The following is a 57671-nucleotide window of genomic DNA, read 5'->3' on the forward strand; positions in this document are numbered from 1 at the left end:
GTTCTGTCAGCGGGTTTCGGGGTTCTGTCGGCGTGATTCCGGGTTCTGTCGGCGCGATTCGGGGTTCTGTCGGCGGAATTTGGGGTTCTGTCGGCGGGATTTGGATTCCGTCAGCAACCGCCTGGCTCCTCAGTGGGCCATCATCGCCTGCCAGGTGCCGGCCCCGTGACTGAGATCCGTCTGCCGGTACCGCGTTCCGTCACCGCCGACGTAACCGCCGTCGCTCGGGTCGTACTGCGCGGTCGCCACCGGCGGCCGGGCTGACGCCCCACCGCCCTGATACGCCGACGGAGTGACACCCTGCTTGATGAGACTGGGATCGCGCGGGTACGGGCCGATGACCGGTTGTCGCTGAGCAAGCGGCGTGAACTGCTCGTCGCTGTTACACATCGCCGCCGTGGGGGCCCGCTTACCCGGCTTGTTCATGCACGGAATGTTGCGCACGCCACGGCCGCCGATCGGACTCGACTGTGGCAGTTTGCAGTACAGGTCATCCGGAGTGTCGATGGTCGAGGTGTCCTCGGGTGGCCGCCACTTCGACGGCGGGAGAAACCCGACGGTGCAGGCGGGCGGATCGGAGACGCCGCTGATGCGAAAGTCACCCAGACCCCATTTGGTGCCGTTCCGGTTCGGTTGGACCGCTTCGATCATCGAGATCGCCGGCGGCAGCAGGACCAGGATCTGTTCGAGTCCCGCGTTGTAGGTCACCGCCAACTGCCCGATGGACGTCACATTGGCGAGGAGGACCGGAAGAGTGAGTTTCACCGAATCGAGTGTCTTGGTGATCTCGTCGGCGAAACCGGGACCGGAGGTGAGCAGGCGTCGCACCTGCGGCGTATTCGTCACCACCTGTCCGGTGAATCCGGCGAGACTTCGCGTCCAGATCCGGATCGCATCGGTACTGTCCACCTGGGAATCAACAAGTGGGACCGAATCTTTCAGTAGTGCGACCGTGTCGTCGCCGACATCGTTCATGCTCGCCGCCAGCGTCGACGAGGAGTTGAGCAGGGTCTGCAGATCATAGCCCTGTCCACCGAGACTCTTGTTGAGCTCGTCCACCAGCCCGAACAGCCGATCCTTGGGAATGCTCGTCACCAGGCCGTTCAGTTTCTCCAACATCGGTGCCACCGGTTGCGGCACGACCACGTCACCCGACGAGATCGTCGAGCCATCGTGCAGATAGGGCGCGGAGTCCGTACGTGGGCGCAGGTCGACGTAGAGCTCGCCGACCGCGGACATGCTTCGAATACTCGCTTGCAGGTCGGCGGGTATCCGTTCGTCGCTGTCGATCGACAAGGTGGCGCGAATCCCGTTGTCGGTCAGCCCGACATCGGTCACTTTTCCGACATCGACACCACGATAGGTGACATTGGCGAACCGATAGAGCCCCCCGGTCTGTGGGGCGTCGAGCGTGACGTCGATGCGCCCGACGCCGAGCTGGGTCTGGACCTGCATGTAGGAGAAGAGCATCATCCACGTGGCGATGATCGCCACCACGGTGAAGATGATGAGCTGGGCACGGACGAGTGTGGACAGGATCACCGCCCACCCCGCTTCATCGCGGCCACCGGCCCGAGCAGCGGGTTGTGCGTGGGTTGCCGGTGGTAGCCGGGATCGCCGGGAGCGAAGGGCACGACCGCGTTCGGATCGCCGAGCGCAGTGCCCAGCAACAACTCCCGTCGCAGGCGCGGCACGGTCAGGTCCACTGTGGCCTGCAGATTGATGTAATCACCGCGTACCGCACGGTCGATCACCTTCTGGCCGTATGGGAAGACCGTTGCGTATGCCAGTGCGGAGTCGATCCGTGGGCCGACGTCGGCGAGGGATTTGAGGGTCGGCTGCAGGTGGCGTAGGTCGGTGAGCAGGTCGGATTGGACTTGATCGATGACACCCGACGAGGTGTTGGCGAAGACGCGCAATCGGTCCAGCGCGGTCGTCAGGTGCGGGGTCTGCTCCTGCAGCACCGCCAGACCGGGTGGGATCTGCCGCAACGCATTGTCGATCACCTGATCCTGGGCTGCCAGCCCGCCGCTGAGTCGACGAGCCTGCGTCAGCAGGTCGACCAGGTCGGTGCGCTGCCGATTCAGCGTGCCCACGAACGTCGTCAGGTTGGTCACGAGTTCACTGATGTCATCCTCGCGACCGTCGAATCCGTCGTCGAGCGCGTGGATGATGCCGCCGAGCTGTCCCAGCCCACCACCATTGACGACCGACGACACGGATGCGAGTGTCTCCTCCGTGGAGGGATAGGACGACGACCGGTTCAACGGTATTGTCGCCCCGGGCATCACCTGTCCGGACGGCGCGGTCCCCGGCGGCGGGTCCAGCGCGAGATGCATCGAGCCGAGCAGACTGGTCTGCCCCACCGAGGCGATGGCGTTACCGGGTACCACCGTGCCCTTGGCCAACCGGACCTCCACGTCGGCATGCCAGTCCCGCACATGCATCGCACCGACGCTGCCGACCTCGACATCATTGATGAAGACCGGCGAATTCTCGGACAATGTACCGACATTCGCAATCTCTATCGCGATGTGGTAGTCCCCTTCCGACGTGCCGACGGTTCCGGGGAGCGGCATCGAATTGACACCGTCCCACTGGCAGCCCGCCCCGAGGGCTGCGACACAGCACAGTGACAGGACCAGGCGGAACGTACGCCCCCGCGTCGATGACCTCATCGTCCACCGCCTTGCGCTGGTAGCAGCAGATCACGGCGCGTACGAACGCTCGGGGCGCTCGACGTGTGGTCGGGCATCAGCTTCTTCTCGGTGTAGATGAGGTTTTTCGGATCGGCGGTGGGACCGAGCACCGGATTCACCGGGACCGGAAGATAGTTGAAACTCAACATCGGTGCGATGGGGCCGAGGTACTCGGCGCATCGACGAGCGCCCTCCGCCGCGGTCAGGTTCTCGATGCTGGCAACAGAGGAGCAGATGAACTGCACGGGATTGGAGAAGTTGTTGACGGTGAAAACGCCGGCCTCGGTGCCGGTGTCGGGGTTGTAGATGTTGTAGAAGTTCGCCATGTTGGTCGGGAACACGTGCAGCAGCTGCTCGACGTCGTCGTGGTGATCCACCAGGTTCTGTGTCACTGCTGCCAATCTGCGGATCTGCTCCGCTGCCTGATCGCGGTTCTCGGCGACGAATCGTTGCACCTCTCCCACGGCACGGGCCAGGTTCGTCAGTGCCGCGTCGAGATCGGAGCGGCTTCCATCGAGCACCGCGGACAGTGTTGCGAGCCGATTCTCGAACTGCACGATCTGAGTCCCGCTGTCCCGAACGGCCGAGACGAAGGTCGCGATGTTGCGTACGGTGTCGGAGATGTTGCCGCTGTTCTCCGCGAGCAGTTGGCCGACTCCGGCGAGCTCGTGCAGCGTGTCACCCAGCTTCTCGCCATTGTCGGCCAAAGCCTCATCGCTGCTGCCGATGAACCTGCCGAGAGAACTTCCCGAATTCCCGGCCTGCGGGCCGAGGTCGGTTGCCAGACGGGTCAGCTGTTCCTTGACCTGATCCCACTCCACCGGAACCGCGGTGCGCTCGCGCGGGATCGTGGCACCGTCGGCGAGGATCGGCCCGCTCGTCGCGTTCGCGGGAGCCAACTGTACGAAACGATTGGCAACGAGGTTCTGCGCGATGATGATCGCGCGCGCCTGCGCCGGAATCCGCACCCCGTGCTGCACGTGCATCGTCATCCGCACCGTCTCGCCCCGTGGCTCGATCGCCGAGATGGTACCGACCTTCACCCCGGCGACGCGCACATCGTCGCCCACATAGATTCCCGTGGTGGCGGCGAAGACGGCGTTGACGGTGGTCGGTGCATTGAGCTGCCGGTAGGCGGTGACCAGACCGGCCGCGACGGCCACCGAAAGCACCACCCCGATCACGAGATTCCTGGTTCGTGCGGATCTCATGATCCACCACCGCCCGGAATCGGGAACGTCGCCGGCGGGTGCAGGCCGAACGCTTGATCGATGAAGGGTTGCAGGAGCGGTCCGGGGATCAGGTTGGCCACGTATGCCTGATAGAAGGGACCGCCGGAAACCGCCTCGCCCTGTGTCTGCGACACCTTGGCCAACCCGGGCAGCGCCTTGGCGATGTTGTCCCGGTTGCGCTCGAGCATGGCCGCCACCGAGTTCAGCGAGGTCAATGTCGGTGCCAGCTGTTTCTCGTTGTCCGCCACCAACTTCGTGAGCTGGTCGGCCACCGCCGAGGTGTTCACCAACAGTGAGGAGATCGCCTGCCGGCGCTGTACCAGCACGCCGACCAGAAGGTTCGCATTGAGGATCAGTGAATTGACTCGACCGGCACGGCCCGCGATGAGTCCGCTGATGTCACTGGTCGAGGAGAGCAGCTCACCGAGTGCGGTATTGCGCGAATTGATTCCGCGGGAGATCTCGGCGAGGCCGTCGAACGTCGGTCCGAGCTCTGGCGCAACGTCCGACATCGTCGTCGACAACATGTCCAGCGACTTGTTCAACGAGACCGTGTCGATGCCACTGGCATTGGTCGTGAGGTCGTTGACCGCGTCGTTCAACGAGTACGGTGATGCCGTTCGGGTCACCGTGATCACGTCGGCCGGACCGAGGACTCCCGTACCCGACGGTTCGACCGTCACAATGCGTTGTCCCAGCAGCGATCCCGTGCGGATCTGCGCCGTGGTGGTGTTGCCCAGCCGGGTGTCCTGGTCGACCGTGAAACTGACCCGCGCCTTGCCGTCCACCAATGTCACGCCGGACACCGTTCCCACTCGGACACCCGACACGAGCACGTTCGCCCCGGCTGCGAGACCGGCGGCCTCGCTGAAATCCGCGCGGTAGGTGACCGAAGTGAACCACATGGTGAACTTTGCCAGGTTCAGACCGGCCATCACCAACAAGACGATGAGAACCACGCCCACATAGCCGAATCTGATAAGTCCGGACCCGCGATACCTCAACATCTAGTCCGAGCACCTCCCGTTCGTCTGCTCGATCCAGGGCAGCACGACCACCCGGCCGGAGGGATCGGAGACCCGGACCGTCACCGCGCAGACGTAGTACTGGATGAAGTTGCCATAGGTTCCCGTCCGCACCAGCTTCCGAAAGTTGTCCGGCGCACGCTGCAGTGTGCGTGTTCGAGCGTGGGTTGGTCGCCGGCGACGGCGGGCGCCAGTCGGGCCAACTCGTCGATGCTGCCGGACAAGGACGGGCGCGCCTGTGTGAGAAGGTCGGCGACCGAGGCTGTTCCGTTGTCCAGCGCGGTGATCGCCGCTCCGATGGGATCACGTTGTTCAGACAGATCCCCGATCAGCGCATCGAGCCGGTCGATGGCCTCACCGAACTTGTCTCGGTCGGCCGACAATGTGGCCATGACCTTGTCCAGCTGGTCGATGAGTTCCTCGACGACATCGGTGTTCTTTCCGAGTGTGCTGAACAACGAGGCGCTGTTCGCGAACAGTGACCTGACGTTGGCACGCTGTCCCTGAAGCACCTCCAGTACAGCAGAACTCAGCGTGTTCACCTGTTGGGGTTGGAGTCCGTCGATGACCGGCTTCAGTCCGCCGAGCAGGACGTCGAGGTCCAGAGCGGGACTGGTCCGCGTGACCGGGATCTCCGCGCCGGACGACATCGGCGTGGCCCCTGTGCCGTCGGTGAGTTCGAGGTAGCGGTCGCCGACCAGGTTGAGATAGCGGACCGCGGCCCCGGTACCGTCCGGCAAAGCGATCTCCCGGTCGACATCGAAGTCGATGTGGACGCGGTCGACGCCTTCGAGGTCCACGCTGTTGACGGTGCCCACCCGGACACCGGCGATACGCACCGTGTCGCCCGAACGCAATCCGGAGGCGTCGGTGAACACCGCACCGTAGCGCACCGTGTCGCCGGCGCGGTAGTCACTGAACACCAGCAACAGGAAACCCGCGACCACGATCATGACAGTGGTGAATGCGGCGAACTTGAGCGTGGTCGATTCGACCCGGATCATCCTCACCTCGGGGCTCCGTCCGGGACGGGACCGAAGAGCGCCTGCTGCAGACTCTTGACGTTGAGTTCCACCGTCTTGCGCTGCGGGTCAAAGGGGTTGGCACCGGTGTCGGCGACGACATACGGCGGCTTCTCCTGGAAGCCGACCGGCAGCATCGAACACTGTGGACCACCGGTGGCCGCCACCTTCGGCAGGTCACCGGGATAGTGATACGGCTCGGCACCCCAGAGGAAGTTCGCGGACAGTCCGAGTCCGGGCACATCCGCCGGCGGCGACACCGCGAGGTCGGCGAACCCGTTCAACGCGCAGGTCAACGCTTCGTTGTACTCGTCGGTGAGAGCCACCGTCGGCACCAGCAGGCGAAGCGCCGTCGCCAACGGCTTGCGGTTCTCGCTCAGTACCCGGTTGCCGACATTCGACAGGCCGATCACGCTGGTGAGGAAGGCATCCAGGTTATGTTGCTCGCTGACGAGGGTATCGCTGACCGACGCGACATGATCGGCGGTGGAGAGCAGCGGGCGGGTGGTGTCCGCGTACACCTCGAGCATCTCCGGTGCATCATGCAGCAGAGCGCGCAACGCCGGCAGACTCGGGTTGACCTGACGAACATAACCGTTGAGATCCGTCAGCATCCTGCCGAACTGCTCGCCGCGTCCGCTCAGCGCCGTCGACAGCGCGCTCAGGGCGGCGTTGAGTTCCGCGGGACGTATCTGGGCCAGAACCTGGGTGAGTTCGCCGAACACGGTGTTGATCTCCACCTCCACCTCGTTTGCCGACAACACCTGGTTGTCACGCAATCGCGCCGATTCCGGTCTGTCCGGGGAGACGAGTTCGACACTCTTGGCGCCGAAAACGGTCGGTGCCGCGATGTGCACCCCGACATTGGCGGGGATGCGATCGAGCTGATCGGGTTCGATCGCCAGCGTGAGTCTCGCACTTCCGGGCCGGTCGTAGTCGATGGCCGATACGCGGCCGACGGTGACGCCGCGCATCTGCACCTTGGCGTCGACATCCATCACCAGACCTGCCCGCGGAGCCATCACCGTGACTTTGGCGGAGGACTGCGTCGCGCCGGAGAACATCGCCGCGGCCAGCGCCATCATGACGATGACCACCAGCACCATCGTCGCGCCGGCCAACGGCCGGACGATTCCGTTCGTCATGTAGATGCCTCAGCCGGAGAGATTGAAGTTGCCGTTGGAGCCGTAGATCGCCAGCGACACCAGCAGCGTGACCGTGACCACCGCGATCAATGAAGTACGGACCGCATCGCCGACAGCGACGCCCACCCCTGCCGGTCCACCGCTGGCGAAATAGCCGAAATAGGTGTGGATCAACAAGATCAGCAGTGCCATCACAAAGGCCTGCACAAACGACCAGACCAGATCCAGTGGATTGAGGAAGGTCGAGAAATAGTGCGCGTAGAGCCCGGTGGACTGGCCGAGGAGGACCACGGTGGTGAACTGGCAGGCCGCGAAGGACGCGATCAGAGCGATGGCGTAGAGCGGGGCGATCACGATCATGCCGGCCGCGATCCGCGTCCCGACCACATAGGCGACCGGGTTGATGCCCAACGACTCGAGGGCGTCGATCTCTTCGCTGATCCGCATGGCCCCGAGCTGGGCGGTGGCGCCCGCACCGAATGTCGCGGCCAGCCCGATGCCGACCACCACCGGTGCGGCGATCCGCACGTTGATGAACGCCGACAGAAAGCCCGTCAGGGCTTCGATACCGATGTCGCCCAGGGTGCTGTATCCCTGGACCGCCAGCGTGCTACCCGTTGCCAGGGTGAGGAATCCGACGATCACGACGGTTCCGCCGATCAGGGCGAGATTACCGGCGCCCATACTCGTCTCGGCGATGAGTCGGATCGTCTCGCGCCGATAGTGCAGCGCGGCATGCGGAACGCTGCGGAGCGCACGGACGTAGAAGATCGCATGATCACCGATCCGTGCGAGTGCACTCGCCGGGCGTCTCACCTCCCGGGCCAGACGTGGATGGATGACACTCGGCCTCGTCGATGGGGCTTTCGATGTCGATATGAGTGACATGGCTTCTCACCTCGCCGTCAGTTGCACGCCGATGGCGGTGATGACGACATTGACCACGAACAGCGCCATGAACGCATAGACCACCGTTTCGTTCACTGCGTTACCCACCGATTTCGCGCCGCCGGACACGATCAGACCGCGATAGCAGGCCACCACGCCTGCGATGAGCCCGAACACGAGTGCCTTGACCGACGAGATGATCACTTCCTGCGAGCCCGTCAGCAGCGTGATGCCGGCCGCGAACGCCCCCGGGTTGACGCCTTGGACGAAGACCGAGAACACATAACCGCCACCGACTCCGATCAGGCAGACCAGACTGTTCAGCAGTAACGCGACGAGACCCGACGCGAGCACTCGCGGAGTCACCAACCGCTGCAACGGATTGATCCCGAGGACCTCCATCGCCTCGATCTCCTCTCGGATCGTGCGCGATCCGAGGTCCGCGCACATGGCAGTCGCCCCGGCACCCGCCACGATCAGCACCGTGACCATCGGGCCCACCTGGGTGACCGACCCGAACGCGGCCCCCGCACCACTCAGGTCGGCCGCACCGAGTTCGCGGAGAAGGATGTTGAGGGTGAAGCTGACGAGCACCGTGAACGGGATGGCCACCAGAAGTGTGGGCATCAGCGACACCCGGGCGACAAACCACGACTGCTCGATGAACTCCCTGCCTTGGAACGGTCGACGGAATGCGAACCGGGCCGCATCGGCTCCCATCATGAAAAGCCCGCCAACCGCTTTGAGCGGTCCCGCCGAATAACGAGCGACCATCCCAGCCGCAGCGGTCGTCCTCATTTCACCCTCCCCTCGCGCATGAACGTGACTCCCATCGATGGGCAACACCGTGACTGCCTGTGTTTTGGTGAGATTTGCCAGAACCACGGCCCGCGTTGATATCTCGGAACCCTGCCACAGTCTGATGTCATCGCGACCCCTGCTCTCGCTCAGTGAGATCGCGCTTGTTCCCCCAGGTCACCTCCCCCAGACTGGGCGAGGTGTCGATCACCACCGCGATCGATGCTGCTGAAAACCACGAGTGCAGTCCGCGCGAGAGGCCAACCTGTGACGAGTAGTACGACAAGCGGGGTTCGGTACGACCCCTACGATGTCCAACTCAATGCCGACCCCTATCCAATGTTCCGGGCGCTGCGAGAAGAAGCACCTCTCTATCACAACGAGGAACACGACTTCTACGCTCTGAGTAGGCATGAGGACGTCAATGCCGCCCTCAACGACTACACGACATTCAGTTCCGCCCGCGGAGCGATCCTCGAGTTGATCAAGGCGAACATCGACATCCCGCCGGGGGTGCTCATCTTCGAGGATCCCCCCATCCACGACATCCACCGCAAACTCCTGGCGCGGATGTTCACTCCCCGCAAGATCTTCGCCCTCGAGCCGCAGGTGCGGGAATTCTGCGCAGCCGCATTGGACCCACTGGTGGGGACCGGCAACTTCGACTTCGTGCGGGATCTCGGGGCGCAGATGCCCATGAAGGTCATCGGAATGCTCCTGGGCATCCCCGAGGAGGACCAAGAGGCCATTCGCGACTTCGCCAACGATCAGATGCGTACCGAAGAGGGCAAACCGATGAAGGCGGCCGAGGAAGGCATGGTCTCCGGGGACATCTTCGGCGCGTACATCGATTGGCGCGCAGAGCATCCGTCAGACGACATCATGACCGAACTGCTCAACGTGGAGTTCACCGACGAGACCGGCACGGTGCGTAAACTCACCCGAGACGAGTTGTTGACCTACGTCAACGTCGTCTCCGGCGCAGGCAACGAGACCACCACGAGACTCATCGGCTGGGCGGGCAAGGTATTGGCCGAACATCCTGATCAGCGTCGCCAGTTGGTGGAGAACCCCGCGCTCATACCGAACGCCATCGAGGAGTTGCTGCGATTCGAGGCACCCGCACCACATGTGGCCCGGTACGTCACCCGCGACGTCGACTATTACGGGCAGATGGTGCCAAAGGGCAGCGTGATGATGATGCTGATCGCAGCTGCCAACCGCGATCACCGACAGTTCCCCCCGGACGGTGACATCTTCGACATCCACCGGAAGACCAAGCAGCACCTGACCTTCAGCGTCGGCACACATTTCTGCCTCGGTTCGGCTCTGGCTCGGCTCGAGGGCCGCATCGCGATCGAGGAGATCCTCAAGCGGTTCCCGGAATGGGACGTCGATCTCTCACAGGCATCACTTTCCCCGACCTCGACTGTTCGCGGGTGGGACACATTGCCGGCGACGTTCTGACCACACCACTACGGCAGGCATCACGACCTGTCGCTCGTCAAGAGGAGGAAGTCTCGATGACCGGAAGAGTAGACGGCAAGGTCGCCTTCATCACCGGCGCCGGCCGCGGTCAGGGTCGTAGCCACGCCGTACGTTTGGCTGCCGAGGGCGCCGACATCATCGCCATCGACATCTGCGAACCCATCGACAATGTGCCCTTCGCCCTTGCGAGCGAGGACGACCTCGCCGAAACCGCCGAACTCGTCAAAGCACACGATCGTCGGGTGGTGACCGCCAAGGTCGACGTCCGCGACCTCGACGGATTGACCGAGGCTCTCGAGACGGGCGTCGATCAGCTCGGCCGACTCGACATCGTCGCCGCCAACGCGGGCATCGCGACGGGTGGCGCCTCACTCGAGGACATGGACCGCAAGACGTGGCAGGACATGATCGATGTCAACATGACCGGAGTGTGGCACACGGCGAAAGCGGCCATCCCCCACATCGTCGCGGGCGGACGCGGCGGTTCGATCGTCCTGACCAGTTCGGTGGGTGGCCTGAAATCATATCCGTTCTGCGGCCACTACGTCACGGCCAAGCACGGCGTCATCGGAATCATGCGCACACTCGCAATCGAGTTGGCGCAGAGCAACATACGCGTCAATTCGGTCCATCCGACGCAGGTCAACACGGCGATGATCATGAACGAGGCCACGTATCGGATGTTCCGTCCCGACCTGGAGAATCCGGGCCCGGACGACTTCGCTCCCCTGTCTCAGATGATGAACACGTTGCCGGTGCCGTGGGTGGAGCCGGAGGACATCAGCAACGCGGTCCTCTTCCTGGCGTCCGATGAGGCCCGGTACATCACGGGGGTCACGCTGCCGGTCGATGCCGGCGCCTGCCTGAAATAGTCCGACGCCGTCAGGAGCAGCACCTGTGAGTCCAGCCGGCCTCCGGGTGCTGCTCTGTCTGACCGAATGTTCGAGGAATCGCCATGAAGATCGAAGTGAACTCTCAGATCTGTGAGAGCAACGGATTATGCGCCGCGGCCGCGCCCGAGGTGTTCGACCTCGACGACGACGACAACCTGCATGTCCTGCGCGACACCGTGACCCCCGAGATCAAGGACGACGTCGACGACGCGATACGACAATGCCCGCGCCGGGCCATCTCACTGGACGGCTGAGCAACCAACGGGCCGACCACACAGATGTCGGCGGAGGACCATACCGGTCCTCCGCCGACGTTGTTGCGCGACCTGCGCTGCGTCAGGCCGTCCCGACGCGGCCCGCTCGGTCCTGTGCATCGCCGGCCGCAACGAAGGAGAACACCACCGACGGACCGATCGTCGCGCCGGCACCGAGATACTTGCGACCCATCACCGAGGCGGCGCAGTTGCCCGCCGCGTAGAGACCGCGGATCGGATCACCGTCCTCGTTGAGCACCCGTGCATGCTCGTCGGTGAGCAGTCCGCCGTTGGTGCCGATGTCCCCCGGATACATCGGCACCGCGTAGAACGGCGCCTTCGCCACACTGCCGAGGCAGGCGTTGGGTTTGTGGCTGACGTCGCCCTGATACCTCTCATGATCGCCCTCACCACGATGAAAGTCCTCGTCCACCCCGATCTCGGCGAAACCATTGAACCTGTCGACGGTCGTCACCAGTGCCTGCGGGTCGATCCCACACTGCCGCGCCAGCTCGTCAACGGTGTCGGCCTTCTTCATCGCCCCGCTGGAGATCCATTCCTTCGGGGTCTTGCCCGGCGGTGCGAAGCCGAAGACGTAACGGGATCGATGACGAGAATCCACGATGAGCCACGACGGGATCGCTCCGCCGACCGATCGCTCCTGGGCGAACATGCACTGGCCCGCCTCCTGGTAGGCGATGGCCTCGTTGAAGTACCGGTTCCCTTGGCCATCGACCATGATCGAATGCGGTTTGCTGCGCTCACTGATGCACATCGAGGGCTTCCCGTCAGGCATCAACCACGAAGGCAGCCACCAGGCCTCGTCCATCATGTCGGTGGCGGCCCCGCTCTTCATCGCGATGCGAATCGCCTCGCCGGTGTCGCCGGGGTTGGCGTTGGACCACTCCGGGCGCCCCGGCTGTGCGTTCGAGAACTCCTCGCGCATGTCCTTGTTGTGCGCGAACCCTCCTGCACTGACGAGCACCCCTCCGCGCGCCCGCACCCGGACGGTGGAGCCCCCCTTGTCCAGTTCTGCGCCGACGACCTCGCCGCCCTCGAGGATGAGATCGACGAGGGCGGTCTCGGTCCAGACCGGGACGCCCCGATTCAGCAGCGCCTTGAGCAGATAGGCGATCAGGGCGGCACCATTGGTGACGTACTTCTTGCCGCGGAGACGCCCCAGAGCGGTGCGTGCCATCACTCTGCTCATGACCGCGATTCCTTTGCGGGTCCGCAGATTCGAGACGTAGGCCGCCTCTCCGGTGTACATCGTCATGTTTCCCGCCACGGGTGGACGCAGCCGCCGGGCCCACTCGCCGAGTTCCCTCGTGTCGAACGCTGCCACCTCGACCGATCGTGATCGCGCCTTTCCGCCTTCGACGCCGCGCACCCCTGCGTAGTAGTCGCTGTACCCGTCGACCCTCAGAAACGGTAGTCCTTCGCTCTCGAGGAAGGAGAACATCTCTTTGCCTGCCGCCAGATACGCATGGCGCCGCGCGTCCGACGATGCGGCGCTGGACGCATCGGCCGCGCCGACCACCGAATCGAAGTATGCCGTCGCCTCGTCGAACGAATCGGGGACACCCTCACGCGCCATCAGCGGGTTGTCCGGCAGCCAGATCACGCCGCCGGACATACCCGTCGAGCCACCGACCATGTCGGACTTCTCCGCAACGAGGACATCCATCCCCAACGCGGCGGCGCGCAGCGCGCCGACAAGTCCACCGCCCGAGCCGATCACGAGAAGATCGGTCTCATGATCCCAGTCATCCATCGCTTACCTCATCCTGATCGGGGCCGGCATCTGACTGCACGACCATCGGCTACCAAGTGACCGGCAACGTGTACACGCCGTACGCAAGACGATCGCTCTTGAACTCGATGTCCTCGAGCGGCACGGCGACACGGATATCCGGCATCCGGTCGAAGATGCTGGTGTACACGATCTGCAACTCCACGCGCGCCAGCTGTTGCCCGATGCACTGATGCGGCCCGAACCCGAAACCTGTGTGGTGCCGAGCCGATCGGCTCACGTCGAGCTTCTCCGGTTCCGGGAAAGCTGCCGGATCCCAGTTCGACGACCCGAGTTCCAGGATCACGCCGTCGCCGGCACGGATCGTCCGCCCCGAGATCTCGATATCCTCCAATGCGATCCGGCGTTGTCCGTTGTGGATGATGCCCAGATAGCGCATCAGTTCCTCCACCGCGTTCGCGGTTTGCGTGTCGTCACCCCCACGCAGGATCGCGAGCTGTTCCGGATGTTCGAGGAGCGCAAGGGTGCCCAGTGCAATCATGTTCGCACTTGTCTCGTGGCCTGCGATGAGCATTCCGAGGCCCGTCTGTGCCGCCTCCGCGGCATCGATCTCCCCACCCCGGACATGTCTGGCGAAGTCACTCAGCGCGTCATCGGCCGGATCGGCCATCTTCTTCTCGACGAGCTCGTTCATGAACATGAACATGGCGGCGAAAGCCTGCATGTTCTCCTCCGGCGTGGCGTACCGATCCACGCTCTTCACCGAATTCTCCTGGAAGAATGCGTGACTGTCGTAGGGCACGCCAAGCATCTGACTGATCACGATCGACGGTAGCGGCAGAGCCAGAGCAGAGACGAGATCCACCGGTCTCGGTCTGGCCATCATCGCGTCGATGAGCTCATCTGTGGTCTGCTGGATGAAGGGCCGCAGAGCATTGACCCGCTTGAATGTGAATGCGCGCGTCATCATTCGACGGAAGTGAGAGTGATCTGCGCCGTCCGAGTTGAACACCGACTTGGGACGCAACCCCACGTTGGCGGCCATCCCCTCATTCCAGTGCGGGAAGCCTGGGAGCTTCTCGTCCACGCTGATCCTCGGATCGTTGAGCAACGCTTTCTGCTCAGCGTGCCCGGTCACCAACCACGGCATGGATCCGTCCCAGATCTCCACCCGACTCACCGGATTCGTCTCGCGCAGTATGCGGGTTCCATCCGGCGGCGCGAACGGACATCGATTGTCGCGCTCCATCGGAAAATAGGGCGCGGTGTTGCTTCGTACCCCAGCGACGGTCTCTGACATCAGTTGCGCTCCTCGGCATATCGGATGTACACGGCTGATCAGTCCTCGACGGCGATGGCGAGCGCTGGACACATCGCGGCAGCATGACGTACGCCGTCGGCCTCCTGCGCGGGTGGGTCGTCGTTGACGAGGAACGCGATGCCATCATCGTCGCGCTGATCGAATACGTCGGCGGCCGCGGCAACGCATTGCCCGGACGCGATGCATTTGTCCTGGTCGATGGTGATCTTCATCGGGTTCTCCTACCTGGATGCCAGTGTTCGGGAAGGTTTGTCGTTGACCGTGGCGCAGTCGGTTGCCGTGGCGCACCGGAGGCACGCGCATCACGACGACCGAGATCGGTCCACATCTCCGTGTACCGCCGCCCCGACGAGCGCAGAATCATCGTCGGCCTGCTGTGCCGATGCACCCGCCTGCTTCGCCGGCGGTCCCGCCACCGTGCCGCCGTCCACGGGAAGCAGGGTTGCGGTGACGTACCGGGACCGATCCGTCGCGAAGTACAGCGCCGCCTCGGCGACATCGTCGGCGGTGCCCTCTCGCTGAAGCGGCCGGTTGGCCGCCATCATCGCCCGCACCATGGCGGTGAAGCTATCCGCGTCGGCACCCATCTTCACCGCGGATGAGGCCAGCAATGGTGTCGGTATACTCCCTGGCGCAATGCAATTGACCCGGATGCTGTGCTGTGCCAGATCTATCGCCACCGACTTCGAGAAGTGGATGACGGCAGCCTTCGACGCACGGTAGGTCATCACGGCGGGACCGGCCTGGATCCCCCCGATCGAGGAGATGTTGATGATCGAACCACCACCGGTGGTCGACATCTGTTGTGCAGCATACTTCGTCCCGGCCATGACACCCAGGAGGTTCACACCCATCACGTGGTGGAAGTCCATGAGGTCCTCGTCGAGGAAACTCTGGTGCATCGTTCCCGATACACCTGCGTTGTTGACCATCACGTCGAGACCGCCGAACCGGTCGACGACCGTGTCGATCAGCGCAGCCAATGCTGTCGGGTCGGACACGTCGGTTCTGAAGAAGTGAGCACCCTCGCCACAGGTTGATGCCAGCGCCACACCGCCCTCGTCCACGTCGGCGATCGCGACCCGGGCGCCCTCGGCCACAAACCTCTCCACGATCCCCTGGCCCAATCCTGACGCCCCGCCGGTGACAATGGCGACTTTCCCGGTCAATTCATCGGCCATCTTCGGCCACCTCCGCATATCGATGTCATCGGAATATCTGTACGGACGAATACCTGGATAATGGAAACCCTTTTCGAGGCACTGCCGATTCACACAAGTGCAGATCTGTTTCCCCATGCCGTCGAGACGAACAAAGGGGGAATTCTCGGCCGGAGTTGACCGAACGGGCCGCCCGACCCTGAACCCTTCGCGGCGCTCAGAGGCTCGCGACTCATCGACACCAACGCGCTTTCACGGTGTGTCCTGAATCTCATCTTCCGTGATGACAGCGTCGCGCAGAAGCCGAAACTTGTCAAGCGATTGATTGATTTTCTTCCATCGCCCACCCGCGGCATGTGATTCGTCATGCACGGCGCCCGCCCATTTATAGGTACTACCAACGGATATATCTTGTCGATCCACTGGCAAGCGTGACCGTACAGGGAGGCCATCCGCCACAGACACAGACGACACGTAGCCTAGAGCAGTCACAAAGGGCTCGCCCGATGCTCGCCGTCGGTCCGGCAGGGTGTGAAGTCAACCCAAAACCCCAGCTCACCGGCGCAAGTGCAACATGTTCCGTCGCCCATACTGTAAATCGACTGTTTTACAGAGGGTTCGAATTCACCTAGTTTTGGACTAGGAAGCCGTGTCCGGTCCCTATCTCCGGACACTGGGGGCGGTGGCCACACGGACGCCTGTACAGGCGGCGAGATGATCAGCAGGAAGGTCAGGCACATGGTCACGATTCCACCCGGCTCCGCAGGCTCGGAGGACGAGTGGCAGTCCGACAAACCGGCACCGCGACGTCGCAAGAAGGAAGCTACCCAGGAGCTGATCCTCGACACCGCCGAGCGCCTGTTCGCCGAGAACGGGATCTACGCGGTCTCCAACCGACAGATCGCCGACGCTGCCGGCCAGGGCAACACGGCAGTCGTCGGTTACCACTTCGGCAGTCGAACGGATCTCATCCGAGCGCTGGTCAGTCGTTTCCATCGAGGTATCGAGCCAACCCGCGAGGCCATGCTCGCCAAGATCAGCGGTTCCAACCAGCTGCGCGACTGGCTCGAATGCCAGGTGCGCCCGATCACCGACCGTTTCGACGAGCTCGGCTCGCCGACGTGGTTCGCGAGATTCGGCGCTCAACTCATCGCCGACCCGGAGCTGCGCGACATCCTGCTCGAGGAATCCTGGAGCAGATCGCCGTCGCTCCAGCAGACCGTCGACGGCGTTCGCAAATGCCTCCCCTTCCTGCCCGACCCCGTGCTGCCCGAGCGCACGGATTGCGCCATGTTCCTCATCATCCTGATGTGCGCGCAACGCGAGCGGGCACTCGCCGACGGCTCGCCGCTCATCCGTGCGACCTGGTCAGAGATGGCCACCGGCCTCGTGGACGCGCTGGTGGGGATCTGGACTGCGCCGGTGACACCCGCCTGACGCCCCTGGCGCAGCCCCTCGATCATCGGCGTCCCGCGTGGTCGCCCCCTGCGGGTTCCCAAATAAATCAACCGATTGATTGACTTCGCATCTGTGATGCGGTTCACTTGCACACGTGGGTGCGAAGGTGGCACCGGGTCCATCGCCTTCACAGCGGGTCCGAGGACTCGCCTGCGGTCCCGGATTCCCGTCGCCCCAATGTGTGCAAGCGCAACATCTGTATTCAAACGGTAAATCCGAGCCTGGGAAAGATCTTCTCTATTAGACGAAGAATGTGGATGCGTACTTCACATTGATGTCCGACCGACAGGGGTTCAGCATGACCGAAGCATCGATAATCCGGAATGACCGTCCATCGGCTGAAGAAATCATTCAGTACGACAAGGATCCGTCCACCAAGATCGCGACGATCACCTTCAACCGACCAGACCATCTCAATGCGCCGACCGCCGACGCCCGCCTGCGCTACGCGGACCTCCTGCACCGTTCGAACATCGATGACGACGTGAAGGTGGTCGTGATCCGGGGCGTGGGCTCCAATCTCGGATCGGGAGCAGACATCCCGGAGGCCATGGAGATGGACGCGGACCCGACGTCGGCGGCCCGCATGCGCGAACTGAAGGTCGACGACGAGTCGGCGATCAATTTCCCCCCGCGTGGCTCTTTCCGCCACGGGGCCACGATCACGCAGTGGTACGCCAACTCGGCCGCCGGCTGCAGGAGCCTGCAGGAGTTCAAGAAGATCAGCATCGTGGAGGCCAAGGGCTACTGCTACGGGTGGCACTTCTATCAGGCCGCCGACGCCGATCTGCTGATCTCCTCCGACGACACACTGTTCGGGCACCCGGCGTTCCGCTATATCGGTTTCGGGCCCCGCATGTGGACCTGGGCGCAGACCATGGGCATCCGCCGGTTCCAGGAGATGGTCTTCACCGGCCGTCCGTTCACCGCGCAAGAGATGTACGACTGCAACTTCGCCAACCGCGTCGTCCCGCGGGATCAGCTCGAAACCGAGACCGCGAAGTACGCCCTCGCCTGCGCTCGCACCCGCCCCACCGACACCGTGTTCATGCAGAAGATGTTCTTCGAGATGATGAAGCAGTCCCAGGGTGAATACATGGGCAGCATGCTCACCGGATTGTTCGAATCTCTCGGCAGCTATGCACATCCGGACTCGCATGACCTGGTCCTGGATGAGGAGACCGTGTCCGGTGGGATCAACAACGCAGTCAAGGACAACGACGACCAGTTCCCACCCGACTTCAGGCTCAGCAAGTCGGGTCGGCGACGCGAGCGGTGATCTGCGCGAACCGCTCTGTCACGACGAACCACACCCGGAAGGCCAGACCAGATGTCCACCAATCGATCTCCACTCAGAGACCACGTCATCGTCGATCTCTCCGCCGGGATCGCCGGCGCCTACGCCACGAAGATTTTCGCCGACGGCGGTGCCGAGGTCGTGAAAGTCGAACCACCAGAGGGCGATCCTCTGCGCCGATGGTCGGTGTCGGGTGCCGCGACCGCCGCGCCGACCGACGGCGCCTTGTTCCACTACCTGGCATGCTCGAAACGCAGTGTCGTCGTCGATCCGGGCAGCCCCGCGGATCTCGACATGTTACGCAGGCTGCTGTCCTCCGCCGATGCCGTGGTGTGGTCGCAGGACTCGGTCTACGCCGGCCTCTCGGAGTTCGTCCCGCAGGCGATTCACGACGCACATCCTCATCTGATTGTCACTGCCATAACACCTTTCGGACTCGACGGACCATGGAGCGGGCGCGCCGCGACGGAGTTCACGTTGCAGGCGTGGTCGGGTGGCATCATCGGTCTGGGCCGGGGCGCGCCGGATCGCGCGCCGGTGTCCATCGGCGGACGTATCGGTGAGTGGTTTGCCGGCGCGTACGCCGCCGCCGGCACTCTGGCCGCACTGCGCCGAACCGGGTCCGGCCACGGCGAGCTCATCGACCTGTCGATGCTCGAGACCCAGATCCAGGGACTCACCTACCACCCTGTCACCTTCCTCGAGATGCGTGATCGCCCGTTCCGGTCCGAGCGTTCGATCTTCGTCCCGGGTGTCTCGCAGGCGTCAGACGGCATGGTGGCACTCGGGTGCGCGACAGCGCAGCAATGGTCCGACCTGTGTGTCCTCGTCGGGCACCCGGAGTGGATCGACGACGACGTACCACTCGCCATCACTCAGCGCGCCGCCGAACTGGCGCCCGAGATCTACGCGTGGATCCGGGCCCGTACCGTCGACGAGGTCTGCGAAGCGGCAACCGCGTTCCGAATTCCCAATTCGCCATTGGGAAATGGTGAGACTTTCATGGACGTGCCACACTACGCTGCACGCGGTTCCTTCATCAAGAATCCCGCGCGTGGGTTCACCCAACCCACACACCCCTACCGGATGAGCGCCTTCTCGCTGACAGCGCCCGAGCCCGCACCGGCGCTCGGTGAACACACCGACGTGCATCGACAACGAGTGACAGCACCACCACACAGGAGCGATCCGGTGCGCGACTCGCAGAACGGGCTGCCGTTCGAGGGTATGCGGGTCCTCGACATGACCGCGTTCTGGGCAGGCCCCTCGTGCACCCACGTGCTGGGCATGCTCGGCGCCGAGGTGATCCACCTGGAGTCGACGTCGCGACCCGATGGGACACGGATGATCGCCGGCGTCCCCGTGAGTGATGACCTCTGGTGGGAGAAGTCGCCGATCTTCTCCGGACTCAACACCAACAAGAAGAGCGTGACACTCAACATCCAGACCGAACGCGGACAGGAACTGCTCCGGGAGCTGGTGAAGACCTGTGATGTGCTGGTCGAGAACTTCACCCCACGAGTCGTGGACCAGATCGACATGGATTACGACGCCGTCCGTGCGCTTCGACCAGACATCATCATGGTGCGCATGCCGGGCTTCGGTCTCGACGGACCCTGGCGCGACAAGGCGGCGTTCGCGTACGTCATCGAAGATGCCTCCGGCCTGACGTGGCTCACCGGACATCCCGATCAGAATCCGGTCGAGCCATATTCCATCGGGGATCCGAACGCCGGCATACATGCGCTCAACGGATTGCTGCTGGCGCTGGCGCATCGCGACCAGACCGGCGAGGGGACATTGGTCGAGGCCAGCATGATCGACGCTGCACTGAACGTGACCGCCGAGCAGGTCATCGAGCACTCCGCCTACGGAAACCTGCTGACCCGCGACGGCAACCGAGGACCGTCGGCAGCCCCGCAGAACCTCTATCAGGCAGCCGGACTCGACGAGTTCGGGCGTGACGACTGCTGGGTTGCGATCGCGGTCGAGACCGACGAACAATGGGCCGCATTGCGAACCGCCATCGGCTCCCCGGAATGGGCCGCCGATACCGGATTGCGCACCGCGCAGGGGCGACGACACCACCATGACCTCATCGACGAGCATCTGTCGCGGTGGTGCCGGGAAAGATCCAGCGATGACATCGTCGACCTGCTGTGGGAGGCCGCTGTGCCGGTGGCCAAGGTGATGCAACCACACCGGCAGGCCGAGTTGCCGCAGCTGCAGGCGCGTGGATTCTTCGCTCAGGTCCATCACCCGGTCAACGGCACGGCCTCGCACAGCACGCTGCCGCTGCAGTTCTCGTCGCGTGCCTCCCAGCTCGCGGTTCGCCCTGCCCCGCTGCTGGGCGAACACAATGCGGAGGTGTTGACCCGCCTGGGCCTTTCCGAATCGGAGATCGAACAACTGGAGCACGACAACATCATCGGACAAAGGCTGTCCTTCTAGTCACACACATTTGAGAGAGGCACTCGATGAAACCCAAGGCCGGAACAGCACTCTTCAGCACAGTCGACACGACATCGGTCGTCGTGATCCGCTGGGAAGCAGATGATCTCGATGTGACCTGCGGCGGTTCTCCAATGGTCCGCACACCACCGCAGTCCGCCGGAGGGTCACCTCGATCGGGCGGTGCAACCGCGTTGGGCAAGCGATACTGCACCGAGAACGGCGCCGTCGAGTTGTTGTGCACCAAGCCGGGTGACGGCGTGCTGGCGGTTGACGGAACACCATTGAGCATCAAAGCCGGCTCCCCACTGCCGGCGTCGGATTGAACCGATGAGCACCGCATCGCTCATAGACGTCGGAGCACGCTTCCGCGAACCGACGTGGCGCTCCGCACGCTCTCCGATCACCGAGACCGCGGTTACGTCTCTGCGGAACGGAGAGATGGTCATGCTGTGTGACGACGTGTCCGGGTCAACCCGGTACGACCTGGTATGCGTTGCTGATCAGCTGACGACGGCGCAGACTTCCTTCCTCGTCCGACACACATCCGGATACCTGCAGGTCGCGCTCAGTGACGAGACGTGCGATCGACTGCAACTCCCTCCGGTGTCACCGACCGGTGACCGTATGTCGGCACAACAATGCGTCGGTGTGGACGCCGCAGTCGGTGTCGGCACCGGGATCTCGGCTGCCGACCGCACGCACACGATCAACGTCCTGGGCAACCGTGAAGCCGCCCCAGGTGATTTCACCCGACCCGGCCACGTGGTCCCGGTGCGCGTCGCATCCGTCCCGCGACCTCACGATCTCGCGGCCCTCGCACTTGCTCTGGCCGAGTCGAGCGGGGCGATGGCCGCAGTCTTCGCAACCGTCGTCGGGATCGAACACGATCTGACCGGCCTCATGAATCACAGCGAGGCGCAAGAGTTCGCGACTCGCCACCAGGTCCCCATCATCGACTACACCGCAGTGGTTCGCGCCCGACAGTCGGCGTGACCGGACCGACCCCTCTCCCCTGCAAAACACAAATCGCCCAGAAATCCTGGGCCGGACCTCACCTTGGACGGTGCATCATGACAACTCTGCTGTCTAACGACTCCGCGATCACCACGCAGAACACCCTGCCGCTGTCCATGGTCGAGCGGATGACTCTGATCATGGAAGCGTTCGATCAACCGCTCGCCCGACTCACACTCGACGAGGTGACCCGGCACACCGGTCTACCGCGCTCGACCGCACACCGGATACTCGATCAGCTCGTCCGGTGTCGGTGGCTCATCCACGCGAAAACGTACTACAGCCTGGGCAGTCTCGCGCTGACGCTGGGGGGCAGAGAGTTGGTGCAGCACGAACTCCGTTGCGCTGCCGCTGATGTACTGCAAGCCCTGGCGCTGCGGACCGGAACCTCGGTCCACCTCTCCACGCTGGCCGGCCCGGAGATCTGTTATCTCGACATGTTTGGCGTGAGGGCCGGCCATCGGGCTCCCTCAGAGTTGGGCGGCCGAGCCCCGGCACACCGCACGGCGGCAGGCAAGGCGATACTCGCGAACCTCTCACCGGAGTACGTGGACAACCAGTACTGCACCATGGTCCCCGGCGACCGTGATGATTGCGGGATGGTCGATCTCGTCGACCTCCATCATGAACTCGCACGCATCCGTGGCCGAAACGGTCTCGCGATCGAGCGCGGCGAGTGCTTTCCCAGCCTTGCCTGCGTAGGCGCCGCTGTCCGAAATGCTGATGGCCCGGTCGGCGCCATCTCGATCGCTACCCGTCGAGACAGTCCCGTCGAACCGCTCGCACCGATCATCTTGCGAGCGGCGCGTGCGATATCGGACAAGCTGATCCGTGGGGGCCGGGGATACTGACAGACCGCTCGCGAGCATGATGACGGACCGGTCAGGGGTCCTGCCGTGCAGGCACTCTGACCGGTCCGTCATCACGGTCGCCTCAGCGCTCCCCCACAATTGGCCGGACGCCGGCCCCCCGCGGCCTACTCGACCACATGGGGATCGGCCAGGCCGTTGGTGTCCAGGGTCAGCACGATCGCGCCCTTGCCGCACACCGCTTTCAGCATCGGTTGCGCGCTCGCGTCACACGTGAAGGTGAGGCCATGGCCGGCAGGAAGCGGAACATTCTCAGCACTCTTGATGGCGTCGATCATCGTCGAGGGCGATATGTCCGCCCCGTTGATCGACTCCGTGGCCCGCACCAGGCCGAGCATGCTCTGATAGCCGGTCACGGCATACCCGTAGGGATCCGTGTTCGGTGCGTACTTCTTCATGATGGCGAGGTAGAGCTGCGTCTCCGGATCGTCGGATACCGTGTCCGCAGTGCTGAACACCCGCGTTCCGTTCATCGACTCACCGACCGCCTTCTGCACGATCGGATTCGCACAGGACTGCGGGGTCATCGTGACGACATCGGCGCCGAGTGTTCCGAGCGATTTGAAGATGGAGGTGCACAAAGTGGTGTCGCCGATGACGATTGCTCCATCTGTACCGCCTTCGAGGCCTGCACTCACCTGCGGGCTGACCTCTGGTGTCCCCGGTGGTATCCGCACGATCTTGAAGCCGATGCCCTTGGCAGCGAACGCCGGTTGGGCCACCCGCTGCAGGCCGGCGAGCCCGGCCGGGACGTCGATCGTGTAGGCCGTCACGTTCTTCAGATCCTGGTCGGCCGCGTACTGCGCCATGTATGAATACGCGAGTGACGCCCCAGACCACATGAACGCGTTGTCCGCGGTGTTCTCCGGTCCGCTCCCCACGGCCGAGGTGTAAGGGATACCCGATCCGGTGATGATCGGCGCCATCACGGTACTCATCGCGGTCGCGGTGACGACCACAGCCGAAACCTTTTGTTCGACCATCTCATTCGCACAGGTGCGGGCCGCCGCGGGATCCTCGTGGTTCTTGCAGATGACGAGGTCGATAGGCCGTCCGCCGATGCCTGCCAAATTCTCATTGGCATACTTCATCGCGGCCTCCGCGGCTTCACGGGTCTCGGGCTGCGAGATCGCCGGTCCGCCCTCAGGATTGATCAAACCGATCTTGACCGGAGTGCCACTTGCCGCCTTGCCGGGAAACGACCCCGACGGGGCCTGCACTGTTGACGCGTCGTTGCCGTTGTCTGTTGCGTCATCGCTCGAACAGCCCGCCACAGTGGCGGCAGCTGCGACCGCAAGGGTCGCGGCGATGACAGATGCGGCCCGCAGGCCGCGTGGGGATTTCATCTGAAACAGGTTCCTTTCATGGAAGCGTCGGCGACGACGCCATCTGGACCGGGCCACGCTCGGGCCCGGAGTCTGCGTTCAGGCGATGGTGACGCCTTCCAATGTTCTTGCCGCACGCCACTTCTCAAGAAGGTCGAAGAAGGCCACCGGGCCACCTCCGTAACCGGCCGACAGCAGGCTGTCCGGATTCTCGGTGTCTCCCTCCGAGTCCAGATAGCTGGGTGTGCAGTCCGCGAAGAACTGCTTGCCCATCACCGTGCTCTCGGCCATCGTCTGGACCCAGTCGTATTCGGCCTCCTGGTCGGCCTCGACCACCTCGCCGCCGCGCCTCGCCCACTCCGCGAGGATGTACGCGACGTGCCGGGCCCTCTCCTCCGCCGTGTGCACATAGTTGGGTGCGATACCGGTCTGCGTATATCCGAGGAAGAAACAATTCGGGAATCCGTGGGACTGAAGGCCGTGGAACGTGCGCGGCCCCTTGGCCCACTTGTCGCTGAGACGCAGGCCGCCTCGTCCGGTGATGTCGAAGCCGGCCCGTCGCGTGTAACTCGTCGCGACCTCGAAACCGGTGGCGAAGATCAGCGCGTCGACCTTGTACTCGACATCGTCTACCACGACGCCGTCACGGGTCAGCCGCGTGAGCCCCCGGCCATCGGTGTCCACCAGCTCGACATTGTCGCGGTTGAACGTCTGCAGATAGGCATCATGGAAGCTGAGTCGTTTGCATTGCCGCTTGTACCAGGGCAACAACCGGTCGGCCGTCACCGGGTCCGCGACGATGGACTCGATGCGGCGACGCACCCGCTCCATCGACTTGAAGTCCTCCTCGAAGAGGAACTCGGCGATCTCCTCCATCGACATCGCGGTGCCGCGTCGTTCCATCTCCTTCATCACCGCAGGTCCGGTGAGCTCGAGAGCAACCTGGGTCCAACCATCCCCGACGATGTCCTCCTCAGCACCCATACCGCCGGTCACCTGGGTGAAGTTCTCCATTCGCTCGCGTTGCCATCCCGGCTGTAGACCGGCGGCCCAGTCGTAGTCGGTCGGACGGTCGCCCCTGACGTCGACCGCCGCAGGGGTCCGCTGGAAGACGTACAGCCTGCCCGCAGACGCGCCGAGGTGTGGAATACATTGCAGCGCCGTGGCTCCGGTGCCGACGATCCCGACCCGTTTGTCGCGGAGACCCTCCAGGCCGCCCGTCTCATCGCCACCGGTGTAGGAGTAGTCCCATCGGCTGGTGTGAAAGGTATGGCCCTCGAAGGAGTTGATACCCGGAATGCCAGGCAACTTGGGTCGGCTCAGCGGTCCGGGTGACACCAACACGATGGTCGCGGTGATCCGGTCGTCACGATCCGTCGTCACCGCCCACTTCCGGACGTCGTCATCCCAGACCATCTCCGTGACAGCTGTCTGCAACAGGGACTTCCGATAGAGGTCGTACCGTTGCGCGATCCGCACGCAGTGCGCGCGGATCTCCGGGCCGAAGGCATAACGCCGCTCGGGAATGTAGTCGAGCTCTTCGAGCATGGGCATGTAGATGTACGACTCGATGTCGCACTGAGCACCCGGGTAGCGGTTCCAGTACCAGGTGCCACCAACGTCACCGGCTTTGTCGACAATGCGGATGTCCTCGAAACCTGCCTCACGCAAACGGACTGCAGCGATAAGGCTTCCCAGGCCGGCGCCGATGACGAGGACCTCAACCTCATCGGTGACCGGCGGCCGTTCGACCATCGACGTGTACGGGTCATCCGCGTAATGCGAGAACTCGGCAGTCACCTCGATGAACTGTCCGATCGCGTCCGTGCGCAGCCGCTTGGCGCGCTCATAAGCGTACTTCGCCCGCACCCAATCCGGGTCGTACTCCTGCGGCTGCGGACCGGGGTCCTGCTCAGGGATGGTCATCTGCTCATTTCCTCCTGCCGAGCGGCTGTAACTGTGACCGGACAGGCAGTCATCCGGCGAAACGTTCACGGAGAGGGCGCGTGTCGGGCGATCCGCGATAGATCCCGCGATCAATCAGGCGCGGGACCACCTCGTCGACGAACTCACGGATCGCGATGACGCCCGTCGGGAACATCAAGTTGAATCCGCCGACATTGCCGTCGTCGTGCCAAGTGACCAGGTCGTCGACAAAGTCGTCGTAGGAACCGACGAACTTACGGTGCTGGGCACCGCCGCGGGCGAGCGAGTGAGCCGTCACATCACGCACAGTGGCTCCAGGATGTTCGGTGATCCAGGTATGGAGCCCGACGTAGTTCCCGAAGGTGCTCTTGATCGTGTCCTGGACATCTTCTGGCCTCGGCAGCTGATCCAGCGGGAACGGGTCGTCGATGCTGTCGAACGTGTACTCCAGACCGAATTGAACCAGCGCGAACGGGGCATACAGTTCGTAGTCGACGTGCTCGTCGAGTTCGTGTTGTCTCTCCTCGGCCTCGGCGAGCGTCCGGCCGAGATAGGGAATCAGGCCGGGTATCGCCGGGACGCTCCCCTTTGCCCGGCCTGCCTCGACCAATGCCTGGTCGAGCTGTGCCCGGTAGGTGCTCGCCTGCTCGCGGGTGTTCGCATTCGTGAACACCATCTCGGCATGCTTGGCCGCGACCTTGATACCCGGACCGGAACCTCCGGCCTGGGCGATCAGCGGTCGGCCCTGCGGGCTGGGAGCCACATTGAGCGGCCCGAGGACCTGATAGTTCTTGCCCTGGTGGTTGATCGGATCGGCATAGAACCGCCTGATGCCATCGGGGTCGAACCGGAGCTCACGGTTCTCCCACAGGCCGGTCACCACGTCGAGGAACTCGTCGGCGATCTGGTAGCGCGTCTTGCGATCCGGATGACTCTCCTTGCTGTAGTTCAGCGCCCACTCCTCACTGACGCTGGTGACAGCATTGAAGCCGGCGCGGCCGTTGGAGATCTGATCGAGCGAACCGAGTAGCCGGGCGAGGTTGTACGGGTCATAGAACGATGTCGAAGCCGTCGCGATGAGACCGAGGTAACGGGTCTGGCAGGCGAGCGCTGCGAACGCTGTGATGGGTTCGGGCGGTCCGTGGTCGGGCGCGGGTGACCCGGCAGTGCCTGCGATGTCACCGAGGAACATCGCTGTGCAGAGACCTTCCTCGGCGAGCCTGCCCATCTCCAGGATCGGGAGGTAGGCGTTGCGCCGGTTTGGTCCGCCGCCGTGATCGCGTTCGTACGCAGGTGCACCCTGGTGGTGATTGATCTCGTTGCCGACCAGGTTCAGGTGCAAATAGCGATTCGTGGACATCTGTTCTCCGTCTTCGACTTTCGTCCCGGTGGAACGTGAGGGTGCAGCTTGGCGGGTCATTGCCGGCAAGTCTCACGTCAGATTAGGAGGCGACAGCAGACCGGTCACCCTCTATCCCGCTGGTTGAGACCCCAAATCCCGCGGTTGGCAACGTATGTCGGAGGATTCGGCATGACTGAGCCCCGCGGGCATGGCGCAACAGCAACGCCTGCACATCGACAACCACACGTCCGGGCCTTCAGTCGAGAGTCCCGATGACCGGGACCAACCTCCCTGATCTTCCGGTGGAGCTGCGACTCTGCACTTATCGGACGTATCGGTCGCGTCGCGGCGCAGGACGGAGGGCAGGCCGTCGCGAGTGAGCAGGCGGCGGAATTGCCGTCATCACAAGCGAATCTGCGCACTCGGAATGGTCCGTACGGCAGTTGCGAGGCCGCAATCGGCAGCCGGTCCCGGTGACACACCGGGACGGCCCGACCGATCCGGAAATCTGATTGGACTGCAAGCGGCTCGACCCGTCGCGTCGGGCATGGCCGGCGAGACGAGGGCCGATCGGCTGCTCGCGGGGGTACATCCGACGCCGTGTCCACCGTCGTGCAGGGAATGGAGGGTGCTCGTGACCACTCGACCGCTTGCCTGCGCAGCCTGGGTGTCGCTGTGCGACAGATTATTTCGATCACTCTTGCTACGCGACGCGCCGCAGTCGAGGCGCACACACGGACAGTCGTCCCACGGTGCCTGGTGGTCTGTCCCGCTCAGTTGTTCAGAGGTGCAACCTGTTCAGAGCTTCGACCACCGCCGCCGCGAGCGAGCCGCTTTTCACCGTTGATGTTGGGGTGTGTGTCGTTGGGGGCGGCGTACTCGGCGGCGAGACGGGAAGGCGCGGTTGCCGAGCGGATCGTCGCGTCGAAATCGACGCATTCGTGTTCCGAAGTGCGGATCCGAGAAACGCCCGAGGCGGTGACAGTGATCGGTTCGTACCGTCACCAGCACCGCCCGGGCGCTTCTGTCAGGCGGTTCTACCCCGCGATCGGTGCGCGAGGCTCAGTGGTCTCTTCTACTCAGATCCCTTCTGCGGGAGCACACTCACGGTAACCGGCTCCGCCAACTGACCGCTCTTCATCGTGAGCATGATCATCTCGTTGCTGCAGACCGACGGTTGCCCCTCGAGCGCAGAGCCGTCGCAGGTGAACGTGATTCCATCGCCCGCCGGCAGAACGACGTCCTTTGCGGAACGGATGGCGTCGGTGATCGTGGCCGCCGTGACATCACCGGTGAGGCCGGAAACCGCACGATAAAGACCCAGCGCGCCCTGGTAGCCGGTCACCGCGTACCCGGACGTCGCCGTGTCCGGCGCGTACTTGGCCATGATCGCGCGATACAGCGCACTCTCCGGCGCGTCCGACGAGGTGTCGGCGCTGCTGACCACCTTCATTCCCTCGACCGCACTTTCACCGGCCCCTGAGACGACCTCGGGAGCGGCACACGACTGCGGAGACATGATCTCCGCCTTCGAGCCCAGAGTGACCAGCGACTTGATCACCGCAGTACAGACTGTCGACTCACCGAACACTATTGCACCGTCGGGATTCGAGGACAGGCCGGCGCTCACCTGCGGCGTCGCATCGGGGGTGCCCATGGGGATCGGAACGAGCTTGAAGTCGATTCCGGCCGCCTCGAACGCGGGTTCGCCGATCAACTTGAGAGCGTTGATCGACGCCGGGACGTCGATCGCATACGCGACGACCGATTTCATGCCCTTGTCCTTGGCGTAGTTGGCGAGCGCCTGCGAGGTGTTCTGACCCGCGGCCCAGACGAATGCCCCGTTGGTCGTGCCTTCGGTTGCCCCACCAGTCACCGCTGTGACATACGGAATCTTCGCCCCGGTGATGATCGGCGCCATGAGGTTGCCGAAGCCGGAGGAGGTCACGATCACAGCGGCGACCTTCTTCTCCACCATCTGGTTCGCACAGTCGCGAGCGGAGACCGGCTCCTCGGCCTCGTTGCATTCGACCAGTTCGATGGGGCGACCGGCGATTCCCTTGAAGTTCTCGTTCACATACTTCGTCGCGGCTTCCGCAGCTTCGCGGTTCTCGGGCTGCGAGATGGCCGCACCGCCCTCGTTGTTGATCAGCCCGATCTTCACAGCTTCTCCGGACGCCGCCTGACCCGGAAATGCATCCGACGGTAGGGCGGCGCTACTACCAGCGTCCGATGCACTGTCGTCGCTCGATCCACAGCCGGTCACAATCCCCAAGACCAGACATGACGCGCCGACAGCCGCCATCGCCGCGCGGCCGGGTTTGAATATTGCCATTTTGCCTTCTCCTCATGTGATCGCCCTCGGGAACCACGCAGGTCCCGGCAGGACGACGTGAACAACGAGATCATCGTCGGTCAGCTGCCGAAGCCACCTGATCCGCCGTTCCAAGCCTGAACGGTTATGTAGATGACCTAGATAACTATGTTGCGTGCGTCACCCTACTACAGCCCAGTAACGGGTGTCACCTTTTGATTTGCGTGAAGGGCCAGCATCCGTTCGTCGCCCCTTGCCGCAAGAGGGTCCGCACGATCTACAGACTTCAGACTCACGTAGTAATACTTCTCACAAGGCGCACTGCAGGCGATCACGATGCGACTGATGGTATGTGCACTCACGGCCGCGGTGGCACACGTGAATGATCCAATCGCAACGACCGAGGGATCGAACGCCGGAGACGAGTCACCTGTTCCGAGACGCACCACGGGGTCGGCCATGCGGGGAACCGCCCACCTAACAGACAGTGGCGCAGGGGATATATAGCAGAGGCCATGAGTGCCGATCAGGTGCAAGTAGGTAGGTGGCCTGTCAGCCCACCCTCGCCGAGGGATGAGCCGACACGCACCGAGCACCACCGGACGTTCGGCGGCACAACAGGTCTCGACTATCGACGGCGAACCGGGGCGTGCCTGTTACTCGCGTTCCAGATCGCGGTCGCCGCGTGGTCGACCGCTTCGGCGACCGCGCCCATGCGCAGCCGGCCGAGCTGACCGCTGACCGATACGGCTCCGATCACTTCACCGGCACCACGGATGGGAGCCGCAGCGCAGGCCCACCCCTCGAACGACTCACCGCGATCGAATGCCACCCCGAGTCGCCGGATGGTATTGAGCTCGGCCCGCATCGCAGCAGCACCCGAGTCGGACCGCGAAGCCTCGTGCCGACCATCGACGGCGAACTTGGCCACTTCATCGTCAAATGCCGCGATGGCCTTGCCCAGGGCACTGCAGTGAACCGGGAAACGACCACCACGGCGCACCGGGGTGCGTACCGGACCCGCCATCACCCGTTCGAGGTCGACGATCTCTCCGTTGTCGAAAACACCGAGGTGGACCGGCATGCCGGTACGCGCCGACAGCGCCTGGAGATGAGGCAGTGCCAGCTCACGCAATCGGCTGGCCTCGGCGGCCAAACCACCGAGTTCGAACATCCGGAGCCCTACCCGGTAGCCTCCCCGTTCGCGCTCAACCCAACCGATCTGGCACAGCTGGTCCGCGAGCCGGTGCAGTGTCGACTTGGGCAGGCCGGTCCGCTCACTCAGATCACCGAGGCCCAGAACCTGCTGACTGCAGTTGAACGCGTCCATGATTGCCGCAACCCGACCGAGGACGGTCCGGTCCGGACTCCGACGATCCGAACTCTCGCACTCTTCTGTCGAGGCAAGAGCCTTACGAACGGATACCGAAGGCTCCAGGGATGGTGCGATCGGAACGGGCTGCATCAAGCTGGATGACATGCTGCCACCTTTCATTCAGGACACTCTGTGTCTCCACATGCCCAACTTTCAGGCGGATCTGCTGGGCCGAGGAAGTGATCCAGAGCTATTCAGTGCCCTCTTTTGAGCTGTTAGCAGCATCACACCCCGCCTCACGGTTGTCAAGGCACACTCCGATCCGATGGTTCCCGCGCCGCTTCCGCGCAGGTCGCGGCACACGACGCCGGCCCACTGCCCGGCCGTCCCGCCTGGCGGAAAGCCCGATTGACTTCCGAAACAGGCTCCACGAAAGTTTGTGCCAGAGCCGAGAGAGCATCGACGGTGAGGCTCGATCTCCTCTTGAGCTGTGCGATCACCAATTGACCAGGCCGCGGGTGCGATGTGGATCCTGCTCGTTCAGGCCATTTCCCCGTCGACGGTAGTAACCGGATCTGTCGACCTACACAAATCGATTGGGCCTGAACAATAGAAAAGGAAATCCCATGAATGAAGATGTTCGAGTCTGGATCGAGCACGATCTCTGCACGGGTGACGGACTGTGTGTTCAGTTGGCGCCGGACGTTTTCGAGTTTGACGAAGCCGGCGTCGCGCACGTCAAATCCAGTGCCGCAGGACCTCTCCTGACCGAGGAAGGCGCCTCCGCCGATGTGCCGGACAGCCTCCGCCTCGACGTGATCGACGCCGCCGACGGGTGTCCCGGAAATTGCATTCACGTCGCCCGACGATCCGATGGAGTGGAAATCGCCGGACCCGACGCCGACTGATTGACAACATCAGATTCTCGCGCCCCGAGCGCACGATTCCACTAACACCAAGGAGTGATTTCAGTGACCATCGTCGATGAGCCCACGACGAGCCGTCCGCCCATCTGGTTCGAGGGGGACGTGCCACCGGAAGAAGTCCCCGAGAAGTACCGACTCGGCCGGGCATACATTCCGAAGGCCCGCTACCTCGATCCCGATTTCCTGAATCTCGAGCTCGGGAAGATGTTCCCACGCACCTGGCAGATCGCATGCCGAGTCGAGGAATTGACCGATGTGGGCAGCTTCGTGGAGTACGCGGTCGGGGACTTCTCGGTCCTCGTCGTGCGCGAGTCGAAGACTTCCATCCGTGCGTACCACAACTCATGCCGCCACCGCGGCACCCGGTTGGCCCGTGGCCGCGGACGCGTCGGATCGTTGATCTGCCCGTTCCATGGGTGGCGGTGGAACCTGGACGGCTCCATCAGGTTGGTGCTCGACCGCGAGGAGTTCGTGCCGCGGTCGGATGACGATCTCGGCCTGTCCCAGGTCCGCGTCGACCAGTGGGCCGGGTTCGTGTTCATCAACCCGGACCCCGACGCGATTCCCCTCCTGGAATACCTGGACCCGATTCCGCGGATCTTCGAGCCGTTCCAGCTCGAGAACTTCCGGCTCCGGTGGGGAAAGAGCGTCATCCTCGATGCCAACTGGAAGACCGGGTTGGACGCATTTCTCGAGGCATACCACGTGGCCGGCACGCATCCCCAGCTGTTCCGGCTCGATCGGACCAACGACAAGTTGGCATCACTTCGCGAGCTGGACATCCGCCCGTGGGCACCGACGACGGTCTACGAACGGCACTCCCACTACTCGGCGCTCGGCCCCAAGTCGACCGCTTCGAAGAGCGACGGCAAGGATCCGTCGAAGCGCAGCGGCGACCGCGTCTCGGACGAGCGCCTGAACGTCGCCAACGCGGTCCAGTACCTGCATGAGGACATGCGCGGCCTGGAGAACGAACGCAGTTGGCGAGCGGCGGAAGCGCTCAAGACGGCCGAGGTTCCCGAAGGCATGACCGCCGGCAAGTACTTCCTGGAGCTGTACCGCGAGCTGTCGATCGCAGAGGGCTACGACTGGCCCCAGATCACGGCGGATCAGTGGACCGAGGCGGGCAGCTCGTGGGCGGTGTTCCCGAACAGCATCATCCTGCCCGGCCAGGGCTCCGCATTCTGGTACCGGTCGCGCCCGTACGAGAAGGATCCGAACAAGTCCGTGTTCGAGGTCTTCAGCCTCGATCAGATCCCGATTGCCGACTACGACAAGAAGCGATACTTCGAGCCGTCGCACTTCGACGACTACCGGGACGCAGACATGGGCCAGGTCTTCTCACAGGACTTCATGAACATGACGGACGTGACAACCGGAATGCACTCGCCGAGCTTCGACGGACATCGGCTCAGCGAAGAGCAGGAGATGACCATCTGGAACCACCACCGGGTATCCGACCGCTACATCTGGCGGGACTGACATCTCCCGGGCGAGGCCCGGACCAACCATCCACAACCACAGAAGCATTCTGATTGGAGCTTGCCATGGGAGTATGTTCCCTCGGCTACATCCGGCTGAATTCCCCCAACGTCGACGACTGGCGAAGGTTCGGCAAGGATTTCGCCGGCCTCATGAACGTCGACGGCCCGGACACGGAATCCGTCTACTTCCGCATGGATGACCACCCGCCCCGGCTGGTCGTGAGCCCGGCCGACGAGGCATCCTGCACCGCAATCGGTTTCGAGGTATTGGACCGACGTGAGCTCGCTGACCTCGTCGACAAGATACGCGCCGAGGGAATCGACACGGTCGCGGGTTCGAAGGATGAGTGCGCCGAACGACGGGTCACCGGATTTGCCCGCTTCACGGACCCCGGAGGAAATCAGGTCGAGTTGTACTACGGACCGATCCTCGACCACGTGCCGGTGCACACGCCGCTCGTCTCCGAGTTCGTCACCGGTGACATGGGTTTGGGACATGTCATCGTCACTGCCGAGGACGTCGAGAAGACATTCGACTTCTACAACCGGATACTCGGGTTCGTCGAACGCAACACCGCCGGCCCGACGTACTTCATGGGCTGTAACGCCCGGCACCACAGCTTCGGTTTGGCCCCGCGGCCCGGACCGGGCGGACTGGTCCACATCATGGTCGAGGCCAAAACGCTCGACGACGTCGGCCTCGCTCTCGACCGAGCGTACGAGATGGAGCTGCCGATGATGCATACCTTGGGCAAGCACACGAACGACCAGATGGTCTCGTTCTACGTCTACTCGCCGGACACCTATGCGTTCGAGTTCGGTTTCGACGGCCTGCAGGTGCCCAAGCCCGTGCCGACCTACAACATCACCGAAGGCGCCCTCTGGGGGCATCGGTTCACACCGCCCCCGCGTTAGGACTGGCAGCCACCTGGGCTGAGAAAGCGATTCGCGGCCCGTCGATCGCCGGCCAGCGTGAACACCACTCGGTGTTCACGCTGGCCGGTGTCGTTGGTGTCGATCTCAACAGCAGCAACCGAGTTCGAATACTTAGTAAGACTGGTCCCTGACCTCACCAGTAGATGCGACTCAATAGGTCACCCTGAACTGCCGTGCGATACCGCCCGCTGTCGATCTCATCATTGCTACAGACCTCGAGAACGGTCGACGCGACCAGAGCGACCGCCGCCGGTCCGGTTCGATGGACCGCGGTGATGGTCGACCGTGCACGCACTCGATCCCCCACATGGACCGCCGCCGGATACACGACTCGATCGGCACCATAGTTGATCCCGGATCGCATCCCGCGGATGCGGCGCATCTGCATGACGAACCCGGGCACGAGCGACATCAAGAAATCGGCACTCACCACGTCAGATTCGACTTCGCCGGGTCGGGGAAACCCTTGCGCGGGCGCGACTGCCGCGGCAAAGTGAGCGACCGCCTCCGCACCGATCCGCCGCCATGGCGTCGGCCCCAGAACCGTGCCGACCGACGACACGAGATCGTCGAGGTCGGAGAACACACGTACCCCTTGCACCAGAGCTTCCTCCTTATGTCTCGCCGAATTCGCGACCGTGCACCGGAAAAACCCTGTAACGAAAGCGGGGCAAGTAGTGACTTTTCCACCCGAACTATGCCATAGTGGCGCACGACACATAGTTATCTAGGTGATATTAGCTGACAGCCATCACCGACGAGACCAGAGAAAGTGACACCCTTCCCATGAAACCGTTGCGCCAGTGCGAGTCCTCCACGACACTCGCCCCTTCGGTCGTCCGCGTGGCAGACGCCTCCCTCGCGGTGTGGAGCTCGTCGAGCACACCCGGCAGGGACACGAGCACTGCCCGGCAACGGGCAGATTCACGCTCACGTGGACCGGATCGGCAAACTCATCAAACCCGCAGTCGCAGGACAGATGATCCTCGCTCTGCGCACGCCCGGAAGCCAGCGGTGACCCAATGACCCAAGACATCCAGTTCCTGTTCCTCGGCCTCGGGAATGGCGCGGTGTATGCCGCTCTCGCGCTGGCCCTGGTGATGACCTACCGCTCATCGGGCGTGGTCAACTTCGCCACCGGCGCTATCGCGCTCTATGTCGCCTACACCTACGCGTATCTCCGTGACGGAGAGCTGCTGATCCCGATTCCAGGCCTGCCCAAGACACTTCACCTGGCGGACTCTCTCGCGGTCGCGCCGGCCATGGCCATCGCTCTCGTGATCGCCGCCGCGATGGGCGTGTTCCTGTACTTCGCGATCTTCCGATTGCTTCGTACGGCTCCTGCCACGGCAAAGGCAGTCGCGTCGATCGCCCTGATGCTGGTCGTCCAGGCACTTCTCGCCGCTCGTGTGGGAACCACCCCGGTTTCCGTCGACGCGATCCTGCCCTCGGATGTGCTGACCTTCGGCAGCATCAGGGTGCCGTCGGACCGACTCTGGTTTGCCGTCATCATCGTCGTGCTGACCGTTCTGCTGATCCTGGCGTTCCGCCTGACCCGGTTCGGCCTCGCCACTCGCGCGGCCGCCGAGTCGGAGACCGGCGCCCTGGTCACCGGACTCTCACCAGAGCGCATCGCGTACTCCAACTGGGCATTGAGCACCGCCATAGCGGGCTTGTCCGGCATCCTCATCGCGCCGATCGTGCCCCTGATCCCCATCTCGTACACGTTGTTCATCGTGCCGGCGCTGGCTGCAGCGCTGGTCGGCAACTTCAGCTCGGTGGGGGTGGCGGTGGCCGCCGGTCTGGGTATCGGCGTCCTGCAGTCCGAGATGACCCACATCCAGTCGACTGTCAGCTGGATGCCGAAGTCGGGTATGGCCGAACTCATCCCGCTCGTCCTCCTGCTGGTGTTCCTTCTGGTGCGTGGCCGGCCCCTGCCGACTCGCGGCGCGCTCATCCAGAACACGCTCGGCACCGCCCCGAGACCGAGGAACCTGCTCCCGGTGACCGCGGTATGGACTGTCATCGGCGTAGCCGGACTGATGTTCACCGCGGGTAGTTATCGCGGCGCGATCATCGCGACATTCATCCTGGCGATCATCGCCCTGTCACAAGTGGTGGTCACCGGATTCGCAGGTCAGATCTCATTGGCACAGCTCACCCTCGGCGGCGTGGGAGCCTTCATGGTCAGCCGCATCGCGCAGGATTGGGGAATCCCGTTCCCGATCGCGCCGATCCTGGCCGCGCTCGTGGCAACGATCGTCGGCGTGGTCGTCGGTCTGCCCGCGCTGCGCATCCGAGGCCTTCCGGTCGCCGTCGTGACCTTGGGCCTCGCCGTCTTCCTCGAGGCTTTCTGGTTCCGCAACAACTCGTTCAACGGCGGCGTCGATGGCGCTCATGTGGATCCGCCGTCCCTCTTCGGGCTGGACCTGGGCATCGGCGCCGGTGACGATTACCCACGCATTCCGTTCGGGCTGATGTGCCTACTCGTCCTGGTCGTTGTCGCCATCGGCGTTGCCAAGCTGCGGACGAGCCGACTCGGCGCCTCGATGCTCGCGGTCCGGGCCAACGAACGATCGGCGGCCGCTGCCGGCATCAACGTATCGCGCACCAAGCTCGTCGCATTCGCCATCGGGGCGTTCATAGCAGGCATCGGCGGATCGTTGATGGCCTACCAACAAACGATGGCAGTGCCTGATTCGTTCACGGCAATGGGCGGTATCGCGATGTTCGCGATCTGCTATCTGGCCGGTGTGACCTGCGTCTCCGGCGGCGTGCTCGCCGGCGTCATGGGTGCAGGCGGACTGATGTTCGTGGTTCTCGACCGAGTGGCCAACATCGGCGACTACTACGCGGTCATCACCGGCGTGTTGCTGGTTGTCACAGTGATCGCCAATCCCGAGGGCATCATCTCCGACGTCTACAAACGCCGCGATCAGGTGCTCGCACGCTTCCGGAGCACGGATGCCGACCAGCCCGATCTGGGACTCGACGTCACGCCGACCGCGGAATCGGCACAGCGCAGTCGACCAGACAGCATCGGCGATGTGATCCTGAGCGCTGAGGGGATCGGAGTGTCCTACGGCGGGATCACTGCGCTCGACGATGTGACCTTCGACGTTCGCGAAGGCGAGATCATCGGCCTGATCGGACCCAACGGCGCCGGCAAGACCACCTTCATCGACGCGATCAGCGGGTTTGCCAACGCAAGCGGCACAGTGTCCCTCGACGGTAAGACCCTCGACGGCCAGCGCGCATTCCGACGCAGCCGGGCCGGACTGGGGCGGACGTTCCAAGGCATCGAACTCTACGACGACCTGTCGGTAGGCGAGAATGTCGAGGTCGGCACAACGGCGGCCCACCATCATGATTCGGGATTGCCGCCGCTGGATGACGACCAGATGAATCGGTTGTTCGAGGTGCTCCATCTGGCGAACGTGATCGATCGACCGGTCCGAGAACTGTCACAGGGACAGCGACAGCTTGTGTCGGTTGCCCGGGCGCTGGCCGGCCGGCCGCGAGTCGTGCTGCTCGACGAGCCCGCCGCAGGACTCGACAGCGGCGAAAGTCAATGGCTTGGTGAGCGTTTGAGAGCCATCCGGGATTCGGGCACCACCATCGTCATGGTCGACCACGACATGGACCTGGTTCTCAACGTCTGCGATCGAATCGTCGTGCTCGACCTGGGCCGACGGATAGCGGTCGGCACACCCGAAGAGATCCGTGTCGACCCGGTGGTCACCCGCGCGTATCTCGGTGCCACACACAGCGGACAGGACAGTGCCGCCGATGAGGTCGGCGAGCCCGAAGTGAACCAGCAGGAAGTAAACGCACAGGAGGTCAACGCATGAGCACGATGTTGAGCTGCCAGAAGGTCCATGCCGGATATGCGAAGGACCGCCCGTGTGTGCGTGACTTCGACATCGATCTCGCCGCCGGCGAGGTGGTGACCCTGCTGGGCCCGAACGGGGCGGGAAAGACCACAACCCTACTGACGCTGTCAGGCCTCTTGCCCAGTCTCGGCGGTGCCGTCACCGTCGACGGAACAGAGATCAAGTCGGGGAACGCCCGAGCGGCGGCACGCGCCGGACTCGTGCTCGTGCCGGACAACCGTGCGCTGTTCACCAGCCTGACCGTCGAGGAGAATCTCCGACTCGCGGTCAAGACGCGCCGCACGTGGCCAGCGGAGCGCGACGCCGTGCTGGACTACTTTCCTCGTCTCGGCGAGCGACTCAAGGTGGCAGCAGGAGCCCTGTCGGGCGGAGAACAACAGATGCTCGCGATCGGCCGAGCCCTGGCCCAGCACCCCAAGGTCCTGCTCATCGATGAACTCAGCATGGGTCTGGCCCCGGTGATCGTCGAACGGCTGTTACCCGTCATCCGGCGCGTCGCCGACGATACCGGCAGCGCCGTGGTCTTGGTCGAGCAGCATGTACAGCTCGCACTGGAGATTGCCGACACAGCTGTGGTTCTGCGGCACGGGAACATCGTGCTCGAGGGCAATGCGAGGGACCTCGCGACCACCCCGGGGATCATCGAGGAGGCCTATCTGGGGTCCGCCGAAGATCATGGCCATGACGGCGGTGCCGCGGAGGTTGCCGACGCCATGGCGTGAGGACCATCCGCACTGTAGCGGTAGAACTTGAGAATCTTCTGCGGCCCATCGTCCCGGCGACCAGGCTGCAGATCACAGATCGATGACGTGGCGAACAAGCGTATTTCGCGAACGATGCTTCTGAGACAGACGACACGACGCTCCACATCAGCCAAGCCTCTTCGGGGGCGAAAGGATTGTGCCATGAAGATTTTTCGCGGGATCACCTCACCGTGGGTGATAGCGATTGCCGCTTCTGCGGCGGTGATGACCGCCGCCACCGCGTGCGGATCGGATTCCTCTGACAACGCCGGTTCATCCACCAGCGCCGCCGTCCCATCGGACGCCTTCCCGGGCGAGGCCGCGAGCGGCACGCCCGTGCGTGTCGGACTCATCAACAACGAAGGTGGACAGGCGATCTCGCAGCCGGAGAATCGAGAGGCGGCAGAGGCCGCGGCGAAGTACGCCAACGAGAATCTCGGTGGGATCGCGGGTCGCCCGCTGGAGCTGGTGGTGTGCAAGGAGCAAGAAGACCCGGTGTCGGCGCGCAACTGCGCGAATCAGATGGTCGAGCAGAAGGTGGCGGCGGTGGTCGTCACCAGCACCGGTCTCGGCAGCATCATGGCTCCTATCATCACCTCTGCCGGGATCCCCTATGCGACAGCACTCGCGGGCAGTCAGGCCGAGACCAGTAGCGACAATGCATTTGTCTGGACCGCCGGGAGCAGCACCTCTCAGGTGATGGCCAACTATGCGAAAAAGGAGGGCATGAAGTCGGTCGTCGCATACTCGATCGACAGCCCCGCGGCGACCGGATCGTTGGAGATGATCGGCGGACCTGCTTTCAAGGCCGCCGGGATCGACTTCAAGGTCATTCCCATCCCCTTCGGCTCACCCGATGCGACCCCGCAGGTCAGTTCGGGCCTGGACGCCAACCCCGATGGCGTCATCGTGTACGGCGAATCAACGGTCTGCACCTCGGTGTTGAAGTCGCTCAACACGCTCGGTTCGCAAGCGACGATCATGACACCGCAAGCATGCGCCGCCCAAGATGTGGTGCAGGGCGTGGGCGCCGCAAACCTTGAGGGACTCAAGGTTTTCAGCAATGCTGACACCACCTCAGACAATCCGGAGAGCGTGCTGTTCCGGGCCGTCATGCAAAAGTACGCACCGAACACGTCGACCGTGGGTTACGCGGTCACCGGCTATCAGGGCGTCTTGGGCCTCGTACGCGCGACCACCGGTCTCACCGGCGAGGTTTCTCCGGCGTCGGTGGGCAACGCGATCAAGCAGGCACAACGCGTGGTGCTGCCGGCCGGCGACGGGATCACCTTCACCTGCGATGGCAATCAGGTACCGGGCATGAAGTCGGTGTGCGGTAACGAGTTGATCGTGCTGACGATGAAGGACGGCACGTTGACCGATCCGAGCACGGCCCCCCTGTCCGCTTGATTGGTGGCGTCGACGCGTTCGACGACCTCCGCAACGAGGAGCCCTTCGTCGTCTCGCTGACGGCGAAGGGTTTCTCTTTGCAGCGCAGTCTGTTCCGAACGGAATCGTAGGGTTCTCGGATACCATCGGAGCCGAATAGTCGCCTTCGCACCAGGAGTGAAACCTTGACCGCCACTGCGCTCGACCCGAACACTGCACTCGTATTGGTGGACCTGCAGAACGGGACCCTCGGCCGGGGACTGGTGCATCAACCGGACGACATCGTCGCCCGTTCCGTCGCTCTGGCGAATGCTTTCGGCGACAACGACATGCCGATAGTCATAGTGAGAGCGGTCGGCACCCCGCCCGGCAGGACCGAGTACTCGGCTTCGATGCCCGCCCGGTTCCCTGCTGAGTTCGCCGAGCTCCATCCCGAGATAGCGGCCATCGGCGCCACGGTGCGAGTTGACAAGACCAGCTGGGGCGCGTTCGTCGGCACGGATCTGCACGACGAATTGTCGGCACGCGGCATCACCCAGGTCGTCTTGGCCGGCGTGGCCACCGCTTTCGGAGTGGAATCCAGCGCGCGTGAGGCCTACGACCTCGGCTACCACGTGACCATCGTGACCGATGCCATCAGCGACTCGCAGGCCGCGTCACACGATCATGTGGTGACATCGGTGTTCCCGGCGCTGGCCGAGCTCGCCACGACCGCCGAAGTTCTTGCTTTACTGGGAAAATAGCGCCACGTTGTCACCCGGGAGATCTCGTCAGTTTTGAGCTGGGAACCGGATTTCACCACGGCGTGCAGTCCCGCGCAGATTCCGTCCCACTCAACGGTATCGAGTGACAGGGGTGCACGCGGCGATTCCGTACGCTCAGAATCGAGTGACACTTCGGAATAGCTCACGGCAACACCTCCGCGAAAGCCTGCGGACCCGAGCGGAGCACCAGATCGAATGGAGGCGACGGATGTCAACAATTACACACGAGCTTCAGTTGACCGCGACTCGCCTGAGTGTCGACTACGCGTACGCGATCGACACCTGCGACTGGGATCTCTTCGCCGGGCTGTTCACCGATGACGTCGTCGTCGAGTACACCGGCATGCCCGCGATTGGCGGTATCACGCAATGGCTGGATTACTTCATCCCATTTCATGACGACTGCGCGTGGACAGTGCACCAGATGACCAACCACCGATCGGGGCAGGGCCCAGGTGGCGCATGGGCCACTTGCTACGGAGATGTCATGTGGCTGCACCGCCGAGACGAGAATCGGCTCAATCACGCAGTGAACGTCTACCGCGACGACCTGAGACGCGACGGCGATACGTGGCGAATCGCCCGACGCCGAATGGACATCGTCCGGTCGGACTCGGTGGACATCACAGCGGCAGGGATCGATCTACCGGCGTCGTTGCGCGGCATCGCAAACTACAGCCGATAGGCATATGCCGCTTACGCGACGCGGGATGACGCTTCCGGTATCCCGATCCATGCCACCTCCGCGGTAACGCCCGCGTCACAGCGCCCGGCGAAAGCTCGAGCACACCCCGAGGCCGCAACTGCCCTCGGACCCGATGTCGGGCGAACCCGTGTCGCCCAACCAAGAAGGAGACAGACGTCATGACCGAACCCACCGCCGCTTCGATCCCAGGACCGGCCGTCATCGCAACGGTCCCGGAGGCGCCGATTCCCGACGCTCCCAACGCACGCCGATTCGTCGACAAGGTCGTGCTGATCACCGGCGCGGCGCGGGGGCAGGGCCGGGCCGAGGCGGTCCGGTTTGCCGCCGAAGGCGCAGACATCATCGCGATCGACATCTGCGCAGACCTGCCGACCACTGAGTATCCCGGTGCCACGCCCGCCGATCTCGACGAGACCGTCGAGTTGGTGAAACGTCACGGCCGTCGAATCGTCACCTCCATCACCGACATCACAGATTTCGCAGCTCTGAAGGCGGCGGTGGACAACGGCGTCGAGCAACTGGGTCGTCTCGACGTCGTGATCGCAAACGCAGGAATGACTACTGCGTCGCTGTCGTGGGAGATCGACCTCGATCACTGGCATGCCACCATCGACAACAACCTTCACGGTGCGTTCTACACCGCGAAGGCAACGGTTCCGATCATGATCGAGCAGGGCGTCGGCGGCGCGATCGTATTCACCAGCTCGGTAGCCGGGCTCAAGGGCCTGCCATTGCTCGCCGATTACGCGGCCGCGAAACACGGTGTCACCGGATTGGCCAAGACACTCGCCAACGAGCTCGCCGCATATCGCATCCGGGTCAACACGGTGCACCCCCACGGGGTCGCCACCGACCTCACGGTCCCGGAACTGCACGGCAAGCTCGCCGCCCGACAGGATCTCGGTCTGCTGTACATGGGCAGCCTGCCGGACGAGACGAGCGAGTCCGAGGACATCGCCGCCGCCGTTGCGTGGCTGGCCTCCAACGAGGCGCGCCACGTCACCGGGATCCAGCTTCCCGTGGACCTCGGCAGGACCAATCGGTGATCTATGCGCCGAAGGCGCGCGGAATGCACGCTCGATGCAGCTCTGAGGAAGGCCGGCACGCGTGAACCTGACAGCACTCGCTTCCACACTCGGCGACAAACCCGCAGTGATCATGGCCGACAGTGGTGCGACGTTGTCCTACGGTGAACTCGAGAGCCGATCCAATCAGATCGCACACCTTTTCCGCCGGCACGGGTTACGCCCGGGCGACCATGTCGCCGTTCTCGTGGAGAACTGCCTGGACTATTTCCCCATCGTGTGGGCGGCACAACGCGCCGGCCTGTTCTACACCCCGGTCAACTGGCACCTCGGCGACGACGAAGCTGCATACATCGTGGACAACAGCAACGCGCAGATGTTGCTGCATTCAGCATCTCTCGACGGCGCTGCAATAGCCGATTCAGTTGCCGGAGTGAAGAATCGATACATTGTCGGCGACACCGCCGGTGCCGCCGGCACCGGAGAGCGCCTCGCCGACGCAGTCCAAGACTTGCCCTCGACGCCCATCGATGACGAGACCGAGGGCTACTACATGTTCTACTCGTCCGGAACGACGGGCAGACCCAAGGGCATACTCCCGACGAGAGATCGACGCGCATTCGGCACCGGCTTACCCATCGATCACCGCATGCACACACATTTCGGATTTGGTTCGGAGACCGTGTTTCTCAGTACCGGCCCGTTGTATCACGCGGCGCCCCTCGCATGGGCGATGGGCACGATCCGAAACGGCGGTACAGCGGTCGTGACGCGAAGGTTCGATGCGGAGTCGACGCTGCGCACCATCGAGACGCGCCGGGTCACCCACGCCATGTTCGTGCCGACGATGTTTGTGCGGATGCTCAAACTCGATCCGGACACACGTCTCGGCGTCGACGTGAGCAGTCTGGAGTTGGTCATCCACTCCGCCGCCCCGTGCCCCGATAACGTCAAGCGCGCGATGATCGACTGGTTCGGCCCCAAGATCACCGAGTTCTACGGCGCCAGCGAGGGAACCGGCTTCTTCATGATCGACAGTCAGGAGTGGATGGCCCACCCCGGCTCCGTCGGACGCCCGTTGCTCGGTGCAGTGCACATCTGCGACGATCAGGGGCGCGAACTACCCATCGGGGACACCGGCACCGTGTGGTTCGACGGAGTCGGCCGGTTCGAGTACCACCGTGATCCCCAGCGCACCGCGGACGCGTTCGACCATCGCGGCTGGACGACGCTGGGCGACCTCGGTCATGTCGACGCTCAGGGTTATCTGCATCTGTCGTCTCGCCGGACGGACCTGATCATTTCCGGTGGCGTCAACATCTATCCGACCGAAGTCGAAGGCGTGCTGATCGAACACGAGGCCATCCTGGACGTCGCGGTCATCGGCCGACCGGACCCCGACATGGGACAGGTTGTCCATGCAATCGTGACCCCGGTCAGCGGTAGAGCTGTAGATGACGGACTCGCAGCGGACATACTCGCCTTCTGCCGCTCCCGCCTCGCACGTTTCAAGTGCCCGCGCACACTGAGTTTCGGTGAGGTACCCCGGTTGCCGAGTGGCAAGATCTTGCGTCGGCAACTCATGGCCACCGGGGACTGACGTCACCTGCTGCGCCGGGTCAGAAGACCACGTCGACGTCGTGTTGGTTGCGGCTTGAGGATCTCGATCGAGGCGGCTGGTCGCCGCTCACCACCGTTCACTCACTGTTGGGCCCAGTTGTTGAATCCGCTGGCCGTCACCGCCTGCCGGAGTTTACTCGAGTCGTAGGTGAAGACATCGACGGGTTCGAACTCGATGACCACCCGGGCCGGGGTGTCGAGCAATTGCATCTGTTGCCGGAACGCCTCATCGTCGGCGGCCATCCCGACACGTTTCAGAAAGAGCGGCAGGAGCCACTGAACGCGCTCACGATCACCGTCGTGGACCACCGCCCGGGTCTTCGCGGTCACCATGGCTCCGCCCGACTCGACACCGAGGCTGGTCACGACGACGCAGCTTTCTGGACGATCTCGCAAGGCCTGCACACGCTTTCGCTTCGTTGTGGTGTGCACCCAGAACCGCCCGCTGTCCCACACGAAGGAATGCGGCATGGCCACCGGCCATCCCTCCCGATTCGTCCAGCACACCGTGCACTCGTTCTGGATCTCGAAGAGCCTCTCGCGCTCTTCGAGGCTCAAGGTGAATGCAGACACATCGTCGAGATTCTTGATCTGGTCGCCCATATCGACTGACGCTACAAGCGCCGCAAACACCGAGTCGCGCTCAGATTCCATCCAGAGAGACGGTATTCATCAGATCTCCATGGGATGGTGGGTCACAGACGCCCCGGACGCCTGAGCGCATCCGGAACCCAACTGGGCGGTCGGCGCTCCGAGAACGCTTTCGCTCCCTCCACGAACTCGGGGCCCCTCAGGCTGTCCGCCATACCGATGCGATCGTGGAGTCCAAGATACGAGTCAAGGACGCGCTTGACCTGGAGCCGAGCGTCAGGCGCGGTCGACGCCGCCGAGGTCAGCAGTTCGAGTGAGACGTCCATGAGTTCCTCGTCTGGTACCACGCGATTGATGAGGCCCCACTCGACTGCTTCCGCAGCGGAGAGCACCCGACCGGTGAACATCAGGTCTTTGGCTCTGACCGGCCCGACCAGGCGCGGAAGCAGCTGTGCGTAGTAGAGATCGGCTATGCCCCGCAACAATTCCGGGACACGGAAGGTGGCGCTCTGCGCCGCCACCGAGATGTCCGAGCACATCGCGATCATGAGTCCGCCACCCTGGCAGATCCCGTTGATCGCCGACACGACCGGCTTCACGCTCATCCGCAGGGTGTCGAACGGAAGCACGTCGATCATCGAGAGATCCGCCCAACTGTCGGGTGTGTTCCGTCCCAGATCACCGCCCGGGATGAAGACATCCCCGACACCGGTGATGACCAGCCCACTCAGGTCCGGGTCGGAGTCCACACGCTTCACCGCGTACTTCACTCCGAAGTACATCGCGTTGGTGAGCGCATTACGTGCCTCCGGCCGATCGACGACCAGGTGAGCGAAAGACCCTAGCCGAGTGAACTTCAAGAACGGACTGCCCGTGTAGTCGCCCGACGGCGGAGGCGCGGTGTAGTTACCCGTTGGATCATGATCAGTGGTCATCGAGGTCTGCAGCCCCTCTCGATTGCGGCCTCCATATGCGGATGGCACTCTCCAATTGGTAGTGATAATGATGAACTCAGTCAACTATGTTGCCTGATCGCTGTACTCGACCGAATCACCGGCATGGTGCGGGCCGCAGGCCCATTCACTGAGACAAAGGAGTTGTCGCATGAAGGATTCCGTGATCACGCAGAAGCGCGGCCGAAGGATCGCCATGAGCGCGGACGAGATTCAGTTGTACCTGAGGCAGGCTCGCGTCTGCCGTGTCGCGTCGGTGGACGGCGAGGGCAACCCCCACGTGTCGCCGTTGTGGTTCGTCTGGGACGGAACACACCTGTGGCTGAACTCGCTCGTCCGCAGCCAACGGTGGACCGATCTCGTCCGCGATCCGCGCATCGCAATCGTCATCGACGGGGGTGACGCCTTCACCGAACTCCACGGGGTCGAAATGATCGGTACCGCAGAGACGGTCGGCGAGATCCCTCGTAGCACAGCGCCGGACGAGTACCTCGCCACACCAGAACTGTTGTTCGCCCGTAAATACAGCAACTCCGAGACGTTCCAGACCGACGGCAGGCACGGTTGGCTCCGGGTCACCCCGTCGCGGATCGTCAGCTGGGACTTCCGGAAGACGACCACAAGCTGAGTCGACCACGAATCGGATCACGACGGGGCAGGGATCGACGGCCCTTCGTGACGGCCCTCCGCTAGCGCTCCGGGCCTCCTCAGGGACCGGGGGTGGAACGACCCCCAACGCTCCCGGGCCTCCTCAGGGACCGGGGCGGCCCGACCCCCAACGCACCCGGGCCGCCTCAGGAACCGGGGCGGCCCGACCCCCCAACGCACCCGGCCACCTCAGGAACCGGGGTGGACCGAGCCCCAGCGCTCCCGGCCGCCTCAGGGACCCGGGGTGGACCGACCCCAACGCTCCCGGGCCTCCTCAGGAACCGAGGTGGACCGAGCCCCAGCGCTCCCGGCCGCCTCAGGGACCCGGGGTGGACCGACCCCAACGCTCCCGGGCCTCCTCAGGAACCGAGGTGGAACGACCCTGGCGCCGGCGCGCGCTTTACAGTGGCTCACCTCACATTGTATAACTAGTTAACTATGTAACCTCGGCTGGTTCGCGCGACAGCCCTACAACACCAATGCGCGGTTCATCTGACGAATCTCTCGTCCAACCCAGGAGAAATACAATGGATCCACGCGTTTCGCTGAGCGCCCTCTGCTACTACACGACACCGCTGCCGGACTTCGTCGACGAGTTGACGCGGCAGGGGGTGGGTACCACGACGCTCATGGCCGGTCCGATCTCGGAGTTCGGTGTGGAACAAACCCGTGAGCTCCTCGACTCCTCTGGCATCACGGTCGCCGCCCTGATCCCGGGACTACCGGCGGACCTCGCCGATCCGGCGACCTGGGACAGCAAGCGGGCGGAGCTGACCGACACGATTGACATGGCAGTCGCACTGGGGGTTCCCGCGGTGTACACCGTGAGCGGATCGCTGGTCGTCGACGAGGACACCTCCGTCGCAGCGTTCAAGAGCTATATCGAGCCCGTGGTCGCGTACGCGAACGCAGCGGGAATCAAGTTCCTCATCGAGCCGACGCTCCCCGTCTATGCGTTTGTCTCCTTCGTCTACACACTGGAGACGTACCTCCGGTTGGCCCGTGAGTGCAACGTCGGACTCTGCCTCGACGTCTACCACGTCTGGGATGACCCCGACCTGGAGCGAGTCCTGCGCGACTACATCGATCTGGTGGGTCTCGTCCAGATCGGCGACTCGCAGCGCGATTCGGAAGGGAACCTGCAGAAGCAGATCCCCGGGGAGGGCAACGTCGGCATCGCCGACCTCACCGCTCGTATCGTCGATGCCGGCTACCGGGGGGCATTCGATCTGGAGATCGACGGCCCGTTCATCGAGAGTGTCGGCGTGACCACGGCCACCGAGCGCGCAGTGGCCTACATGCAGCAAGCCCTCGCCGCCGCCCCGCTCGTCGCCAGCTGACGTGGCAACAAACTGCCGCCCACCGAATCTCGATGGGCGGCAGTTCGTTTGTGCACTGGTCGGCGTCAGGCCGGGGCCCCCGACGTCGTGTCGGCCAGAAGTGCTCCGGCGTCGACCTTGAGCTGCTGCCCGGTGATGTACCGAGACGCGTCGGAAGCCAGGAACAGGACTGCCTCGCTCACGTCCCGCGGCGCGATGGTGTTCACCGGGAGCTTGTGCGAGAACCCGAACGCCGGCTCCGCGTCCTCACGAGTCGGGTTCGTCAGATCGGGACGGAAGATCTTGTACATTGCCTCGTTCTGGAGCATCGGGGTGTCGATGTTGCCGGGGTGGACGGCGTTGACACGAATCCCGAGGGGCCCGAACTGCAGCGCGGCGTCGTGGACGAATCGGGCCACGCCTCGCTTCGCATTCGCGTATCCCGCGGCCCCCGGACCCGCAGCGGGATTGTCGGTGAGACTCGACAGCAAGGCCGCCATCGACCCGGTACAGATGATCGATGCACCCGGGCCAAGATGTGGGAACACCGCGTCGACGGTGTTCACCACGCCGACGAGGTCGACTGAGACCGTGTCCAGGAACGCGGTCGCCGCGACATCCGGTCCCAACGGGCAGATCCCGGCGTTCGCCACCACGATGTCGATACGCCCGAACTCGGCGGCCCCGGCCTGCGCCGCTTCGATGAGACTCGATCGATCACGAACGTCGGTGACGCGAGTGAGCACCCGTCGACCGAGATCGGTCACCAGTCGCGCAGTCTCGGCGAGGTCCTCGGGCCCCGCCATCGTATGTGTGGCGGTCTTGATCTGTTCGCAGATGTCGAGCGCGATGATGTCCGCCCCGGCCTCCGCCAATCGGATTGCGTGACTGCGGCCCTGGCCTTGACCAGCGCCGGTGACGAAGGCAACGCGACCTTCCAGTGGTGTATCCATTGATTTCTCTTCCTGATTGGTACTGCTCATGTCCACAGCGCAGTGGTGCGCAATAGGTTCACATCGCCGGCCGCGATGTCGTTCGGTCAGGGCCCCGCGAGATCCATCGGTCCACGCTCGGCCGCAGCGACCAGGTCGGCGATGTCAATGCCCAACTCCCCCGCAACGGCCCGAACCGACGCGACATCCTTGCGCAGGTATCGGAGCAAGCGATCGCTGTAGGTTCGTGCATCGACTCCCGAACCGCTGATGTAGCCGGCAGCGGTGCTTCCGCCACTGCTGGCGGCCAGCACGTCGAGCATTGTCTTCTGCTCGATCCCGAGAGACTCGGCCGCATCGAGCGCGGTCAATGTGACCTGGGTGCACGCCGCGAACAGCGCGTTGTTCAACAGTTTCGCCGCCAGCGCGGTACCCAGGCCACCCGTGCACTGCGGGGAATCGGCATACGCCCCGACGACTTCTGCCGCCGCTTGTACTACAGCGTCATCTCCGGCAAGCAGCACGGTCAAGCGCCCGGCACGTACCGCTTCCGCAGTGCCACTGAATGGCGCCTCGACCACCGAAACGCCGTTCGCCGAACCGCTCTCGCCCAGTGTCCGGATCGCCTCCGGACCACAGGTGGTGTGAGATATGAACACCGACCCGGACTTCATGTGGCGCACGATAGGCGCGCACAGGTCCAGAACATGTTCCTCGCTGAACAAGCACGTGATCACGACGGGCAGATCCGCCAGCTCGGCGGGAGTCTCGACGATCGTGGCACCGCGAGCCGCCAGCCGATCGCGGACCTCCTGACGCCTGGCGTACACGACGACGTGCCGACCGGCCTCGACCAACCGTTCGACCATCGGTTCCCCGATATTGCCCGCACCGATGAACCCGACCTCGTCCATTGCCACCGTTCCCCTTGCGATCTCAATCACACCTATGACGTAGTTAACTGTTTATAACATGCTTCGATCGGCACCGAAACGGCATCTCGGGACGCCATCACGAAGTGTCAGGGCTCGTGCTCCTCAATACGAAGTCCGACCCACTGAGCGGAAAACCACGATGACGTGCGGGACATCCACGACTAGCGTCCACCTAGATAGACAAGTGATCACCATCGCAGTCACTCCCACTACACTCCAGGAGGGTTCATGCCACTGCAGAGCCATATGCACCTGATCTCCACCGACGATCACCTGATCGAACCTCCGAGCCTGTGGGCCGATCGCCTGCCGAAGAAGTTCCTCGAGGCCGGCCCGCGCATCATCGAGAAGGAGATGCCTCGCTCCGTCCACGCCGGCGACGGAAACAACAACAAGACCGGGACCAAGCTCGCCGAGGTGTGGATCTACGAGGGCCGCGTCTACCCGTACATCGGCCTGAACGCCGTCGCCGGCAAGAAGCCGGAGGAGTACGGAGCCGAGCCGACTCGCTACGAGGACATGATCCCGGGGTGCTACGAGCCCAAGGCCCGCGTGCTCGACATGGACATCGACGGTGTGCAGGCCGGACTCTCGTTCCCGTCGTTCCCGCGCTTCGCAGGCACCGTCTTCCTCGATGGCGAGGACAAGGAGCTGGCCCTGCTCTGCGTCCAGGCGTGGAACGACTTCCACATCGACGAGTGGTGCGCCACCGCACCCGACCGCCTCATCCCGCTGGTCATCATGCCGCTGTGGTCCGTCGACGAGTGCGTCAAAGAGGTCTATCGCACGGCCGCCAAAGGCGCCAAGGCGATCTCGTTCCCGGAGAATCCGGTCCCGTTGGGGCTCCCGTCATTCCACACCGACCACTGGGATCCGTTCTTCTCCGCGGTGGAGGAAGTCGGCATCCCGCTGACCGTGCACTTCGGAACCTCGGGCAAACCGCCGATCACCGCACCCGAGGCGCCCATGGCCGTGATGACCGCCCTGTTCGGGTGCAACTCGATGTACGCAACCGCCGATCTGCTGTTCTCGCCGGTGTTCCACCGTCACCCGAAGCTGAAGTTCATGCTCTCCGAGGGTGGCATCGGCTGGGTTCCCTACATGCTCGAGCGCATGGACCAAACATGGTCGAAGCACCGCTTCTACCAGAACATCAACCAGACCATCCGGCCCTCGGAACTGTTCGCCAAGCATCTCTTCGGATGCTTTATCGAGGACGACTTCGGCATCGCGAACCGCCACGCCGTCGGCATCGACAACATCACGTGGGAAGGGGACTATCCGCATTCGGACTCGAACTGGCCCAACAGCCGTAAGAAGGTCCACGACTCGATGATCGACGTCCCGGACGACGAGGTGGAGAAGATGGTCGAGACCAACGCTCGCGCTCTCCTCAACTTCCCCCGCAACTGAGCCGAGACGACAGAAAGACAGCCATCTTCGTCATGGAAGAACACATCGAGCAACTACCCGAGGACGACTGGGTCGACCAGGATCTCCTGACGCGTGAACTCGCCAGCGAATTGCTGGACGAGGAGATCACCGCCGAGACCGAGCGGCTCGGTGACTCCGACGCGGACGGCGACCTGTTCAGCCGCGCCGACCGGGAGCGCCGAATCGCGGCCATGGTCGCTGTCCGGGATCGCCACCGCGACCCCGACATCGCGCGGGTCCGCGGCGTAGAGCATCCCGTCTCGGACGCGGCACCATCCGACTCGGATTCGGCCCGCTGACCACTGCCTCGAATGGAGTAAGAATTGACCACCACTCTGGCCACCGGACGCCCCCTGCCGCAGCCGACGCTCGCGAGCCGTGAGTTCTGGGCATCCGGCGCCGACGGCGTCCTGCGGATCGCACAGTGTGCCGACTGCGGAAAACGAACGCACCCGCAGTCCGTGCTGTGCCCGGTGTGCGGCGGGCGCGACCTCCCCCTGCAGCCTGTCTCCGGTAAGGCCTTCGTCGTCGGCGTCACGGTGAATGTTCAGCAGTGGCTTCCCGATTTCCCGCCACCGTACGTCATCGCGGTGGTTGCGCTGGAGGAGGATTCCGACGTCCGACTGACGACCAACATCGTCGGCTGTGAGCCCGACCAGGTCGCCGTCGGCACACGCGTCCGGGTGCTCTTCGAGCAGGTCGACGACTCGATCTGGCTTCCTCTGTTCGAGATCGATCCGGACGCCGACCGCGAGCCCACCGCGATGCCCGAACCCGACGACTACCGCGCTCGCCTGCGAGCGCCGGTCAGTACCAAGCGATTCGAGGACCGCGTCGCGATCACCGGCGTCGGGCAGTCGGAGGTGGGCCGCAGGCTCATGGTCGATCCACTGTCACTGACGGTCGACGCCTGCCTGGCCGCTGTCGAGGACGCGGGGCTGACGCTCGACGACATCGACGGACTGTCCACGTATCCGGGCCGGTACGGCGGCGGCATGTCCGAGGGCGGCATCATGCCCGTCGAACAAGCACTTCGAGTTCGCCCTACCTGGGTCAACGCCGGCAGCGAACTCCACGGGCAGAACGGTGCGATCGTCGCCGCGATGCTCGCCGTCGCCTCCGGCCTGTGTCGGCATGTCCTGTGCTTCCGCACCGTGTGGGAGTCCTCCCATTCCGCGCTGGCACGTTCGGGACAATGGGCCGCCGGAACGAGCCGGGCGACGGACATGTTCGAGTACCTGCACCCGTACGGGGCGATGTCCGCGTCCAACTGGATCGCGTGCCAGGCATCGAACTACTTCCACCGGTACGGCGACGCGAAAGAAGCGCTCGGCGCCATCGCGGTCACCGCCCGGGACAACGCCTCGGCCAACCCCGAAGCCGTGTACCGCGACCCGATCACCATGGACGACTACCTGAACGCGCGGCCGATCTCGACACCGTTCGGACTGTACGACTGCGACGTACCCGTCGACGCCGGGATCGCTGTCATCGTCTCGGCCGTCGACACCGTCAAGGACCTCCCCGGCAAGCCCGTGTTCGTCGAAGCCGTGGGCACCCAGGTGATGGAGAACCTGTCCTGGGACCAGAGCACACTGGCCCACCTCCCGCAGACCCTCGGCCCCGGCGCACATCTGTGGAGCCGCACCGAGCTCCGCCCCGACGATGTCGACGTCGGCCTGATCTACGACGGCTTCACCTTCGATGCACTGAGCTGGATCGAAGCGCTCGGCTTCTGCGAGTTCGGTGGCGCGAAGGACTTCATCGACGGCGGCAAGACCATTGCAGTCGACGGCAGTCTCCCCCTCAACCCGCACGGCGGCCAACTCTCGGCAGGACGGACACATGGCTTCGGCTTCTTCCGCGAAGCCGTCCTGCAGCTCCGCGGGCAGGCTCCCGGTCGGCAGGTCAACGACCCGAAGGTCGCGGTGGTCTCGTCCGGTGGCGGCGTCCCGTCCGGCGCTATCCTCCTGCGCACCAATTGATCCGCTCATCTCACAAGTATAGGAGTCCATCATGGATCGCCCTCTCGAAGGTATCCGCATCCTCGAGGTCGCCCAGTTCACGTTCGTGCCGTCGGCTGGCGCCGTCCTCGCCGACTGGGGCGCCGACATCGTCAAGGTCGAACACGCCGAGAAGGGTGACGCCCAACGCGGCTTGGTCCGGGTGCTCGGGTACAAGACCGGCACGGCGGGCTCGTCGTTCAGCCCCATCATGGACGGCCCCAATCGAAGCAAGCGCAGCATCGGCATCGACCTCGCCAATCCGGAGGCCCGTCCCGTCCTCGAAGAGCTCATCCGTCGCAGCGACGTGTTCCTCACCAACTACCTCCCGGCACCACAGGCCAAACTCGGTATCACCCTCGACGACGTTCGAGCGATCAATCCGAAGATCATCTACGTCACCGGCAACGGCTTCGGCAATCAGGGCCGCGACAACAATGCCGGCGCCTACGACTCGACCGGCTTCTGGGCCCGCGGCGGCAGCGCCGACGGCGTGCTGGCACCCGACGCCGACCACATGGCATTCATGCCGGCCGGAGCCTACGGCGACAACATCGGCGGAATGACCATCGCCGGCGGTATCGCGGCCGCCATCGCCGGGCGTGAGCGTAGCGGCGAGCCGTCCGAGGTCGACGTGTCGCTGCTCGGTGTCGGTGCCTGGGCCACCCAGTTCACGGTCAACATGGCCCTGGCCAGCGGCGGACCGCTGCCGAAGGTCGTGAAGAAGACCCAAGCCAGCGGAAATCCGCTCACCGGCTCGTACAAGACGGCCGACAACCGGTGGCTGCAGTTCTCGATGCTCCAGCCCACGCGATTCTGGAACGAGTTCGTCAGCCTCCTGGGCCTCGCCCACCTCGTCGACGACCCGCGCTTCGCCACGCACGACGCCATCGCCGAGCACAGCGAGGAGATCAGCTGCTGGTTCGCGGAAGCCATCGCGGGCAAGTCCTTCGACGACTGGACGGGCATTCTCGCCGATCTCAGCGGGCCGTGGGCTCCGGTCCAGAACAGCTGGGACGTCGGGAACGACGAGGCCCTGATCGCGAACGGGCGCATCGTCGAGCTCACCGACGCCGAAGGGAATCCACAGCGGCTGGTTGCGAATCCGGTGAAGTTCGACAACGCATCGGTGACGATGACCCGGGCACCACAGTTCGCCGAACACACCGACGAGATCCTCCACGAGATCGGGTTCGACGACGACGCGCTCATCGGCCTCAAGATCGCCGGCGCGGTCACCTAGTCGACACTCGTCGTCATTTCATCCGTTTGCTTCACAGGAGCTGAGAATTGCACATCAGAGACGCGGTCATCGTCGAAGCCATCCGCACGCCGATCGGTAAGCGGAACGGCTCGCTGAGCAGCATCCACCCGGTTGACCTGTCCGCCCTGGTCCTGACCGAGCTCATGTCCCGCACCGGCGTCGACCCGGCGACCGTCGACGACGTCATGTGGGGGTGCGTGACACAGCTCGGCGATCAGTCGAGCAACGTCGCTCGGTTCGCCACGCTCGCCGCGGGGTGGCCCGAGAGCGTACCCGCGGTCACGATCAACCGCGCGTGCGGCTCGGGCCAGCAGGCGATCGAATCGGCTGCGCACGCGGTCATGTCGGGCAGATACGACATCGCCGTGGCCGGCGGTGTCGAGATGATGTCGCGGGTACCGCTGGGCGCCGGCCGCGCCACCGGCTTCCCCTACGGCCAGACCGTGCTCGACCGGTTCGCCACAGACAAGCTCGATCAGGGGATGGGCGCCGAGCTCATCGCGCAGAAATGGGGTTTGTCCCGCCAGGCCCTCGACGAGTTCGCTTCGCGCTCACACCAACTCGCGGCCGATGCCATCGATCGAGGGGCCTTCGACGTCCAGATCGTAGGTGTCCATGTGGGCGAGGCGAATCTCGATGTGGACGAGGGCCTGCGACGCGGCACCTCGCCCGAGACACTGGCCAAGCTGAAGCCGTCCTTCTCCGACGACGGCGTGATCCATGCAGGTAACGCCTCACAGATCTCCGACGGCGCGTCGGCCGTGATGATCACGACACCGGAGAAGGCCGCCGAACTCGGACTCACCCCGATCGTCCGCCTGCATTCCGGGTCGGTCGTCGGAGCCGACCCGGTCATGATGCTGACCGCGCCGATCCCGGCGACCGAGAAGGTCCTCGCGCGAGCAGGTCTGCGCATCGGTGACATCGGTGCGATCGAGATCAACGAGGCGTTCGCGCCGGTGCCGCTCGCATGGCAGATGGAGATCGGCGCGGATATGGACAGGGTCAATCCGCTGGGCGGCGCGATCGCCGTCGGCCATCCGCTCGGGGCCACGGGCGCCATACTGACCACGAAGCTCGTCCATCACATGCGCGACCGGGGGATCAAGTACGGGCTACAGACCATCTGCGAGGGTGGCGGGACCGCCAATGCGACCATCTACGAGCTGGTGGATTGATCCGATCACTCCGACCTACGCATACCTGATCTCTGACCCGCAGAAGGACGCAAGCGGGGCTGGGACCTGCCCGCTGCTCTCGCCGAGTGCGTCTGAAACCTGGTCCCTGAGGAGCCCGCGAGGAACGAGCGAGCGTCACGAAGGGCCCCACGCTCGGGTGACCCCAAACACCGTCCCGGTGACCACAACTGGCCACCGGGACGGCGCTGGTTGTCACATCTGTCCGACGCCTACGCGCCCAGCATCTGCAGGCCGCCATCGACCGCGAGAAGTTGCCCCGTGATGAACTTGGCGGCATCGCTCGACAGGAACAGCAGCACAGGCCCCAGATCGTCGACGGGATCGCCGAGTTTGCCGCCGAGCGGAATCACCGACTTCAATTGCTGTTCGAGCTGTTGCACACCTTCGGGGCTCAGGGTGTCCCGCAGCCTGTCCGCACCGCGGGTCTGGACCGCCGGGGCGATGGCGTTGACCGTGACGCCATCGGCACCCCAGAGCCGGGCGGCCGAGCGAGTCCAGGCGTGCACGGCGGCCTTCGCGGCAGCGTAGGTCGCTGCAAACGGACTCCCGGTCACCCCTTCGGCCGAACCGAAGTTGACGATCTGCCCTCCCGAATCCTTCATCGACGCATACGCGGCCTGATTCGTGAAGACGGTGGAGGTGAAGTTGGCATCCAGCATCGACCGGATGTCCTTGGCATCGAACTGGCCCGGCATTCCCGGCTGCCAATTGCCTGCCGCGTTGATCAGCACATCGAGTCCACCGAGCTCCGTAACTGCCTCGGCGACAGCTTCTTCCACCGACTGCTGATCAGTGACGTCGCAGCGGATCCAGGAGGCGCCTGCCCGGGATACGGGTTCGGAGTTGCGGAAGGTGCCGACCACTCGGGCGCCGGCGGCACTGAGCACCTGGACGGCGGCGGCCCCGATGCCGGTGGCGGCACCGGTCACCAATACACGTCGGTTCTCGACGGACGAGCTCATGGAAACCTCCTGAAGTGGGTGGCTACGTCGCCACAGGTCGTAACGGGATTCCCGGCGTGGTAACTACTGCTCCATTCCGGCGCGACATCATGCTACGTTTACTTGGTTATCTATGTCGACAGTAGCAGAACTGGATGCTGACCCGGCCGGATCCGTGCATCCGGCCTCTCGGCCGGTGAGGCCGAAGCACCAGAGGAGCATCATGCACCCTCCGAACGGATTGGGAGTCGCGGGACGCCGTGTGGCCGCCGCGGCCATCCGTCGGCCGTCACCGCCGGGCCGGCATGTCCACCGTCCACGAGTCGAGCAGTTCCCGCGCGGGTACGACCGTCGTGCGGTACCCGATCGGCACCCGCGGCGTCCAGCCTCCCCTGCCGTCCTCGGTGAGGATTCCTCGCGCTCGAACCTGCGAGTTGTCGGGCGCCTCCGCGAGACTCAGTACTGGGGTCAGGCACGCGTCGGTCAGCGCCGCGGCGTCGGCCCATTCGTCACGGGTGCGAGTCGACACTGCGGCGGCGATCCGTTCGCGGAGGGCGGGCCAGGACGCCGGATCTGCTCGCTCGTCCGCGAGCTCCGGTTCGAGCCCGAGAACCTCGAGCAGAATGTCGAAGAACGGGTCCTCGAGAGCGCCGACGGCGACGAACTTGCCGTCGGCGCAGGGGTAGACGTCGTAGTACGGGGCTCCGGTGTCGAGGCGATTCGTTCCGGCCTCATCCGACCATCGACCGGCCGAGCGGTACTCCTGGAGCATCGACGTCAGGTACGTGGTGCCGTCGAGGATTCCGACATCGAGTACCGAGCCTCGACCCGTCCGGTCCCGCTCGTACACGGCCGACAGCACAGCTGTCACGAGATACATGGCGCCCCCACCGAAGTCGCCGAGAAGATTCGCCGGAGGCGTCGGAACACCGCCGCGGCGGGTCGCGGAGTGCAGTGCTCCCGACAGGGCGATG

General features: G+C 64.0%; 49 protein-coding genes and 1 pseudogene (1 of these 50 only partly in view). 26 read left to right on the plus strand and 24 right to left on the minus strand.

Annotation, left to right across the window (positions count from 1 at the left end):
* Window positions 1-129 precede the first annotated feature (129 nt).
* The 8 genes and pseudogenes from AC4AMJ_RS19090 to AC4AMJ_RS19125 form a co-directional block, all read right to left on the minus strand.
* Window positions 130-1542 carry an MCE family protein gene (locus AC4AMJ_RS19090; protein WP_489913931.1) on the minus strand — a complete coding sequence of 471 codons (1413 nt, stop codon included), beginning with the start codon at window positions 1540-1542 and terminating at the stop codon, window positions 130-132.
* Complete coding sequence (locus tag AC4AMJ_RS19095; RefSeq protein ID WP_489913933.1) at window positions 1539-2678, minus strand: MCE family protein; 1140 nt, start codon at window positions 2676-2678, stop codon at window positions 1539-1541. Before AC4AMJ_RS19095 ends, AC4AMJ_RS19090 begins: the two co-directional genes overlap by 4 nt.
* Window positions 2675-3910, minus strand: a complete 1236-nt coding sequence (locus tag AC4AMJ_RS19100) for an MCE family protein (RefSeq protein ID WP_489913935.1) — start codon at window positions 3908-3910, stop codon at window positions 2675-2677. The genes AC4AMJ_RS19095 and AC4AMJ_RS19100 overlap by 4 nt, the downstream gene beginning before the upstream one ends.
* Complete coding sequence (locus AC4AMJ_RS19105) at window positions 3907-4938, minus strand: MCE family protein (protein WP_489913937.1); 1032 nt, start codon at window positions 4936-4938, stop codon at window positions 3907-3909. The genes AC4AMJ_RS19100 and AC4AMJ_RS19105 overlap by 4 nt, the downstream gene beginning before the upstream one ends.
* Window positions 4939-5960, minus strand: a pseudogene (locus tag AC4AMJ_RS19110) (MCE family protein). It abuts the gene before it with no gap.
* Between the two features lie 2 nt (window positions 5961-5962).
* Window positions 5963-7123: an MCE family protein gene (locus AC4AMJ_RS19115; protein WP_489913939.1), complete on the minus strand. Its 1161-nt coding sequence runs from the start codon at window positions 7121-7123 to the stop codon at window positions 5963-5965.
* A gap of 9 nt (window positions 7124-7132) precedes the next feature.
* Window positions 7133-8011, minus strand: coding sequence for an MlaE family ABC transporter permease (locus AC4AMJ_RS19120; RefSeq protein WP_489913941.1), 879 nt, complete (start codon window positions 8009-8011; stop codon window positions 7133-7135).
* A 6-nt stretch (window positions 8012-8017) separates the two neighbouring features.
* Window positions 8018-8809 (minus strand): MlaE family ABC transporter permease, encoded by a 792-nt coding sequence (locus tag AC4AMJ_RS19125; RefSeq protein WP_489913943.1) that lies wholly within the window; start codon window positions 8807-8809, stop codon window positions 8018-8020.
* A gap of 267 nt (window positions 8810-9076) precedes the next feature.
* Between AC4AMJ_RS19125 and AC4AMJ_RS19130 the strand changes: the two genes are divergently transcribed.
* The 3 genes from AC4AMJ_RS19130 to AC4AMJ_RS19140 all read left to right on the plus strand — a co-directional run bounded on the left by AC4AMJ_RS19130 (window position 9077) and on the right by AC4AMJ_RS19140 (window position 11444).
* Window positions 9077-10276 carry a cytochrome P450 gene (locus tag AC4AMJ_RS19130; protein ID WP_489913945.1) on the plus strand — a complete coding sequence of 400 codons (1200 nt, stop codon included), beginning with the start codon at window positions 9077-9079 and terminating at the stop codon, window positions 10274-10276.
* 56 nt (window positions 10277-10332) lie between these two features.
* Entirely contained in the window at window positions 10333-11169 is an 837-nt protein-coding gene (locus AC4AMJ_RS19135; RefSeq protein WP_489913947.1) for a mycofactocin-coupled SDR family oxidoreductase, read from the plus strand.
* An 83-nt stretch (window positions 11170-11252) separates the two neighbouring features.
* Entirely contained in the window at window positions 11253-11444 is a 192-nt protein-coding gene (locus AC4AMJ_RS19140; protein ID WP_489913949.1) for a ferredoxin, read from the plus strand.
* Window positions 11445-11526: 82 nt separating this feature from the next.
* Here AC4AMJ_RS19140 and AC4AMJ_RS19145 read toward each other — a convergent pair whose 3' ends face one another.
* The 4 genes from AC4AMJ_RS19145 to AC4AMJ_RS19160 all read right to left on the minus strand — a co-directional run bounded on the left by AC4AMJ_RS19145 (window position 11527) and on the right by AC4AMJ_RS19160 (window position 15699).
* On the minus strand, window positions 11527-13218 hold the full coding sequence (locus AC4AMJ_RS19145; protein WP_489913951.1) for an FAD-binding protein: 1692 nt from the start codon (window positions 13216-13218) through the stop codon (window positions 11527-11529).
* Between the two features lie 49 nt (window positions 13219-13267).
* Entirely contained in the window at window positions 13268-14497 is a 1230-nt protein-coding gene (locus tag AC4AMJ_RS19150) for a cytochrome P450 (protein ID WP_489913953.1), read from the minus strand.
* A 38-nt stretch (window positions 14498-14535) separates the two neighbouring features.
* A complete protein-coding gene (locus AC4AMJ_RS19155) occupies window positions 14536-14730 on the minus strand; it encodes a ferredoxin (protein WP_489913955.1) in 195 nt (64 codons plus the stop codon).
* Window positions 14731-14820: 90 nt separating this feature from the next.
* The gene (locus AC4AMJ_RS19160; protein WP_489913957.1) at window positions 14821-15699 is read right to left on the minus strand and encodes an SDR family NAD(P)-dependent oxidoreductase; all 879 of its coding nucleotides are present in this window, start codon (window positions 15697-15699) and stop codon (window positions 14821-14823) included.
* Window positions 15700-16416: 717 nt separating this feature from the next.
* On the opposite strand from AC4AMJ_RS19160, the gene AC4AMJ_RS19165 reads away from it, so the two are divergent.
* The 6 genes from AC4AMJ_RS19165 to AC4AMJ_RS19190 all read left to right on the plus strand — a co-directional run bounded on the left by AC4AMJ_RS19165 (window position 16417) and on the right by AC4AMJ_RS19190 (window position 22752).
* Window positions 16417-17115 carry a TetR/AcrR family transcriptional regulator gene (locus AC4AMJ_RS19165; RefSeq protein ID WP_489913959.1) on the plus strand — a complete coding sequence of 233 codons (699 nt, stop codon included), beginning with the start codon at window positions 16417-16419 and terminating at the stop codon, window positions 17113-17115.
* 319 nt (window positions 17116-17434) lie between these two features.
* Window positions 17435-18415: an enoyl-CoA hydratase/isomerase family protein gene (locus tag AC4AMJ_RS19170; protein WP_489913961.1), complete on the plus strand. Its 981-nt coding sequence runs from the start codon at window positions 17435-17437 to the stop codon at window positions 18413-18415.
* Window positions 18416-18466: 51 nt separating this feature from the next.
* Entirely contained in the window at window positions 18467-20884 is a 2418-nt protein-coding gene (locus AC4AMJ_RS19175) for a CaiB/BaiF CoA transferase family protein (protein ID WP_489913963.1), read from the plus strand.
* Window positions 20885-20910: 26 nt separating this feature from the next.
* Complete coding sequence (locus AC4AMJ_RS19180) at window positions 20911-21210, plus strand: hypothetical protein (RefSeq protein ID WP_489913965.1); 300 nt, start codon at window positions 20911-20913, stop codon at window positions 21208-21210.
* A 4-nt stretch (window positions 21211-21214) separates the two neighbouring features.
* Window positions 21215-21880 (plus strand): 3,4-dihydroxy-2-butanone-4-phosphate synthase, encoded by a 666-nt coding sequence (locus AC4AMJ_RS19185; RefSeq protein ID WP_489913967.1) that lies wholly within the window; start codon window positions 21215-21217, stop codon window positions 21878-21880.
* Between the two features lie 77 nt (window positions 21881-21957).
* Window positions 21958-22752, plus strand: coding sequence for an IclR family transcriptional regulator (locus AC4AMJ_RS19190; protein WP_489913969.1), 795 nt, complete (start codon window positions 21958-21960; stop codon window positions 22750-22752).
* A 125-nt stretch (window positions 22753-22877) separates the two neighbouring features.
* Here the strand turns inward: AC4AMJ_RS19190 and AC4AMJ_RS19195 are convergent, their stop codons facing one another.
* From AC4AMJ_RS19195 to AC4AMJ_RS19215, 5 genes are all read right to left on the minus strand, one after another.
* Complete coding sequence (locus tag AC4AMJ_RS19195; RefSeq protein ID WP_489913971.1) at window positions 22878-24116, minus strand: ABC transporter substrate-binding protein; 1239 nt, start codon at window positions 24114-24116, stop codon at window positions 22878-22880.
* A 78-nt stretch (window positions 24117-24194) separates the two neighbouring features.
* Window positions 24195-26021 carry a flavin-containing monooxygenase gene (locus tag AC4AMJ_RS19200; RefSeq protein WP_489913973.1) on the minus strand — a complete coding sequence of 609 codons (1827 nt, stop codon included), beginning with the start codon at window positions 26019-26021 and terminating at the stop codon, window positions 24195-24197.
* 49 nt (window positions 26022-26070) lie between these two features.
* Complete coding sequence (locus AC4AMJ_RS19205) at window positions 26071-27381, minus strand: NtaA/DmoA family FMN-dependent monooxygenase (RefSeq protein ID WP_489913975.1); 1311 nt, start codon at window positions 27379-27381, stop codon at window positions 26071-26073.
* Between the two features lie 1057 nt (window positions 27382-28438).
* A complete protein-coding gene (locus tag AC4AMJ_RS19210) occupies window positions 28439-29527 on the minus strand; it encodes an ABC transporter substrate-binding protein (RefSeq protein ID WP_489913977.1) in 1089 nt (362 codons plus the stop codon).
* A gap of 778 nt (window positions 29528-30305) precedes the next feature.
* Entirely contained in the window at window positions 30306-31157 is an 852-nt protein-coding gene (locus AC4AMJ_RS19215; RefSeq protein WP_489913979.1) for an IclR family transcriptional regulator, read from the minus strand.
* A gap of 431 nt (window positions 31158-31588) precedes the next feature.
* On the opposite strand from AC4AMJ_RS19215, the gene AC4AMJ_RS19220 reads away from it, so the two are divergent.
* From AC4AMJ_RS19220 to AC4AMJ_RS19230, 3 genes are all read left to right on the plus strand, one after another.
* Window positions 31589-31900: a ferredoxin gene (locus AC4AMJ_RS19220; protein ID WP_489913981.1), complete on the plus strand. Its 312-nt coding sequence runs from the start codon at window positions 31589-31591 to the stop codon at window positions 31898-31900.
* A gap of 63 nt (window positions 31901-31963) precedes the next feature.
* Window positions 31964-33400 (plus strand): aromatic ring-hydroxylating oxygenase subunit alpha, encoded by a 1437-nt coding sequence (locus tag AC4AMJ_RS19225; RefSeq protein ID WP_489913983.1) that lies wholly within the window; start codon window positions 31964-31966, stop codon window positions 33398-33400.
* A 65-nt stretch (window positions 33401-33465) separates the two neighbouring features.
* Window positions 33466-34317, plus strand: a complete 852-nt coding sequence (locus AC4AMJ_RS19230; protein ID WP_489913985.1) for a VOC family protein — start codon at window positions 33466-33468, stop codon at window positions 34315-34317.
* A gap of 154 nt (window positions 34318-34471) precedes the next feature.
* Here the strand turns inward: AC4AMJ_RS19230 and AC4AMJ_RS19235 are convergent, their stop codons facing one another.
* Window positions 34472-34939: a hotdog family protein gene (locus tag AC4AMJ_RS19235; RefSeq protein ID WP_489913987.1), complete on the minus strand. Its 468-nt coding sequence runs from the start codon at window positions 34937-34939 to the stop codon at window positions 34472-34474.
* A gap of 421 nt (window positions 34940-35360) precedes the next feature.
* On the opposite strand from AC4AMJ_RS19235, the gene AC4AMJ_RS19240 reads away from it, so the two are divergent.
* The 7 genes from AC4AMJ_RS19240 to AC4AMJ_RS19270 all read left to right on the plus strand — a co-directional run bounded on the left by AC4AMJ_RS19240 (window position 35361) and on the right by AC4AMJ_RS19270 (window position 44458).
* Window positions 35361-38189 (plus strand): ABC transporter permease subunit, encoded by a 2829-nt coding sequence (locus AC4AMJ_RS19240; protein WP_489913989.1) that lies wholly within the window; start codon window positions 35361-35363, stop codon window positions 38187-38189.
* Window positions 38186-38953, plus strand: a complete 768-nt coding sequence (locus AC4AMJ_RS19245; protein ID WP_489913991.1) for an ABC transporter ATP-binding protein — start codon at window positions 38186-38188, stop codon at window positions 38951-38953. The genes AC4AMJ_RS19240 and AC4AMJ_RS19245 overlap by 4 nt, the downstream gene beginning before the upstream one ends.
* A 183-nt stretch (window positions 38954-39136) precedes the next feature.
* Window positions 39137-40384, plus strand: coding sequence for an ABC transporter substrate-binding protein (locus AC4AMJ_RS19250; RefSeq protein WP_489913993.1), 1248 nt, complete (start codon window positions 39137-39139; stop codon window positions 40382-40384).
* A 164-nt stretch (window positions 40385-40548) separates the two neighbouring features.
* Complete coding sequence (locus AC4AMJ_RS19255; protein ID WP_489913995.1) at window positions 40549-41106, plus strand: cysteine hydrolase family protein; 558 nt, start codon at window positions 40549-40551, stop codon at window positions 41104-41106.
* A gap of 229 nt (window positions 41107-41335) precedes the next feature.
* Window positions 41336-41812, plus strand: coding sequence for a nuclear transport factor 2 family protein (locus AC4AMJ_RS19260; protein WP_489913997.1), 477 nt, complete (start codon window positions 41336-41338; stop codon window positions 41810-41812).
* A gap of 179 nt (window positions 41813-41991) precedes the next feature.
* Window positions 41992-42879 carry a mycofactocin-coupled SDR family oxidoreductase gene (locus AC4AMJ_RS19265; RefSeq protein WP_489913999.1) on the plus strand — a complete coding sequence of 296 codons (888 nt, stop codon included), beginning with the start codon at window positions 41992-41994 and terminating at the stop codon, window positions 42877-42879.
* 61 nt (window positions 42880-42940) lie between these two features.
* Window positions 42941-44458 (plus strand): AMP-binding protein, encoded by a 1518-nt coding sequence (locus AC4AMJ_RS19270; protein WP_489914001.1) that lies wholly within the window; start codon window positions 42941-42943, stop codon window positions 44456-44458.
* A 101-nt stretch (window positions 44459-44559) separates the two neighbouring features.
* On the opposite strand, the gene AC4AMJ_RS19275 is transcribed toward AC4AMJ_RS19270, so the two are convergent.
* Together AC4AMJ_RS19275 and AC4AMJ_RS19280 are read right to left on the minus strand one after the other, a co-directional pair.
* Window positions 44560-45081, minus strand: coding sequence for a pyridoxamine 5'-phosphate oxidase family protein (locus tag AC4AMJ_RS19275; RefSeq protein ID WP_489914003.1), 522 nt, complete (start codon window positions 45079-45081; stop codon window positions 44560-44562).
* 92 nt (window positions 45082-45173) lie between these two features.
* Complete coding sequence (locus AC4AMJ_RS19280; protein WP_489914005.1) at window positions 45174-46004, minus strand: enoyl-CoA hydratase/isomerase family protein; 831 nt, start codon at window positions 46002-46004, stop codon at window positions 45174-45176.
* Window positions 46005-46173: 169 nt separating this feature from the next.
* Between AC4AMJ_RS19280 and AC4AMJ_RS19285 the strand changes: the two genes are divergently transcribed.
* On the plus strand, window positions 46174-46650 hold the full coding sequence (locus AC4AMJ_RS19285; protein ID WP_489914007.1) for a pyridoxamine 5'-phosphate oxidase family protein: 477 nt from the start codon (window positions 46174-46176) through the stop codon (window positions 46648-46650).
* A gap of 547 nt (window positions 46651-47197) precedes the next feature.
* On the plus strand, window positions 47198-48010 hold the full coding sequence (locus AC4AMJ_RS19290) for a sugar phosphate isomerase/epimerase family protein (RefSeq protein ID WP_489914009.1): 813 nt from the start codon (window positions 47198-47200) through the stop codon (window positions 48008-48010).
* A 65-nt stretch (window positions 48011-48075) separates the two neighbouring features.
* Here the strand turns inward: AC4AMJ_RS19290 and AC4AMJ_RS19295 are convergent, their stop codons facing one another.
* Both AC4AMJ_RS19295 and AC4AMJ_RS19300 read right to left on the minus strand, forming a co-directional pair.
* On the minus strand, window positions 48076-48942 hold the full coding sequence (locus AC4AMJ_RS19295) for a mycofactocin-coupled SDR family oxidoreductase (RefSeq protein WP_489914011.1): 867 nt from the start codon (window positions 48940-48942) through the stop codon (window positions 48076-48078).
* Window positions 48943-49028: 86 nt separating this feature from the next.
* Complete coding sequence (locus AC4AMJ_RS19300; protein WP_489918468.1) at window positions 49029-49835, minus strand: NAD(P)-dependent oxidoreductase; 807 nt, start codon at window positions 49833-49835, stop codon at window positions 49029-49031.
* 249 nt (window positions 49836-50084) lie between these two features.
* Between AC4AMJ_RS19300 and AC4AMJ_RS19305 the strand changes: the two genes are divergently transcribed.
* The 5 genes from AC4AMJ_RS19305 to AC4AMJ_RS19325 are packed head-to-tail and all read left to right on the plus strand — an operon-like array spanning window position 50085 to window position 55735.
* Window positions 50085-51269 (plus strand): amidohydrolase family protein, encoded by a 1185-nt coding sequence (locus AC4AMJ_RS19305; protein ID WP_489914013.1) that lies wholly within the window; start codon window positions 50085-50087, stop codon window positions 51267-51269.
* A gap of 32 nt (window positions 51270-51301) precedes the next feature.
* Window positions 51302-51589 carry a hypothetical protein gene (locus AC4AMJ_RS19310; RefSeq protein ID WP_489914015.1) on the plus strand — a complete coding sequence of 96 codons (288 nt, stop codon included), beginning with the start codon at window positions 51302-51304 and terminating at the stop codon, window positions 51587-51589.
* Window positions 51590-51613: 24 nt separating this feature from the next.
* Window positions 51614-53275, plus strand: coding sequence for a thiolase C-terminal domain-containing protein (locus AC4AMJ_RS19315; RefSeq protein WP_489914017.1), 1662 nt, complete (start codon window positions 51614-51616; stop codon window positions 53273-53275).
* Between the two features lie 31 nt (window positions 53276-53306).
* Window positions 53307-54536: a CaiB/BaiF CoA transferase family protein gene (locus tag AC4AMJ_RS19320; protein ID WP_489914019.1), complete on the plus strand. Its 1230-nt coding sequence runs from the start codon at window positions 53307-53309 to the stop codon at window positions 54534-54536.
* Window positions 54537-54583: 47 nt separating this feature from the next.
* Window positions 54584-55735, plus strand: coding sequence for a thiolase family protein (locus tag AC4AMJ_RS19325; protein WP_489914021.1), 1152 nt, complete (start codon window positions 54584-54586; stop codon window positions 55733-55735).
* A 230-nt stretch (window positions 55736-55965) separates the two neighbouring features.
* On the opposite strand, the gene AC4AMJ_RS19330 is transcribed toward AC4AMJ_RS19325, so the two are convergent.
* Together AC4AMJ_RS19330 and AC4AMJ_RS19335 are read right to left on the minus strand one after the other, a co-directional pair.
* Window positions 55966-56718, minus strand: a complete 753-nt coding sequence (locus tag AC4AMJ_RS19330; RefSeq protein ID WP_489914023.1) for an SDR family NAD(P)-dependent oxidoreductase — start codon at window positions 56716-56718, stop codon at window positions 55966-55968.
* Between the two features lie 268 nt (window positions 56719-56986).
* Window positions 56987-57671: the 3' portion of a CaiB/BaiF CoA transferase family protein gene (locus AC4AMJ_RS19335; protein ID WP_489914025.1), read on the minus strand. Its footprint extends 383 nt past the window's final position; only the last 685 of its 1068 coding nucleotides appear in the window; its start codon lies beyond the right edge, outside the window; the stop codon is at window positions 56987-56989.

The organism is Gordonia sp. LMA484 (genome assembly GCF_058129505.1).

What these genes read in the sequence shown, in the direction of transcription:
- AC4AMJ_RS19095 (WP_489913933.1), bottom strand. Translation starts at nt 2,678, where the DNA reads ATGAGGTCATCGACGCGGGGGCGTACGTTCCGCCTGGTCCTGTCACTG.
- AC4AMJ_RS19100 (WP_489913935.1), bottom strand. Translation starts at nt 3,910, where the DNA reads ATGAGATCCGCACGAACCAGGAATCTCGTGATCGGGGTGGTGCTTTCG.
- AC4AMJ_RS19105 (WP_489913937.1), bottom strand. Translation starts at nt 4,938, where the DNA reads ATGTTGAGGTATCGCGGGTCCGGACTTATCAGATTCGGCTATGTGGGC.
- AC4AMJ_RS19115 (WP_489913939.1), bottom strand. Translation starts at nt 7,123, where the DNA reads ATGACGAACGGAATCGTCCGGCCGTTGGCCGGCGCGACGATGGTGCTG.
- AC4AMJ_RS19120 (WP_489913941.1), bottom strand. Translation starts at nt 8,011, where the DNA reads ATGTCACTCATATCGACATCGAAAGCCCCATCGACGAGGCCGAGTGTC.
- AC4AMJ_RS19125 (WP_489913943.1), bottom strand. Translation starts at nt 8,809, where the DNA reads ATGAGGACGACCGCTGCGGCTGGGATGGTCGCTCGTTATTCGGCGGGA.
- AC4AMJ_RS19135 (WP_489913947.1), top strand. Translation starts at nt 10,333, where the DNA reads ATGACCGGAAGAGTAGACGGCAAGGTCGCCTTCATCACCGGCGCCGGC.
- AC4AMJ_RS19140 (WP_489913949.1), top strand. Translation starts at nt 11,253, where the DNA reads ATGAAGATCGAAGTGAACTCTCAGATCTGTGAGAGCAACGGATTATGC.
- AC4AMJ_RS19145 (WP_489913951.1), bottom strand. Translation starts at nt 13,218, where the DNA reads ATGGATGACTGGGATCATGAGACCGATCTTCTCGTGATCGGCTCGGGC.
- AC4AMJ_RS19150 (WP_489913953.1), bottom strand. Translation starts at nt 14,497, where the DNA reads ATGTCAGAGACCGTCGCTGGGGTACGAAGCAACACCGCGCCCTATTTT.
- AC4AMJ_RS19155 (WP_489913955.1), bottom strand. Translation starts at nt 14,730, where the DNA reads ATGAAGATCACCATCGACCAGGACAAATGCATCGCGTCCGGGCAATGC.
- AC4AMJ_RS19160 (WP_489913957.1), bottom strand. Translation starts at nt 15,699, where the DNA reads ATGGCCGATGAATTGACCGGGAAAGTCGCCATTGTCACCGGCGGGGCG.
- AC4AMJ_RS19165 (WP_489913959.1), top strand. Translation starts at nt 16,417, where the DNA reads ATGGTCACGATTCCACCCGGCTCCGCAGGCTCGGAGGACGAGTGGCAG.
- AC4AMJ_RS19170 (WP_489913961.1), top strand. Translation starts at nt 17,435, where the DNA reads ATGACCGAAGCATCGATAATCCGGAATGACCGTCCATCGGCTGAAGAA.
- AC4AMJ_RS19175 (WP_489913963.1), top strand. Translation starts at nt 18,467, where the DNA reads ATGTCCACCAATCGATCTCCACTCAGAGACCACGTCATCGTCGATCTC.
- AC4AMJ_RS19180 (WP_489913965.1), top strand. Translation starts at nt 20,911, where the DNA reads ATGAAACCCAAGGCCGGAACAGCACTCTTCAGCACAGTCGACACGACA.
- AC4AMJ_RS19185 (WP_489913967.1), top strand. Translation starts at nt 21,215, where the DNA reads ATGAGCACCGCATCGCTCATAGACGTCGGAGCACGCTTCCGCGAACCG.
- AC4AMJ_RS19190 (WP_489913969.1), top strand. Translation starts at nt 21,958, where the DNA reads ATGACAACTCTGCTGTCTAACGACTCCGCGATCACCACGCAGAACACC.
- AC4AMJ_RS19195 (WP_489913971.1), bottom strand. Translation starts at nt 24,116, where the DNA reads ATGAAATCCCCACGCGGCCTGCGGGCCGCATCTGTCATCGCCGCGACC.
- AC4AMJ_RS19200 (WP_489913973.1), bottom strand. Translation starts at nt 26,021, where the DNA reads ATGACCATCCCTGAGCAGGACCCCGGTCCGCAGCCGCAGGAGTACGAC.
- AC4AMJ_RS19205 (WP_489913975.1), bottom strand. Translation starts at nt 27,381, where the DNA reads ATGTCCACGAATCGCTATTTGCACCTGAACCTGGTCGGCAACGAGATC.
- AC4AMJ_RS19215 (WP_489913979.1), bottom strand. Translation starts at nt 31,157, where the DNA reads ATGTCATCCAGCTTGATGCAGCCCGTTCCGATCGCACCATCCCTGGAG.
- AC4AMJ_RS19230 (WP_489913985.1), top strand. Translation starts at nt 33,466, where the DNA reads ATGGGAGTATGTTCCCTCGGCTACATCCGGCTGAATTCCCCCAACGTC.
- AC4AMJ_RS19240 (WP_489913989.1), top strand. Translation starts at nt 35,361, where the DNA reads ATGACCCAAGACATCCAGTTCCTGTTCCTCGGCCTCGGGAATGGCGCG.
- AC4AMJ_RS19245 (WP_489913991.1), top strand. Translation starts at nt 38,186, where the DNA reads ATGAGCACGATGTTGAGCTGCCAGAAGGTCCATGCCGGATATGCGAAG.
- AC4AMJ_RS19250 (WP_489913993.1), top strand. Translation starts at nt 39,137, where the DNA reads ATGAAGATTTTTCGCGGGATCACCTCACCGTGGGTGATAGCGATTGCC.
- AC4AMJ_RS19260 (WP_489913997.1), top strand. Translation starts at nt 41,336, where the DNA reads ATGTCAACAATTACACACGAGCTTCAGTTGACCGCGACTCGCCTGAGT.
- AC4AMJ_RS19265 (WP_489913999.1), top strand. Translation starts at nt 41,992, where the DNA reads ATGACCGAACCCACCGCCGCTTCGATCCCAGGACCGGCCGTCATCGCA.
- AC4AMJ_RS19275 (WP_489914003.1), bottom strand. Translation starts at nt 45,081, where the DNA reads ATGGGCGACCAGATCAAGAATCTCGACGATGTGTCTGCATTCACCTTG.
- AC4AMJ_RS19280 (WP_489914005.1), bottom strand. Translation starts at nt 46,004, where the DNA reads ATGACCACTGATCATGATCCAACGGGTAACTACACCGCGCCTCCGCCG.
- AC4AMJ_RS19285 (WP_489914007.1), top strand. Translation starts at nt 46,174, where the DNA reads ATGAAGGATTCCGTGATCACGCAGAAGCGCGGCCGAAGGATCGCCATG.
- AC4AMJ_RS19290 (WP_489914009.1), top strand. Translation starts at nt 47,198, where the DNA reads ATGGATCCACGCGTTTCGCTGAGCGCCCTCTGCTACTACACGACACCG.
- AC4AMJ_RS19295 (WP_489914011.1), bottom strand. Translation starts at nt 48,942, where the DNA reads ATGGATACACCACTGGAAGGTCGCGTTGCCTTCGTCACCGGCGCTGGT.
- AC4AMJ_RS19300 (WP_489918468.1), bottom strand. Translation starts at nt 49,835, where the DNA reads ATGGACGAGGTCGGGTTCATCGGTGCGGGCAATATCGGGGAACCGATG.
- AC4AMJ_RS19305 (WP_489914013.1), top strand. Translation starts at nt 50,085, where the DNA reads ATGCCACTGCAGAGCCATATGCACCTGATCTCCACCGACGATCACCTG.
- AC4AMJ_RS19310 (WP_489914015.1), top strand. Translation starts at nt 51,302, where the DNA reads ATGGAAGAACACATCGAGCAACTACCCGAGGACGACTGGGTCGACCAG.
- AC4AMJ_RS19320 (WP_489914019.1), top strand. Translation starts at nt 53,307, where the DNA reads ATGGATCGCCCTCTCGAAGGTATCCGCATCCTCGAGGTCGCCCAGTTC.
- AC4AMJ_RS19330 (WP_489914023.1), bottom strand. Translation starts at nt 56,718, where the DNA reads ATGAGCTCGTCCGTCGAGAACCGACGTGTATTGGTGACCGGTGCCGCC.